The sequence below is a fragment of the Acidovorax sp. GW821-FHT11A03 genome (assembly GCF_058809075.1).
Window position 1 is genome coordinate 1 of the sequence record NZ_JBXASG010000007.1, and the last position, 57671, is coordinate 57671.

Annotated in this window: 48 protein-coding genes and 3 pseudogenes (1 of these 51 running past the window's edge); 15 read left to right on the forward strand and 36 right to left on the reverse strand. The window is 61.1% G+C overall.

Annotated elements, in window-relative coordinates:
* Nucleotides 1-257: 257 nt before the first annotated feature.
* On the forward strand, nucleotides 258-1400 hold the full coding sequence (locus AC1RVY_RS17855; protein WP_492807513.1) for a PrpF domain-containing protein: 1143 nt from the start codon (nucleotides 258-260) through the stop codon (nucleotides 1398-1400).
* A gap of 67 nt (nucleotides 1401-1467) precedes the next feature.
* Nucleotides 1468-2247: an SDR family oxidoreductase gene (locus tag AC1RVY_RS17860; protein ID WP_492807514.1), complete on the forward strand. Its 780-nt coding sequence runs from the start codon at nucleotides 1468-1470 to the stop codon at nucleotides 2245-2247.
* 25 nt (nucleotides 2248-2272) lie between these two features.
* On the opposite strand, the gene AC1RVY_RS17865 is transcribed toward AC1RVY_RS17860, so the two are convergent.
* Nucleotides 2273-3010 carry an AraC family transcriptional regulator gene (locus AC1RVY_RS17865; protein ID WP_492807515.1) on the reverse strand — a complete coding sequence of 246 codons (738 nt, stop codon included), beginning with the start codon at nucleotides 3008-3010 and terminating at the stop codon, nucleotides 2273-2275.
* Nucleotides 3011-3384: 374 nt separating this feature from the next.
* Between AC1RVY_RS17865 and AC1RVY_RS17870 the strand changes: the two genes are divergently transcribed.
* The 6 genes from AC1RVY_RS17870 (at nucleotide 3385) to AC1RVY_RS17895 (ending at nucleotide 9353) form a co-directional block, all read left to right on the forward strand.
* Nucleotides 3385-3645, forward strand: a complete 261-nt coding sequence (locus AC1RVY_RS17870; RefSeq protein WP_492807517.1) for a hypothetical protein — start codon at nucleotides 3385-3387, stop codon at nucleotides 3643-3645.
* The gene (locus tag AC1RVY_RS17875) at nucleotides 3642-5654 is read left to right on the forward strand and encodes an FUSC family protein (RefSeq protein ID WP_492807518.1); all 2013 of its coding nucleotides are present in this window, start codon (nucleotides 3642-3644) and stop codon (nucleotides 5652-5654) included. Before AC1RVY_RS17870 ends, AC1RVY_RS17875 begins: the two co-directional genes overlap by 4 nt.
* On the forward strand, nucleotides 5651-5863 hold the full coding sequence (locus AC1RVY_RS17880) for a DUF1656 domain-containing protein (protein WP_492807520.1): 213 nt from the start codon (nucleotides 5651-5653) through the stop codon (nucleotides 5861-5863). The genes AC1RVY_RS17875 and AC1RVY_RS17880 overlap by 4 nt, the downstream gene beginning before the upstream one ends.
* 21 nt (nucleotides 5864-5884) lie before the next feature.
* Complete coding sequence (locus AC1RVY_RS17885; RefSeq protein ID WP_492807522.1) at nucleotides 5885-6868, forward strand: HlyD family secretion protein; 984 nt, start codon at nucleotides 5885-5887, stop codon at nucleotides 6866-6868.
* Nucleotides 6865-8322 carry an efflux transporter outer membrane subunit gene (locus AC1RVY_RS17890; protein ID WP_492807523.1) on the forward strand — a complete coding sequence of 486 codons (1458 nt, stop codon included), beginning with the start codon at nucleotides 6865-6867 and terminating at the stop codon, nucleotides 8320-8322. The genes AC1RVY_RS17885 and AC1RVY_RS17890 overlap by 4 nt, the downstream gene beginning before the upstream one ends.
* An 89-nt stretch (nucleotides 8323-8411) precedes the next feature.
* Nucleotides 8412-9353 (forward strand): LysR family transcriptional regulator, encoded by a 942-nt coding sequence (locus AC1RVY_RS17895; RefSeq protein WP_492807525.1) that lies wholly within the window; start codon nucleotides 8412-8414, stop codon nucleotides 9351-9353.
* 2 nt (nucleotides 9354-9355) lie between these two features.
* Here AC1RVY_RS17895 and AC1RVY_RS17900 read toward each other — a convergent pair.
* The 15 genes and pseudogenes from AC1RVY_RS17900 to AC1RVY_RS17970 form a co-directional block, all read right to left on the reverse strand.
* Nucleotides 9356-9493 (reverse strand): annotated as a pseudogene (locus tag AC1RVY_RS17900) (oxidoreductase); the annotation flags it as partial.
* Between the two features lie 21 nt (nucleotides 9494-9514).
* On the reverse strand, nucleotides 9515-10426 hold the full coding sequence (locus tag AC1RVY_RS17905) for an alpha/beta fold hydrolase (protein ID WP_492807819.1): 912 nt from the start codon (nucleotides 10424-10426) through the stop codon (nucleotides 9515-9517).
* A gap of 64 nt (nucleotides 10427-10490) precedes the next feature.
* Nucleotides 10491-11387, reverse strand: a complete 897-nt coding sequence (locus tag AC1RVY_RS17910) for an oxidoreductase (RefSeq protein WP_492807821.1) — start codon at nucleotides 11385-11387, stop codon at nucleotides 10491-10493.
* A gap of 47 nt (nucleotides 11388-11434) precedes the next feature.
* The gene (locus AC1RVY_RS17915; RefSeq protein WP_492807823.1) at nucleotides 11435-12154 is read right to left on the reverse strand and encodes an XdhC family protein; all 720 of its coding nucleotides are present in this window, start codon (nucleotides 12152-12154) and stop codon (nucleotides 11435-11437) included.
* A 132-nt stretch (nucleotides 12155-12286) separates the two neighbouring features.
* Nucleotides 12287-12478 (reverse strand): annotated as a pseudogene (locus AC1RVY_RS17920) (XdhC family protein); the annotation flags it as partial.
* A gap of 138 nt (nucleotides 12479-12616) precedes the next feature.
* Nucleotides 12617-13495: an alpha/beta fold hydrolase gene (locus tag AC1RVY_RS17925; RefSeq protein ID WP_492807527.1), complete on the reverse strand. Its 879-nt coding sequence runs from the start codon at nucleotides 13493-13495 to the stop codon at nucleotides 12617-12619.
* 331 nt (nucleotides 13496-13826) lie between these two features.
* Complete coding sequence (locus AC1RVY_RS17930) at nucleotides 13827-14873, reverse strand: 2,5-dihydroxypyridine 5,6-dioxygenase NicX family protein (protein ID WP_110961924.1); 1047 nt, start codon at nucleotides 14871-14873, stop codon at nucleotides 13827-13829.
* Nucleotides 14874-14894: 21 nt separating this feature from the next.
* The gene (locus tag AC1RVY_RS17935; RefSeq protein ID WP_492807528.1) at nucleotides 14895-15701 is read right to left on the reverse strand and encodes an alpha/beta fold hydrolase; all 807 of its coding nucleotides are present in this window, start codon (nucleotides 15699-15701) and stop codon (nucleotides 14895-14897) included.
* Between the two features lie 10 nt (nucleotides 15702-15711).
* Nucleotides 15712-16413 (reverse strand): isochorismatase family protein, encoded by a 702-nt coding sequence (locus tag AC1RVY_RS17940; RefSeq protein ID WP_492807530.1) that lies wholly within the window; start codon nucleotides 16411-16413, stop codon nucleotides 15712-15714.
* Nucleotides 16414-17631 (reverse strand): FAD-dependent monooxygenase, encoded by a 1218-nt coding sequence (locus AC1RVY_RS17945; protein WP_492807532.1) that lies wholly within the window; start codon nucleotides 17629-17631, stop codon nucleotides 16414-16416.
* Nucleotides 17628-18140 carry a (2Fe-2S)-binding protein gene (locus AC1RVY_RS17950; protein WP_110961927.1) on the reverse strand — a complete coding sequence of 171 codons (513 nt, stop codon included), beginning with the start codon at nucleotides 18138-18140 and terminating at the stop codon, nucleotides 17628-17630. Before AC1RVY_RS17950 ends, AC1RVY_RS17945 begins: the two co-directional genes overlap by 4 nt.
* Entirely contained in the window at nucleotides 18137-19000 is an 864-nt protein-coding gene (locus AC1RVY_RS17955) for an FAD binding domain-containing protein (RefSeq protein WP_492807535.1), read from the reverse strand. Before AC1RVY_RS17955 ends, AC1RVY_RS17950 begins: the two co-directional genes overlap by 4 nt.
* The gene (locus tag AC1RVY_RS17960) at nucleotides 19000-19776 is read right to left on the reverse strand and encodes an SRPBCC domain-containing protein (RefSeq protein WP_492807536.1); all 777 of its coding nucleotides are present in this window, start codon (nucleotides 19774-19776) and stop codon (nucleotides 19000-19002) included. The genes AC1RVY_RS17955 and AC1RVY_RS17960 overlap by 1 nt, the downstream gene beginning before the upstream one ends.
* 10 nt (nucleotides 19777-19786) lie before the next feature.
* On the reverse strand, nucleotides 19787-22087 hold the full coding sequence (locus AC1RVY_RS17965; RefSeq protein ID WP_492807538.1) for a xanthine dehydrogenase family protein molybdopterin-binding subunit: 2301 nt from the start codon (nucleotides 22085-22087) through the stop codon (nucleotides 19787-19789).
* 16 nt (nucleotides 22088-22103) lie between these two features.
* Nucleotides 22104-23081 carry a Bug family tripartite tricarboxylate transporter substrate binding protein gene (locus tag AC1RVY_RS17970; protein ID WP_492807539.1) on the reverse strand — a complete coding sequence of 326 codons (978 nt, stop codon included), beginning with the start codon at nucleotides 23079-23081 and terminating at the stop codon, nucleotides 22104-22106.
* 106 nt (nucleotides 23082-23187) lie between these two features.
* Here AC1RVY_RS17970 and AC1RVY_RS17975 point away from each other — a divergent pair, with 106 nt between their 5' ends.
* The gene (locus tag AC1RVY_RS17975) at nucleotides 23188-24006 is read left to right on the forward strand and encodes an IclR family transcriptional regulator (RefSeq protein ID WP_203422466.1); all 819 of its coding nucleotides are present in this window, start codon (nucleotides 23188-23190) and stop codon (nucleotides 24004-24006) included.
* A gap of 270 nt (nucleotides 24007-24276) precedes the next feature.
* Here the strand turns inward: AC1RVY_RS17975 and AC1RVY_RS17980 are convergent, their stop codons facing one another.
* The 10 genes and pseudogenes from AC1RVY_RS17980 to AC1RVY_RS18025 form a co-directional block, all read right to left on the reverse strand.
* On the reverse strand, nucleotides 24277-26139 hold the full coding sequence (locus AC1RVY_RS17980) for a DUF3363 domain-containing protein (RefSeq protein ID WP_492807542.1): 1863 nt from the start codon (nucleotides 26137-26139) through the stop codon (nucleotides 24277-24279).
* Nucleotides 26140-26682: 543 nt separating this feature from the next.
* Entirely contained in the window at nucleotides 26683-27195 is a 513-nt protein-coding gene (locus tag AC1RVY_RS17985; RefSeq protein WP_492807544.1) for a S26 family signal peptidase, read from the reverse strand.
* Complete coding sequence (locus AC1RVY_RS17990; protein ID WP_492807825.1) at nucleotides 27192-27641, reverse strand: DUF2840 domain-containing protein; 450 nt, start codon at nucleotides 27639-27641, stop codon at nucleotides 27192-27194. The genes AC1RVY_RS17985 and AC1RVY_RS17990 overlap by 4 nt, the downstream gene beginning before the upstream one ends.
* A gap of 77 nt (nucleotides 27642-27718) precedes the next feature.
* The gene (locus AC1RVY_RS17995) at nucleotides 27719-27982 is read right to left on the reverse strand and encodes a chromosome partitioning protein ParB (protein ID WP_492807546.1); all 264 of its coding nucleotides are present in this window, start codon (nucleotides 27980-27982) and stop codon (nucleotides 27719-27721) included.
* Complete coding sequence (gene parA / locus AC1RVY_RS18000; protein WP_492807547.1) at nucleotides 27979-28740, reverse strand: ParA family partition ATPase; 762 nt, start codon at nucleotides 28738-28740, stop codon at nucleotides 27979-27981. The genes AC1RVY_RS17995 and parA overlap by 4 nt, the downstream gene beginning before the upstream one ends.
* 200 nt (nucleotides 28741-28940) lie before the next feature.
* Nucleotides 28941-29777 (reverse strand): annotated as a pseudogene (locus AC1RVY_RS18005) (replication initiator protein A); the annotation flags it as partial.
* 14 nt (nucleotides 29778-29791) lie between these two features.
* Nucleotides 29792-30094 carry a helix-turn-helix transcriptional regulator gene (locus AC1RVY_RS18010; protein WP_409856879.1) on the reverse strand — a complete coding sequence of 101 codons (303 nt, stop codon included), beginning with the start codon at nucleotides 30092-30094 and terminating at the stop codon, nucleotides 29792-29794.
* A 92-nt stretch (nucleotides 30095-30186) separates the two neighbouring features.
* On the reverse strand, nucleotides 30187-30726 hold the full coding sequence (locus tag AC1RVY_RS18015) for a DUF2285 domain-containing protein (RefSeq protein ID WP_492807549.1): 540 nt from the start codon (nucleotides 30724-30726) through the stop codon (nucleotides 30187-30189).
* Nucleotides 30727-30739: 13 nt separating this feature from the next.
* Nucleotides 30740-30985 (reverse strand): transcriptional regulator domain-containing protein, encoded by a 246-nt coding sequence (locus AC1RVY_RS18020; RefSeq protein ID WP_492807550.1) that lies wholly within the window; start codon nucleotides 30983-30985, stop codon nucleotides 30740-30742.
* Between the two features lie 109 nt (nucleotides 30986-31094).
* A complete protein-coding gene (locus AC1RVY_RS18025) occupies nucleotides 31095-31436 on the reverse strand; it encodes a DUF2958 domain-containing protein (RefSeq protein ID WP_492807552.1) in 342 nt (113 codons plus the stop codon).
* A 193-nt stretch (nucleotides 31437-31629) separates the two neighbouring features.
* Here AC1RVY_RS18025 and AC1RVY_RS18030 point away from each other — a divergent pair, with 193 nt between their 5' ends.
* Complete coding sequence (locus AC1RVY_RS18030; RefSeq protein ID WP_040329419.1) at nucleotides 31630-31875, forward strand: helix-turn-helix domain-containing protein; 246 nt, start codon at nucleotides 31630-31632, stop codon at nucleotides 31873-31875.
* 96 nt (nucleotides 31876-31971) lie between these two features.
* Here the strand turns inward: AC1RVY_RS18030 and AC1RVY_RS18035 are convergent, their stop codons facing one another.
* From AC1RVY_RS18035 to AC1RVY_RS18055, 5 genes are all read right to left on the reverse strand, one after another.
* Nucleotides 31972-32319 carry a DUF2958 domain-containing protein gene (locus AC1RVY_RS18035; RefSeq protein ID WP_492807553.1) on the reverse strand — a complete coding sequence of 116 codons (348 nt, stop codon included), beginning with the start codon at nucleotides 32317-32319 and terminating at the stop codon, nucleotides 31972-31974.
* Nucleotides 32320-32982: 663 nt separating this feature from the next.
* Nucleotides 32983-33291, reverse strand: a complete 309-nt coding sequence (locus AC1RVY_RS18040; RefSeq protein ID WP_055399757.1) for a DUF736 domain-containing protein — start codon at nucleotides 33289-33291, stop codon at nucleotides 32983-32985.
* A gap of 390 nt (nucleotides 33292-33681) precedes the next feature.
* Complete coding sequence (locus AC1RVY_RS18045; RefSeq protein ID WP_492807555.1) at nucleotides 33682-34200, reverse strand: thioesterase family protein; 519 nt, start codon at nucleotides 34198-34200, stop codon at nucleotides 33682-33684.
* Between the two features lie 236 nt (nucleotides 34201-34436).
* Nucleotides 34437-36485 carry a ParB/RepB/Spo0J family partition protein gene (locus AC1RVY_RS18050; protein ID WP_492807557.1) on the reverse strand — a complete coding sequence of 683 codons (2049 nt, stop codon included), beginning with the start codon at nucleotides 36483-36485 and terminating at the stop codon, nucleotides 34437-34439.
* A 96-nt stretch (nucleotides 36486-36581) separates the two neighbouring features.
* Nucleotides 36582-37409, reverse strand: a complete 828-nt coding sequence (locus AC1RVY_RS18055) for a DUF932 domain-containing protein (RefSeq protein ID WP_492807559.1) — start codon at nucleotides 37407-37409, stop codon at nucleotides 36582-36584.
* Between the two features lie 672 nt (nucleotides 37410-38081).
* On the opposite strand from AC1RVY_RS18055, the gene AC1RVY_RS18060 reads away from it, so the two are divergent.
* Entirely contained in the window at nucleotides 38082-38291 is a 210-nt protein-coding gene (locus AC1RVY_RS18060) for a hypothetical protein (RefSeq protein WP_492807561.1), read from the forward strand.
* Between the two features lie 287 nt (nucleotides 38292-38578).
* On the opposite strand, the gene AC1RVY_RS18065 is transcribed toward AC1RVY_RS18060, so the two are convergent.
* Together AC1RVY_RS18065 and AC1RVY_RS18070 are read right to left on the reverse strand one after the other, a co-directional pair.
* Nucleotides 38579-39817, reverse strand: coding sequence for a hypothetical protein (locus tag AC1RVY_RS18065; RefSeq protein ID WP_492807563.1), 1239 nt, complete (start codon nucleotides 39815-39817; stop codon nucleotides 38579-38581).
* A 58-nt stretch (nucleotides 39818-39875) separates the two neighbouring features.
* Nucleotides 39876-40685 (reverse strand): NYN domain-containing protein, encoded by an 810-nt coding sequence (locus AC1RVY_RS18070; protein ID WP_492807565.1) that lies wholly within the window; start codon nucleotides 40683-40685, stop codon nucleotides 39876-39878.
* A gap of 528 nt (nucleotides 40686-41213) precedes the next feature.
* Here AC1RVY_RS18070 and AC1RVY_RS18075 point away from each other — a divergent pair.
* The gene (locus AC1RVY_RS18075; protein WP_492807566.1) at nucleotides 41214-46004 is read left to right on the forward strand and encodes an RHS repeat-associated core domain-containing protein; all 4791 of its coding nucleotides are present in this window, start codon (nucleotides 41214-41216) and stop codon (nucleotides 46002-46004) included.
* 493 nt (nucleotides 46005-46497) lie between these two features.
* On the opposite strand, the gene AC1RVY_RS18080 is transcribed toward AC1RVY_RS18075, so the two are convergent.
* From AC1RVY_RS18080 to AC1RVY_RS18090, 3 genes are all read right to left on the reverse strand, one after another.
* On the reverse strand, nucleotides 46498-50754 hold the full coding sequence (locus AC1RVY_RS18080; RefSeq protein ID WP_492807568.1) for an NACHT domain-containing protein: 4257 nt from the start codon (nucleotides 50752-50754) through the stop codon (nucleotides 46498-46500).
* A 505-nt stretch (nucleotides 50755-51259) separates the two neighbouring features.
* On the reverse strand, nucleotides 51260-52891 hold the full coding sequence (locus AC1RVY_RS18085; RefSeq protein WP_492807570.1) for an AMP-binding protein: 1632 nt from the start codon (nucleotides 52889-52891) through the stop codon (nucleotides 51260-51262).
* Nucleotides 52892-52896: 5 nt separating this feature from the next.
* Nucleotides 52897-53517, reverse strand: coding sequence for a TetR/AcrR family transcriptional regulator (locus tag AC1RVY_RS18090; protein WP_492807571.1), 621 nt, complete (start codon nucleotides 53515-53517; stop codon nucleotides 52897-52899).
* A 109-nt stretch (nucleotides 53518-53626) separates the two neighbouring features.
* Between AC1RVY_RS18090 and AC1RVY_RS18095 the strand changes: the two genes are divergently transcribed.
* From AC1RVY_RS18095 to AC1RVY_RS18105, 3 genes are all read left to right on the forward strand, one after another.
* A complete protein-coding gene (locus AC1RVY_RS18095; RefSeq protein WP_492807572.1) occupies nucleotides 53627-54526 on the forward strand; it encodes a crotonase/enoyl-CoA hydratase family protein in 900 nt (299 codons plus the stop codon).
* A 386-nt stretch (nucleotides 54527-54912) separates the two neighbouring features.
* Nucleotides 54913-57486, forward strand: coding sequence for a phospholipase D-like domain-containing protein (locus AC1RVY_RS18100; RefSeq protein WP_492807574.1), 2574 nt, complete (start codon nucleotides 54913-54915; stop codon nucleotides 57484-57486).
* Nucleotides 57487-57515: 29 nt separating this feature from the next.
* Nucleotides 57516-57671: the 5' portion of a hypothetical protein gene (locus AC1RVY_RS18105; RefSeq protein ID WP_492807576.1), read on the forward strand. The gene runs 1461 nt beyond the window's last position; 156 of the gene's 1617 nt are visible here — the first part of the coding sequence; it begins with the start codon at nucleotides 57516-57518; its stop codon lies beyond the right edge, outside the window.

Sequence of the window (57671 nt, forward strand, 5' to 3'; positions counted from 1 at the left end):
CACGTGTGGCGATCAACACCATGCCGCTCGCTGTTTGACGGAAGTGAGGCTCCGTTCGTTTAATGATCTTCAAAAATGTCTCCTGCTCGCGCAGCGCTTGCTACGGTGACAGGAAGTATGGGTATTCGTGACCAAACGGTCATTGCAGTTCTACTGCAGAAGCTTTAGTCAAACTAAAGCTAAATACCGAAGACAAACTAAAGAATCAACATACAAACTGAAATGACGATTTTCGGGTGGGCATGCATACTGAGGAAATGAAAGAACAAATCCGCATACCCGTCACCATGATGCGTGGTGGTACCAGCAAGGCTGTGTTTCTCGCTCAACGGGACGTTCCCACTGACCCGCAGGCACTTCAGACATTCCTTCTCGCTCTGTTCGGGAGCCCTGATGTTCGTCAGATCGACGGACTCGGCGGGGCCGACATTCTGACGAGCAAGTGCGCAATCATTGGAACACCCTCAAGACCAGACGCTGACATCGACTATACGTTTGTACAGATCGGTATCGACAAACCCACAGTGAGCTTCGAGATCGTGTGTGGCAACATTTCATCAGCCACTGGTGTCTATGCTCTACAAGAGCGCTTGATTCCGGTGCAGGAACCTGTGACTACAGTACGCGTGCACAACACCAACACTGGAAAGATCCTTCGGATGACGGTGCAATGCGCGGACGGCGAGCCGCGTGTGGAGGGCGACTGTGAAGTGGATGGGGTGCCGGGAACAGGCGCTGAGGTTGCATTGGACTACTCGGATACCAGCGGCGCAACTACCGGAAAACTGTTGCCTACCGGCCAGGCACAAGACTGGGTACACGTATCTAAACTCGGTCGCAAAATTCCTGTTTCTGTCGTCGATGTGGGCACAGCCTGCGTGTTCATACGCGCTGCCGATCTGGGTGTCACTGGCAAGGAGTTACCAGGTCAGCTCAGCCCCGACATCTACGAGATGGCTGAGGAAGTGAGGCGGTGGGCCGTTGATCGTTGCGGTCTGCCTCCAGAAGGCATTCTCACGCCCTACCAAGTTCTTATCGGCGAAGCGCAGGACTACCGCACTATCGCCAACCACCCCGTCGCATCGTCTGAGATTGATTTCGTCGCTCGCATGGTTCTTCATGGTGGCGCGATGCACAAGGCGTTCCCGGGCGGTGGCTCAGTGTGCCTTTCCGTTGCGGCACAGATCGAGGGGACGATTCCGGCCGAAGCGCGAGGGAGCCATGCTGGGCCCGCACGAATTCGCATCGGCCATCCGAGTGGGGTGATTCAGATCTTCGCGCATGTTGAACATACCGCCACCGACAATTGGACGGTGCGTGAAGTGCACTTCACGCGCACGGCACGACGCCTTTTCGACGGCACCGCCTACGTACGCCGGGCCCTTCTCGAAAAACCTTGATTCGATCAGCGGGACTGGCCCGTAGAACCATATTGCCGCAGATGAACGCTTTGACGAAATCCATTCCATGAACACCGACGATCTCTTTTCCCTGCAAGGCCGAACAGCACTGATTACTGGCGGTTCACGAGGTATCGGTCGCATGATTGCTGAAGGTTTTTTGTCCCGAGGCGCACGAGTCTACATTAGCGCTCGCAAGGCCGAGGCCTGTGATCTGGCGGCGCAGCAGCTGGCCAATAATGGCCCTTGCACTTCTCTGCCATACGACGTGTCCACGATCGCGGGCTGCCAAGCTTTGGCCGCGGCCTACTCTCAGCACGAACCCACGTTGGATATTCTGGTCAATAACGCAGGTGCGGCCTGGGGCGAGGACTTTGACGCTTTCCCCGAGAACGGCTGGGACAAGGTGGTGGATTTGAATTTGAAAACGCCCTTCTTTCTTACCCAAGCGCTGGCCAAGCCGTTACGCGCTGCAGCGCAAGACCGTGTTGGAAAGGTCATAAATATTGCGTCGACCGATGGCATCGGACTCAATCCCCAGGAGAACTATTCCTACGTCGCCAGCAAAGCGGGCCTGATACACCTCACACGGCGCATGGCGCTGCGTCTGGCCCAGGACAACATTGCGGTCAGTGGCATAGCGCCCGGGGCGTTTCCCTCGGAAATGAACCGCAACGCACGCGACCATGGAGACAAGTTGTCCGAGCACATTCCTGCAAGGCGCATTGGCACGGCGGAAGATATCGCGGGCGCTGCCATCTTTCTGGCCTCGCGCGCTGGGGACTATGTGATGGGCTCCACCGTAGTGGTGGACGGCGGTGTGACACACGCTCGTGCCTACAGGTAATCGACCCAGGCAGAACGGGTGTGCTTCACCCACCTGCCTGAAGCCGGTCGCTGATGTACGTCGCAGGGGGCTTCCCAAAAGCCTTCTTGAACATCGTGATAAAGGCGGGCGGCGACTCGTAGCCTAGATCGTAGGCCACTTGCTGAACAGTAGCCCCGCCAGACAACTCGCGCAGCGCTACGATCATTTGCAACTGACGGCGCCAGCGTCCAAAACTCAGGCCTGTTAGCGACGTGCACAGGCGATTCAGCGTTCGCTCGCTCATGCCGATTTCAAAGGCCCAGTCCTTTTGAGCTCTACGATCAGAGGGGTCAAGCATCATTGCGCGCGCGATCTTTCGAAGCCTCGGATCCTCAGGCATTGGCAGGAAAATTTCTTCTACCGGCATTGCGCAGAGTTGGTCCAACAACACATGAACAAGTCGATCTGTTGGCCCGCCGACCTCATAGGACGCCGGTAACCCTGCAAGATACTGAATCATCTCGCTCAACATTGGACTGATGCGCAAGGTACAGCAGTTGACGGGCAGCGAAGCCGCTCCAGGGGCGATAAACAAATAGAAAATCACAGCATTCGCAGTACTATGGTTGCTGTGGGGAGTACCGCCGGGAATCCACACGCCGGCCTGCGGCGGAACCATCCATAAACCACCAGGCACATCGCAGGAGACTGCGCCGCGTAGTGCAATCACGAGTTGGCCAGACTGATGTTCGTGAATGGGGATTTCGCGCTCGCGGGCCTCCACATCCACACGAAGAGCCATGACTGGTACGGATGGCTTGTAATTTAGATCTGGCTCCCTGACTTTTGCGCTTCGCATAGCTTTGGATCATCGTTGTCCTGACACCCCACTAGGGTTGAAGGACCAATTTGCGCCCCTGGAGCGAAATTGATCGGCCAAGCTTTCAGGCTTCAGCCGGCGGTCTCAGCATCGACTCTGCAACGTTAGTGCACTTGGGTCGCCGCCGCCACGAAAGTCAGGAATGCACCTCTAGGTCATAACCTGGCTGGACAACAAGCCGACTTCAGATCGGCTAAAAGCTGCCACCACACCTCACTCGCGAGATGACCGAAAAAAGAAATCACTCGTCCTAGTTTGCAATTCTAGTCTGGCTTGCTCAAAAGTAGCATTGCCATATGAAAATGATTCGCAATAAGAATGTGGTGAGCATGGCCAAATTGCCTCGCATTTCTCAGACGGTGTTGCCGGGCCTTGGCGCGGCGCATCGGTCACGCAAAGCCTGCAGAGACTTCACAAGAAATATCTGCGAGCGAACAGGCTCACTGCTGAAACGAACGGTTCTTGCGCGAGAACCGGCGCATCTCAGTGGCTTGGCTTACCAACGACTGCGCGATCGCGCCAGCGTCAGCGCGTTTTCTCTGGACGACGCCGCATGATTGCGCTGCCTCGTTTCTCCCGAGAAGAATTGCTCTTCTCTCTCAAGAGCTTTGCTGCTGCCATGCTCGCACTGTACTTGGCCAGTCGCTTCGGCTTACCTCGGCCCTTTTGGGCCATGATGACGACATACATTGTGGCTCACCCCCTCGTCGGCAATGTGCGCTCCAAGGCTCTCTACCGCTTCTTAGGTACCCTGCTCGGATGCGCGGCCGCCGTCGCGCTTGTCCCCTCGTTGTCCGCCTCGCCAGAGCTTCTGTCCCTAGCCTTGGCACTCTGGGTAGGACTGTGCCTTTACTACTCACTGCTGGACCGCAGCCCGCGCTCATACATCTTCATGCTGGGTGGCTACTCGGCCGCGATGATTGGCTTCCCTTTAGTAGAAACACCCGCAGCGATGTTCGACACGGCCATCGCTCGGGTTACCGAAATCGGACTGGGAATCTTGAGTGCTAGCCTAGTCCACAGTATTGTGCTTCCTGTCGGCTTGGCCTCCTCTGTATTAGGGGTCATGGATCGCGCACTGGGCGATGCGCGCCAATGGCTATCTGACCTGCTTCACGCAAAGTGGAATGACGAGGAAATCGCCGCGGATCGTCAACGGTTAGCCCTGGACATCACGCAATTGCGTCTGCTGTCCACACATGTGCCCTTCGACACTACAAACCTGCGCTGGACAGCGGTCGCCATTGGAGCCTTACAAGACCGAATTTCCGCACTCATACCAGCGCTGTCTGCGGTAGACGACCGCCTCGGAGCAATAAGTAAAACCGCAGGCGGCATACCGAACGACATCATCGCAACCCTCGCGCGGCATACCAGCTGGCTGGACTCCATTGCGACCAAGGTGAAAGCTAACGAAGCGTACGCTGGATTTCACGCTATCGGGGAGGCACCTGCGGCTTCGCCATGGGTGCGTGCACTTCGGATCGACTTGGCAATCCGCTTGCAAGAACTTGTCGCTGGCTGGCGCGCTTGCAACGCCCTGCGCAGCGATATCGAAGCGGGACTTACCGGCGTTGCAGCGCCATTGCGTCGCAACACAGCCTTGGGTAGCAGGGTGCTTCATTTCGACCGCGGGATTGCGATGCGCTCAGCTATCACTGCCGTGCTCGTCACTGGCATCTGTTGCGCTCTCTGGATTGCTACTGGCTGGCATTCGGGATCTGGCATGGCCATGAGCGCTGCAGTCTTTTGCAGCTTCTTCGCCACCATGGACGATCCCGTACCAGCCATGCACAAATTCATCACGGCACTTCTGTGGTCTCTGCCAGTGTCCGTCTTTTATGTCTTGGGCGTCATGCCGCTAGCACATGACTTTGGCATGCTGGCGCTGTGCATCGCTCCTCTGTTTCTGGTGGTTGGATGCTATATGGCACGACCTGCGAGCTCCTTGGCTGCCCTTGGCATGTTTTTCGGCGTCGCCGGAACTCTCGCCCTGCAAGATACGGCCAATGCCGATTTAGTGAGCTTCATCAGTTCCAACTTGGCATTGTTTTTAGGCGCGCTTATAGCGGCTCGCGTCACGGCGCTGGTGCGCAGCGTGAGCCGTGACTGGACTTCCGAGCGCATACGGCGTGCAACGTGGAGCGACCTTTCCGAAATCGCAACCCATCAGCAGGATGCAGGCGCACACGACGTCTTCATCGGCCGCATGCTAGACCGGATCTCACTATTGGTGCCGCGAGTATCACCCAACGGTGCTGACGAAGTCCGCATTACTTTAGACGGAGCGTTACGGCAATTGCGCCTTGGTGCGGACATCGCAACGCTACGGCTGCATTCTGAGCACCTTCCTGCAAAGCCGGCCAGCCGCCTCTTCAAGGAACTAGCCCTTTTTCTCAAAGCGCGGGGCGCGGATTCGCTTGCACACCAAGAGTCGTTGCTGCCTCAGATCGATGGGCTGCTAATTGACTCACTGGAAAAGGACACCGAGTGGCGAGCCATCTCCGCACTCGTGGGTCTTCGCCGCAACCTCTTTCCATCAGCTCGTGCCGCACTACAACCATGATTGAAGTCAATTTCTTTGGTGTGCTACTGCCTTGGCTTTTGCTCCTAGCTGGCGGTGCTCTCGCGTGTTCCTGGGCAATGCGTCGCCTGCTTGCAGTCGTTGGTTTCTACCGATGGGTCTGGCACCCCGCCTTGTTCGATCTAGCGCTGTACGTCTTGGTGCTCTACGTCTTGGCCTATCTCACCGGCGCCATCTCCACCTCTGCTTGAAACCTACTTGTTAGATCACTCATGAAACTTAAAACAATAGCATTCCCAATGCACGCTTCTCGCCTCGCACGTCCGGTCGTTCGTCTTGTTATCACCGTGCTGATGGCGGCCGCCGCCCTTTACGCTAGCTGGCAGTTGTGGGACCACTATGAACTTGCCCCATGGACGCGCAACGGGAGAGTGCGGGCTAACATCGTGCAGGTAGCGCCTGATGTGTCTGGCATGGTCGCGGACGTAGCAGTGCAGGATAACCAGTACGTTGACTCCGGAGCTTTACTGTTTTTGGTGGACAAAGCTCGTTTTCAGCTGGCTGTAGAGCAAGCCGAGGCCGCTTTCGCAACGCAGAGTATCGCGATCAGCAACCAGCGCATAACGCTCGCACAAGCGCAGCGTGAGAGCAAGCGGAATACTGAACTGGGCGATTTGATATCGTTGGAAGTCCGCGAGCAATCACGCCTGAAGGTAGACCAGGCAAAAGGCATGCTTCTTTCGGCCGAAGCAGCATTGCGGCAAGCGCAGATCGCCCTGACTACTTCAAGGTTGAACCTGCAACGCACGGAAGTGCGGGCCCCCAGAGCTGGGATCGTGACCAATCTTGACCTCCGCAAAGGCGCCTATGCAGCCGTCGGCCACCCCGTGATGGCATTGGTAGATGCGAGCTCGGTCTATGTTGAAGGCTACTTCGAGGAAAACAAACTAGCACGGATCCATTTGGGCGACCGGGTAAGAGTGACCCCTATGGGTGCTGCGCCGCTCGAGGGCACCGTTGAAAGCATCGCTGCCGGTATTGCCGACCGCGACCGCAGCACCACCGCAAACTTGCTTCCAAGTGTCAACCCCACCTTCAATTGGGTGCGACTTGCACAGCGCATTCCCGTGCGTGTGAAACTTGATCAGTTGCCCTTGGGCACCCGTCTGGTAGCAGGCCAGACGGTCACGGTAGAAATACTCGAGACCGTCAGAGCCAAGCAAGCCGCCGATCTACCATCAGGAGGGCAAGGATGAACACCATGTATCGACTCCTAGCCACTGCAGTTGCCAGCGGACTATTGGCAGGTTGTGCTTACTCGCCTGTTGGACCGGACTACGTGGCACCTGCTGTTCTCGCGCCCGAACAGGCGGCCTCCGAAAATGGATTCCAGTCTGGCAAGGGATACACAACCGAGGCCCCCCTTACGCAGCATTGGTGGCGGCTCTACAACGACCGGCAGCTAGACAGACTGGTGACGCAGGCTTTGAAGCACAACACCGACCTGCGACAGGCCATTGCCAACTTGGAGCGCGTGAAGGCGATAGAGGCCCAAGCAATAGGGAAGAGAGAGCCGACAGCGGCCGTCAGTGGTGGTCCGGGGTTTGGGCACGCCTCAGGTTTGAGTCTCCTACAAAGAGATGCCGAGCCACCTAGCCGCGGAACGTACAGCGCGGGTATGTCCTTGTCATATCAACTGGACATGTTCGGTCAACTGCACCGCGCGATCGAAGCGGCAGAGGCTGGAACCAGCGCCGAACAGGCGGCAGTAGATCTGGTGCGAATCAACGTCGCGGGAGGTACAGCTCATGCCTACGCGAGCGCCTGTTCAAGCGGGTATCGCTTGCAAACTGCAGTGGAGTCTGTGCGCCTTCAGGAAGAGGCGATCCGACTTTCGGAACGGCTTCAACAAGCGGGCAAGGTGGGCAGAATTGACGTACTACGTGCACAAGGCCAACTGGAGCAACTACGTGCTTTGCTGCCCCCGCTTCAGGCCCAGCGCCAAGGTGCGCTGTACCGGTTGGCAACGCTGACTGGCGCAGCGCCTCGCGATTTCCCCGCCGCAGTGGCAGATTGCGAGAAGCCGCCGCAGCTAGCAGGGCTGCTTCCAGTGGGAAACGGCGGAGACCTTTTGCGTCGACGGCCTGACGTTCGGAAGGCCGAACGAAACTTGGCCGTCGCCACCGCTCGCATCGGAATAGTCACCGCCGATCTTTACCCAAAAGTGGTTTTCGGACTTTCGGCCGGATCCTCTGGATTCATCGAAAAATTCGGAAATCGCGAGACGCTCAGTTACAGCCTGGGTCCATTGGTCAGTTGGACGCTACCTAACACCAGCATGGCTCGCGCTCGCATCGCACAGGCCGAGGCAGCAACGCGGTTTGCAGCTGCCAGCTTCGAAGGGACTGTGCTGACGGCATTGCGCGAAGTAGAAACCTCCCTTGATGCCTACGCACGCGAGTTGGAACGCCATGCTGCGCTGACGGCCGCGCGAGATCAACATGCCACTGTTGCCAAGCAGGCTCGACTGCTTTATGTGAGCGGTAAGACCGGTCAGCTCGAAGCGTTGGATGCAGAGCGCGCACTCGCAACCAGCACAGCCGCGCTAGCTACTTCTGCAGCCCAGCTGGCCGATGACCAAATTGCCGTTTTTATGGCTCTAGGAGGAGGCTGGGAACCTGAAGAAGTCCTCACGAAAACGGCACCATAACTAGAGCCTGTCCTATGTTGAACCTCGAATTTTGGCCAAATAGGAATCACCGATAGGGGCTGTCGGACTTATCGGTATTGAAGAATCTGATGGATACACTTGACCTTCTGAAGACCTTCATGGAGGTTTCGAAATTGGGTAGCTTCTCGCGCGCTGCGAACAAGCTAGGTATTTCGAACCCTAGTGCAAGCAAACATGTTGCGACTCTCGAGGCTCGCTTCAATGTGCGGCTACTGAACCGCTCCACGCGTTCCGTGACGCTGACCGATGCTGGAAGACTTCTACAGTTGCGTAGTGCGCCACTGGTGGAGATGGTCGAACTGACGCAGAGGGAGCTACAGGCGCATAGCTCACATCCAAGCGGACGCCTGCGCGTCGCGGGACTTCATGGGCTTGTACAAACGAAATTCCCCAGCATCCTGAGCGAATTTCTCACGCTTTTTCCAGAAGTGCATATTGACCTCCAGATCGGCAATCGCGCGGTCGACCTAGTAAAGGAAGGGGTCGACGTCGCCATAAGGTACGGGCGAGTCGGGGACGAGAATCTGATCGTGCGTCGTCTTCAACGTGTAGATCTCGTCCTCTGTGCCACTCCTAGCTATTGGGCCAAGCGCGGCATGCCAAAAACCCCCGACGATATGCTAAGGCATGATGTGCTCACGTACTCCATATGTGACGTTGCACCGCACCTCCCGTTCGAAGTTGATGGTGTGCCATACAACCTTCCGATCAATGGCCGTATGGATTCAAACGACTCGTGCGCGCTTATCGCGGCGGCGCTCGACAGCATCGGCGCAGTGTGCGTCCCGGCGTTGCTGGCGCAGCCGCACACTGAGCGTGGCAGCTTAGTCCCTGTGCTCAAGAATTTTATGCCGCGTGATATTTGGCTCTATGCGGCGTACGCGCAGCGCCGACACAACAGCGCAGCTTTACGAGCCCTACTTGAATTGCTGGAAGTGCGTATGCGCCGTGTCGCACACAGCGATTCACCCAAGGGAAGGGGTACTTTCGCCCGCACAGCTGGCGCATAGATCAGTGGTCGACCCGGTTCGCGATCTGTAAGGATAGATGTGCACATATTGGCTGGATACGCTTGGAACATGGCGAGGATTTTCTGAGGCACCTCGTCGCCAAATTCAGCGTCCTCCGCGCGAGCCACGGCTAAGCACTCCCACCAATGACTCTCCGTAGCCTACACGTCGCCACGCACAAGCTCCATCACTGCATCGGCAAACACCTGCGGTACTTCTTGCGGCATGTTGTGGCCCACGCCCGGCACAAAGCGGTGCTGGCGCGGCCCAGTGAAGCGTGACGCGTGCTTACTTTCGTCTGCGGGCGCGCGCACACCGTCGTCCAAGCCGTCGAAAGTGAGTGTGGGCGCCACAATGGGCGGCTGTTGCGCCAGTTGCGCTTCAACGGTCAGCAGCGCCGGGTCGCCAGCAACCAAGCCAAAGCGGTGGCGGTAGCTTTGTATGACCACAGGTACAAAGTCGGGGTTGTCGAATGCAGCGGCGCTGCGTTCAAACTGCGCTGCAGTGAAGGCCCAAGTTGGCGACCAAAGCTTCCATAGCAGCTTGCACACCGCCCGACGATCTTGCAACAGGCCTTGCTCACCGCGCGGGCTGTTGAAGTAATACTGGTACCAGAGCCGAAATTCCTTTTCCGGAACGTCAGGGCGCATGGCGCTTGCGATGTCCTGGATGTTATAGCTGTTGACCGACAGTAGGCCGGCGCAGCGATCGGGCCACAGTGCCGCCACTACGCACGCGGCGCGGCCTCCCCAGTCGTAGCCGGCCAGCACAGCGCGTGGCACCGCCAGCGCATTCATCAAGGCCAGCAGGTCCGTGCCCAGCGCTGCCTGTTCGCCCGAGCGCGGCGTATCCGCCGACAAAAAGCGCGTGGGCCCGAAGCCGCGCAGGTAGGGCACGATAACGCGGCAGCCCTGTGCGGCCAGCAGTGGTGCCACGGCCTCGTAGGTGTGGATGTCGTAGGGAAAGCCGTGCATCAGAAAGACAGGCGGGCCGCTGGTCGGGCCCAGCTCGGCATATGCCACGTGCAGCGGGCCGGCGTTGATGTGCACCAGGGATTCAAAAGGCGTGGACATGTGTCGGGGCGCAGGTGCTTGTTGATGATGAAGAGTGGTGACGGCGTCATCGGGGGCCACAGGATCAGCCGGGGCCGTCGCTCGCGGCTGCAAGGAGCGGAACCAACACGTCGCTGATCGGCGTCGGGATGCCATGAGCCCGGCCACGGCGCGAGACGACTCCGTTGCGAATATCCCATTCCAGTGGTCGGCCCGCTTCGCGATCGGTAAGTATTGAAGTGCCCATGTCGGCGGGAGACTCCAAGAACTTGGTGAGGATTTCCTGAGGCACCTCGTCGCCAAGTTCAGCGCGCTCGGCGCGAGCCACTGCCAGACATTCCTGCAAATAGGCAAGGGTGAGTCCGGAGATGTCAGACCTCCCATACATACCTGAACGCCTGTGCGTGAGCGCCATGAGTCCTGCCACCGCGTTCTGCAGCAACTTGCGCCACGCCAATGAGCTGAAGTTCGCCGCCAAGTCTACGGAGCATCGAGAACCTCGCAGCGCATCGGCCACCACGCAGGAGGCCAGCGTGTCTGGCAGACTGACACGCACATCGCCGCGCAAGAGGACGGAACCGTCGGATTGCGCCTGCGCAGGGAACCACACTACAGCAGGGACGAGCCGCCCCCGTGGGGAACAAGCGGCAACCCTCTCTACCTGTTCTACCCCATTTTGCAGAACACATATAACGGTTTCCGGGCCGCTTAACGCCGCGAGCCATTCTGCCGCCGCATCGATTTGCGTCGCCTTGACCGCGAGAAAGACGAGGTCGACCGTGCGATCGATCTGTGCGGGATCCGTCCGGACCGGACCGGGAACGGTGATACGGCGATCGCCATCCTGAAGCGTCAGGCAACCGCGGGGCGTACGCCCGCACAGCAACGGCGTGCGACCGACTTCGTGCAGTGCCGCCGCAACTGTAGTGCCGATGGCACCAGGACCAACGACAGCAATGGATGTATTGGCTTGTGTTTTCATGAAGCGGATCTCTTCGACTCCATCGAAGTTGCTCATCAATCGGTTGCCTACGAGACGGTAGTTCGTTTGTTCGGGCCTTGCATGTTCAGCATTTCCTTTGCCGGAGCAACAAGCATCTCGCGGGGAACTTGGACTGCATTCTTCACCGCCAGCACTTCAGCCATGATGCTTACTGCGATTTCCGAAGGCGTCTTGCTACCAATAAAGACCCCGACCGGCGCTCGCAACTTTTCAAGATCGTTCAGCGCGATGTCAAAGTGCTCATGCATCCTTTGCCGACGGTTCTCGGAATTCCGGCGACTCCCTATCGCTCCCACATAAAAAGCTTCCGACTTCAAGGCCTCCAATAACGCGAGGTCGTCCAGTTTTGGGTCGTGCGTAAGAGCGATAACGGCGGTACGACGATCCGGACGGAACAGGACTACTTCGTCATCCGGCATGCCCTTTGTCAAGCTCACGCGTGGTACGGCCCACGAATCGGTGTACTCCACCCTTGGGTCACACACCGTCACGGAGAATCCGCAGAAAGATGCCATGGTCGCCAAGTACTCCGTCAGCTGCCCTGCGCCAATCAGCAACATTCGGTATTCGGGACCGAAGGTGTTGATTACATATTCGATCGTAGCTACCAGCTCCGCCGGATTGTCGGCTTTGGTGAGGGAGACTTCACCGTCACTAACACGCACTCTCCGGTGCACTAAGCCACCATGCGTCAACACATCCACCAAGCGTTCGAGCGATTTGAGTTGGGGGTTGGGCTCTGCCATCAATTCAATCGTTCCGCCACAGGGCAGACCAAACCTGTGTGCCTCTTCGCTAGATACGCCGTAGGTCAGTATCAAAGGCCCCCCAGACTTCGAACAAAGGCCCGCGCCGCAATCTGGAGCCGTAGCTTTTATGATCAGGTCATCCTCGATACACCCTCCGCTAACAGACCCTACGACCCTACCGTCTTCACATAGCGCGAGCACCGAACCTGCAGGGCGAGGAGATGACCCCCAGGTTCTAACGACAGTCACGAGCCAAGCGGCCTTTCCCTCACGGCGCCAGTCTCTCAGGGTACGGAGAACAAAAAGGTCAAGGTTGTCCATAGCTGTTCTCCTTGGTCATAGTGGAATGCAATCTGCCAACTTTCGCCACTCTGGCATACGGTGTGCGTGGCCCATTGATTTGCTCAAACTGAGCGTTCTGCCAACGCCCCTCGGAACCACGATCAGACCTGCTTGGAATCAATGGTTTATTGAGAAATGATCCAAGATGCGACCCAGTATCTCGTTGAATTTCTCAGGTTGCTCGTACTGCACCCAATGTCCAGCTTGAGCTATGAGCACCAGTTGCTGCATACGTGGCGCATGCGCCAGTGCATTCCCAATGACCTCCAGATGATTCCGATAAATAACGTCTTCAGCGCCCCAGATGCCTGCGACCGGACATTGGATCTCAGGGAGTAACCGCAGTAGCGCGTCTCCAAATATCAGGCGCCGACCAGTCATGCGATCTCTCACGACGTTTTCCGCATGCAGTGTCACAGCAAGTTCGTCGATGGCTCGGTCTTGAGACAGCATCAACGCGCCAAGATTGTGCCGATGCACGGCGCGGCGATTCTCCCCTGGCTCTTCCCTATTCCAAGGACGCAGGTTGATCGCTGGGGACGGAATAGCGCTGAGCGCCGGAGCCCCTACCAGCACCACGTTTGACAGGAGAGAGGGGGTACGTACCGCGAGAAATCCCGCTACCAACGCGCCAAACGAAAACCCGACGACGTCGATTTGCACATATCCAAACAACTCGCGAAAGCTATGCGACAAGCAATCAGCGACAGCATCTGCATCGCCGCCCCTCACTGGTGCAGCGGAATCGCCAAAACCGGGTAGATCAGGCGCCCATACGCAGCGGCCTTGTTGGGACAGCGCGGCCACATTGCGCACCCAGTGCGTCCAACTGCCTGCGCCCCCGTGTAGAAGGACAACCGGCCGGCCCTCACCCCAACACCGCCAGACCATGCGCCCTGCACCACAACTCGTGTAGTGGTGACGCGCAGCCTTGTCCAGTTCATCCACATCGGCGAATGAGTTAACGCGCAGAGGAATGGAAGATGGTGACAGCATGTCGACCTCTGAAATTGGCCGAAGAAAATGCAAGCCGCTTTTTTCCAAGCAGCTTTCCACTCTGAAATGCGCTCTGGGCTCTCGCGCGAGTCAGATTCATGGGCTTGAGGCCAATCTCGTTCATTCAGTTTGCAACCATTCAGTTCTGCCTTGAGATAGTGCTTAAGTTTTTCGCAAGGTCACTCTGCACTGCCTGAAGTCTGTCAGACTTGGCACCGCGTGTCGCTCGATGTTTTCTACGTATCGTTTAGAGCAATTGAAGTGCTTATACGTCTCAGTTCAGGAAGCTCGATGGCTGGGCTAGATTGGCTGCGCAAGAAGAGAACCAGCGCTACACAGAATCAGACCCGACCCGCATGGCCGGGTGCACCACATCACCCTTGTCAAGAATCTGCAAATCGTCCAACCAGAGGCTGCATCGGCGCATTGGCAGATCCAAGTGGCATGCAGTGTCGTTGGTGCCACCAAGTTCGAGGTTTGGCCCGAGGGAAAACAGCACGTTGCCATAGAACGCCAAGGCATTCATCACGTGCTCCGACGACAGTTGACGCGTCACCGAGAACTGGTACCAGCGCGCCTTTTCATTGAGCCCCCACCCGATGTGGGAGATGGCATAGGCCCGTGGATCATGGAAGCTGTCGATATAGCTCCTGAGCAGCTCGGCGTCCGTGCCGTCGCCAGTGATTTTGACCACCATGCCCTTCTCCACGTGCAACGTTATCGGCGTCTGCACATACTGTTTGAAGGCGCAAAGAATGTCCCCCGGCTGAAGCACCACGACACCGTCCACTTCCCCGTCATTGCCTTGCGTGAACGAAAAGCCGGAGGGAAAGTGGTCCCACCGTCCGGCCTCGGCCGTGAAGCCGTACTCGGAGATGACCGGGTACTGCCCCAGCTTGTAGACGATGTCGGTTCCCGCGTCCGATGTGAAGCGAAGCTGCTTCGCCGACTCCAGGAGCGTCTTGGCGAACTCGACGCGCCGCTGCAGGTCCGCGGTCGGAAACATCTGCTTGAGCACGTGGAAGGGCTCCATGACGCGCAGCACGCGCGCACCCGCGGCCTGGATCTCCGCCTGCTCCCGGGAAAACAGCAGGCCCACCATGTCGATCACCAGGCTGGCTGCCTTGAGGGTCGCCATGGCCAGGGTATTGCCGACGAGAGGATGGCGACCTTGAACCCCCACTGCATTGGCCTGCTCGCGGCGCACATTGAGGTTGAACGTCATGGCGCCCAGCTGACCGGCCGCGGCCATGAACGCATGCGCGTTGTCCGCCCACTCGTCACCCGCCGTCAGCACCACCACGGTTTCGCCCGGCTTCACGCCGCACAGGGTCAGCTCGCGCGTGAACAGCTCAAGAACTTCGGCATCGACTCTCACTTCTGGCTCCTTCCAACAAGATCAGTATTGGTGGCGACGCAGCACGTCGCCCAGCACCGCGCTGAACCGCGCGAAGTCCTCCGCCTGCATCTGATGCCCCACGCCCTCTATCCGGGCGAGGTGCAGGCCGGGCCGAAGGCCTCTCATCTCCTGGGCATCCGCTTCGGAGACCACGCCACCCTCCTCCGCGCAGACGAGCGATACAGGGACCTGGATCGCCGCCAGGTCGGCAAAGAAGTCCTGGCCATGGAAATCGTCATAGGCCGCATACACGGCGCGCTCGTCGCAGCTGGCCAGCCACTCCGCCCGCAGCCGCTGCAACGGCTCTGGCCAGGGCCGCGCGCTGCTCTGGCGCATCGCCTCCAAGCCTTCCCCTCGCTGGGCGGCCCGAAGCAGACCGAGGGTGCGCGCCAGGGGCACGGGGTAGGGCCGGCGTCCGGGACCACTGGTCGGCGGATCGAGCAGCACCAGCGAGTGCGCGAGGCCGGGGTTGCGCGCCACCGCCCGTGCCGCGATACGCGCGCCCATCGAGTGTCCGATGACCAGCGGCGCGCTGCTGCACATGGTGTCGAGAAAGGCTTTCAGATCAGCCGCGCAGGCGTCGAGGCCGTAGTCCAGGTGAGGTCCGGCTTCGGACAGGCCGCGCCCCCGCACGTCCAGGACAAAGCACCCGTGGCTGTTCGCGAGCCAGTCGCCAACGTGGCTCCACAAAATGGCCGGGCTCACGATGCCCGGCACGATGACCACCGGCTGACCCTTGCCCGGAAAGTGCAGGTAGTGCTGGCGAATGCCATTGGCCCGGACATGAAAACCTGTGCCGCCGTTCACGCCAGTCCCCTCACGCGACCTGCCGCAGCGCACCGACGAGTTCCTCTGTCGGCATCACATCGGCATATTTGCTGGCCATATCGAACAAGTTCACCGCGTGCGAGGTCTGCGACCGGTCATAGACCGCGTCCTCCGGCACCACCACCTTGAAGTTCAAGGCACAGGCGTCAATCGCCGTCGCTCGGATGCAGCCGCTCGTGGTGCATCCGGTGACAACAACGGTGTCGACACCGAGCCCCACCAGGTGACTCGTGAGCGGTGTGCCGTGAAACGCGCTAGCCTGAAACTTGGGGATGAGGATGTCCGCGGGCGCGGGCGCCACCTCCGCCACGAAGTCGTAGCCGTGCTGGGGAATGTCCATGACGCCGGGGACTTTTTGCTCGAACTGGCCCCGGTTGTGGGGGCCCTTGGGCGCGACATACGGATACAGGATAGGCGCGCCCATGCGCCTGAACACCTCGACCAGTCGCGCAATGTGCGGCAAGGCGCGCCAGCCGTATTCGCCGCAGCTGGTCGGCAGCGACTCGATCGCTTCCTCGATGGGCAGGGGCTTGTCGCCCATTGAGCGGTACTGCACGTCGATGATCAACAGGGCCGGGCGCTTGCCCAGGCCCGTCGGCATCCCCCATCCCGTCTTGCGGTAGAGGGCTTGTTCGTTCTCGGGAATGACGCCGTCCCAGGGACGCCCGCGCGTTTTGATGGCGGTCAGCATTCAGATCTCCACCGTGGTGGCGTCATAAGCGAGCAGCCAGTCGTATCGCTCGCGCACCACGGCGGGCGACCAGTTTTTCTCGATGTACCGGCGGGCGGTTTCGATCTGTTCCAGGGCCGGGTCGTGGAAGACTTTCAGCATGTCCATCGAACTTGCCTTGGTGCGATTGGCGCGCGCCACCCGGGCGACTTCAAACCGCCGCAGCGCGGCCTCGATGTCGCCCGGCTGAGCCTCCAGGCAGCGCGCCAACACATAGGCGTCTTCAAAGGTCATGTTCACCCCCATGCCGAGATAAGGCGTCATGGAATGGCAGGCGTCTCCCACCAGCGTCACCCTGGCGCGAGACCAGTTGGCCAGCGGATCCCGAACGAACAAGCCCCAACGGAACAAATTCTCGGAATTGATGAACAGGTCGAGGATGTCCTGGTTCCAACCCTCGAAGTCCTTGAGCGCGTCGGACAACTCGCCGCGCTCGGACCAGGACTCGGCCTGCCACACCTCGCTGTCGACTTGCGCTGAAAAGCTCACGAACTGCTCCCCGTTGCGCTGCACGGGATAGCAGGTCACATGCGCCGTGGGCCCGACCCACGTCGAAGCGAGGGCGCGACGGTGCTGCGGCTTCAGCTTCGACATGGGCGCCAGTCCCCGCCAGGCATTTGCGCCGGTGTACCGAGCGGGCGACTCGCCAAAAATGGACTGCCGCACCCGTGAATGCGCACCATCGCAACCGACCACCGCGTCGCCCTCGATGGCCTGGCCGTCATCCAACAGCAGGCGCGCCCGCCCCTCGACCGTCTCCGCCCCCACCGAGCGAACGCCGAAATGCACAGCGCCGGGTTTGAGCTTGAGCACCGCTTCGTACAGGATGCGCTGCAACTCTGCGCGCAGCACCTGGATGAGGGTGTGGTCGACCTTGGAGTCTTTCGCATCGCGGTTGTAGACCGAGTACTCCTCCCCTGTCTTCCAGAAGCGGATCACCCGGTCCTCGGGGTCCAGGTTGATGGCCTGCAGCTCCTTCTTGAGACCGAGCTTTTCCATGACGCGGCTGCCGTTGGCCGAGATCCAGAGCCCCGCGCCGACCTCGCGCAGTTCGGGGGACTGTTCGTAGATGTCCACGTCGAAGCCCTTTTGCAGCAGGGCGAGCGCCAGACACAGGCCTCCCATGCCGGCCCCTGCGATGATCACATGCCCTTTGCTGGGTGTATTGTGTTGAGTCATTTTTTCTCCGGTTCAAAACTCAGTGGGTTGTGCACGAGGTCCTGAATGGCCTCGAGAATCTTCACGTAGCCCGTACAGCGGCAAATGTTGCCGCGCAGGAAGTGGCGAATGGTTTCTTCCGACGGGTTTTCGTAGAGGGACAGCATCGACTTGACCGCCAGGATCATTCCCGGCGTGCAAAAGCCGCATTGCAGCGCGCCGTGGGCGATGAACGCACGCTGCACCGGGTCCAGCCGCCCCTCGTAGGCCAGGCCTTCGATGGTGGTCACGTGGCGGTTGTGCACGTCCGCGCACAGCGTGGTGCAACTGGACGTCGGCATGCCATCGACCAGCACGGTGCAGGCGCCGCAGACCTGGACGTCGCAAGAGCGCTTCGTTCCGGTCATTCGCAGCCGCTCGCGCAGCACGTCAATGAGTAGCTCGCGCGGCTCGATCTCAAGGGACTGCTCCGTATCGTTCAGCGAGATGTCCACCCGGATGAGCGGAAAGGCAGGTGTGGCATGGCTCATTTCAAGCATTCCTCCAAGACACGCTTGGCCAGCACGGTGACCAGGTGTCGCTTGTAGTCGGCACTTCCATGAAGGTCGTCGTGCGCGGTCAACTGCTCGGCCTCCGCGCTGACGACGGGTTCCAGCGCGCGCCAGGCCACCTCGAAAGATGCGCCGGGCGAAAGGCTTCGGGCCGCCTCCTCGGTGCGCACGAGCGCCGTGGGCACCGCGGCGATGGCGCCCACCCACAAGTGCAGCCGTTGCGGCCCCTGGGGGCACCACACCGCCGCCACGCCGACCGCTGGGCGCTCGGTGTGGCCAAACGAGCGGTACGCCGACCGGTCGCCGGGTCGTTGGGGCGGTATCTCGATGGCGGCCAGCAATTCGTCGTCCTCCCTCGCCGTGGAAAACTCTCCCAGGTGAAAGGCGCGCGAGGGCACCACCCGCTGTCCCCGAGTGCTTGCCAGCACGAGACGCGCATCGAGTGCACAGAGCATCGTCGGCGCGTCGGCATGCGGCTCCGCGAAGCACAGGACTCCGCCCAGCGTGCCGGCAACCCGTACGCGGATGTTAGCCACATGCTCGCTGAGATGGGCATAGCCCGGCAGATGCTGGCGAACCAATGGATCGTTGGCGATCAGGTGATGCGTGCACAAGGCGCCAATGCGAAGCCCGCCGTCGTCCAGTTGCCGGATGCCGCGCAGTTCCTCCAACGGCTTGATGTCGATCACATGGTCGTACTGCAGCACACGGGCCTTCAATGCAACCAGCAGCTCCGTGCCCCCCGCGTGAAAGGTGGCGGCATCGCCGAGACGAGCCTTCAGCGCCAGGGCCTCGTGCAGGCTGGCCGGGCGGTGCAGGGTGAAGCGCGCTGGACGCATCAGTCGGCTCTCCGACCGAGCCCGGCGGCCACGCCCAGCAGCGGCGCGACCAACCACCAGCCAGGCGACTGCTGGAAGGCGGTGGTGGCCGCATAGGCCACCACGCAGGCCACGGCCACGCTGATCCCGACACGCGGCCATTGCAGCACCAGTTCCACCCCGCGCGCGGGCCGCTGCGCCGCGGGAGCGGGAGCAGAAACGGGAGCGGGAGCGGGGGCAGGGACGGGTCCGAGCGGGGCAGGCGCGGCCGGAGCGCTCCCCAGCGCAGCGCTTGCAATCACCTGCGCGGGCGCCACCGGGGCCGCCTGCTCCGGCGAGAACCCCGCCAGTTCGTTGCGCAGCCTCCGCTCGAATTCGGCGAACAGTTCGTCGGACTTCTTCTTCACGACTGGATAGCCCAGGGACGCCAGCTTGCCTGCCACTTGCATCTGCGCCTCGACGCCCAGCACGCACTCGGGGCCGCTCTCGCCTTGGCGTTCGTTCAGATTGACCGCCATGTGCACCTCGATGGAAGTGCCCGTGAGCTTGTCCCGCCCTTGGGCGCTGAGTTCGACGTGGCGCTCGAGCGTGTAGGCGCCAAGCACGATCGTGGTCGGCAGCTCCAGCTTGAAAGGCCCGATCTTCTGCTTCATCAGCGCGGAGAACGCCTTGAGCGGCTCGATCTCCGTGACGTTCTCGCACCCGGGGATGAGTCCCGCGACCCGCTGCACGTCGAAGAAGATGGCCCACAGCTGGGCGGCGGATGCCGGCAGGGTGGCGTCGATTCTGAAGTCCATGTTGTCCTCGTCAGTTTTTGTCTTTGGCCTTGGCGGCTGTGAGCGCCCGCCAAACGCGTTCCGGTGTCAACGGCAGATCCTTGATTCGGACGCCCCAGCCGTCGTACAAGGCATTGGCCACGGCGGGCGCCACCGGAAGGATGGCGCCCTCCCCGCCTCCGCGTGCGCCAAAGGGGCCAGGACCATCGAGGCTTTCAATCAAGGTGGTGCCCACGTGCAGCGGCACGTCCTGCGTCGTCGGAACGCGGTAGTCGAACAACGTGCCGTTCACCACCTGGCCGTCCTCGTAGACGTATTCCTCGAAGAGCGTGTGCCCCAGTCCCATGACCATGGCACCCTCGTCCTGACCTTCGGCGGCTTTGGGATTCATGACGTAGCCAAGGTCGGCGGCTCCGCCGACGCGAACCACGCGAATGTCGCCCGTGTCCTCGTCCAGCTCGATCTCGCAAGCCCCGGCGCCGGTCTCCCAGAACAGCGGGGCCACCTTGAATGCGCCATTCTTCGTTTCGGGGTTCACCCGGCCCACGCCGAGAAATTCGCCGGCGGTCATCCCGTTGAAACGACGGAACAGCTCGATGAGGGCAAGGGACCCTTCGGGACCGTCGACGCGGCCTTCTTCCAGGCGGTAGCTCGCGGGATCGCCGCCCAGCACCGACGCGGCCGCCTCGCCCACCTGGCGCAAGATGTCCTCGCAGGCCAACTGGACCGCCAAACCGATGATCACGGTCGAACGGCTGGCGCCGGTGCCCCAGTCATAGGGCGCGAGCAGAGTATCGGGCTCGGATGCGGCAATCATGCGCAGGGGCTGGCGCAGCAGCTTGTGGGCGACGATGCGCAGCACCCCCCGGTTTCCCTGGCCGATCTCCACCGAGTTCGCCGAGACGTTCACCGAGCCGTCCGCGCGCAGACGAACGGTCGCGCCGCCGATGGGCATGATGCCCGGGTCGCTGATCCCGACGGCAACGCCGCGGCCACGACGACGCGGACCTTGCGACCCGGGCAGCGCTTCCAGCGTTTCGATCGCCTTGCGCAGCGAGTTGCGCATGTCTACGTCCAAGGGCCGCAGATCCGGCTTGATGGTCTGCCCCTTGTCCGCCATGTTGAGGAGGCGGAACGACACCGGGTCCATGCCGCAGGCGTGGGCCATGATGTCCATCTGCGACTCCGTCGCCCACACGGCCTGCGGCCCGCCAATCGAGCGGAATGCCGCGCCGGGCACCGTGTTGGTGTAGACGCCGTAGGACTCCAGGCGCAGGTTCGGAATGTGATACGGCCCAATGGCGCGTATCGCGGCCTTGATGGCAATGGCCGGACCGGTGTCGGCATAGGCGCCTCCGTTGAGCACCGCCTTGACGGATTTAGCGGTGATGCGCCCAGCGGCATCCACCGCGGTCTTGACCGTGATCTCCGCATCCAGGCGACGACACGTCAGCATCGACTCGGCGCTGGAGAGGCAGACCCGCACGGGAGCGCGTGCCTTCCATGACAGCGCGGCAACCAGCGGATCGATCTTGACGGAGGCTTTGCCGCCAAAGCCGCCACCGATATAGGGCGAGTGCACGCGCACGCAGGCCAAGGGAATGCCCAGCGTTTCGGAGCACACGCGGGCGATGGCCGTGGGTGTTTGTCCGCCGCTCCAGATTTCCAGCGAATGCGGCTTCCAGTCGGCAACGCACACATGGGGCTCCATGGCGAAGTGGAACACCATCGGAAACGTGAAGGTGTCTTCGAAGACGCGGGCCGCGACGGCGTAGGCCTGTTCCACGTCACCGCTGCTGTAGCGCCAGTGCTGGAAGATGTTCGTGCCTTCCACCGGGCTGGCCTCGCCTCGAAAGTAGAAGTCCTTCAGCTTGTCCATCTCGTCGTGGACGCGCGGAGCGCCTTCGGCCATCGCCTCTCGTGCCGTCGTTACGAAGGGCAGGGACTCGTACTCGACCACGATGGCTTCCACGGCCTCCTCGGCGGTGGCCTCGTCGATGGCCGCAACCGCCGCGACAGGGTCGCCCACATAGCGAACCTTCTCGACGGCGATCACGTCGCGGTCCCGCAGATAAAGCCCCCAACGGTTGGCTGTGCCCGGCAGCCGCGCCAGGTCCGCCCCCGTGAGCACCGCCACCACGCCCGGCAGGGCCAGCGCCGCGCTCGTGTCGATGCGGCGAATGCGTGCATGCGGCACCGTGCTCCGCAGAATCTTTCCTTGCAGCATGCCGGGCACCACGACATCGCTGGCGAAGATCGCGTCGCCCGTCACCTTCTGCAGGTAGTCGGCCCGCGGCTCCTGGTGGAGCGGAAGTTTTGCCTGGGAATGCATACCGGACTCCGGGCCGTCACTCGTCCAAGGTAATGTGGGACTTGCTAATGACTTCGGACCACGTCTTGGTTTCCGCGGCCTGACGCTTGGCTACCGCTTCGGCCGAACTGAAGGATGCCTCCACGCCCACCGCGCCCAGCCGCTCCTTGACCTCGGGCGAGGCCATGGTCTTGGCGATTTGGGGCCCTATCTTGGAGAGCACACCCTTTGCAATGCCGGCCGGCGCATAGAGCGCAAACCACGTCACGGCTTCAAAGCCGGGCAGGACGGTTTCTGACAGTGTCGGGACGTTGGGCAAGGCCTCCGCTCGCTTTGCCGTCGTCACGGCAAGCGCCTTGAGCTTGCCCGCTTTGATCTGGGTCAGCACGGCCGGCCCCTGCTCGATGGCCATCACCACCCGCCCAGCGAGCAGATCTACCACCATGGGGCCGCTGCCTTTGTACTGGACAGCGAATAGATCTACGCCAGCACGCTGCTTAAACAGCTCCATGAACACATGCTGCGACGTGCCCTTGCCAGCTGAGCCATAACCATACTCCCCCGGTTTGGCCTTGAGGTAAGCGATTAGTTCTTGGATGGTATTGACCGGTAGCGAAGCCGGCACAACGACATAGGACGGATTGAAGCCCAGGATAGAGACCGGCTCGATACGCCGCGCAACATCCTGCATGCGCGGGTTGAGCTGGGGTAGGACGGAAAACATAGACGACGCGCCAATGAGCAGCGTGTGCCCATCCGGCGGCTGCCGGGCTACGTACTCTGCGCCGATCAGCCCTGACGCGCCTGCTCGGTTGTCAACGACAGTTGGCTGCCCCCACTCCGCCAACCCATTGGCCACTGAGCGGGCATAGAGGTCCGTAGCCCCGCCCGGAGGGTACGGCGCAACGATGGTAATCGGCTTGTTCGGAAAAGTCTGCGCTGGCGTCGGAATGGTCAACGTCAACAGGGATAGCCCGGCAAACGCCAAGACAAGGACCTTTTTCATCTTGAACATCAGTGACTCCAAAAAAGGGCAGAACTAAGGGTGCAAGCACATCGTTGCGTCCTGCGGAATGACATACCTCACAAGGGAATTTCATTCTGCAGTACGATACGATATAATGTCAAGCAGAATTTCTCCGCTGACGCGCTCGAATGAACGCGTCAGCCAACGATTGCGGATGGAGCGAATGACAGTTAAGCGGGAAGACGAGCAAAAAGCCGGTGGCGTGGCCGCGGTGGAGAGAGCGTTTGCCATCCTTCACGCCTTCAAGGCTGGCGACACATCCCTCAATTTGAGCGAGCTGGCTCAGAGGACTGGCATGTACAAGAGCACCATTCTGCGAACCATGACCTCGCTAATTCGCGAGCACTGCATAGTCCGCCTGGACGACGGTACCTACCAACTTGGGTCCATGCTGTTGCACTGGGGAGGGCTCTACCAAGCCGCCCTGCGGTTGGATGACCACGTGCCGGCGATCTTGCGCAGGCTCGTCCAGGAGACAGGCGAAGGCGCCTCGTTTTTCACGCGCGAAGATAACCTTCGGGTGTGCCTTTTTCGGGTCGACTCCCCAAAATCTGTGCGCGACCATATCCGCACGGGGGATTTGCTACCGTTGGACAAGGGTGCCGCAGGCAGAGTGCTGTCCAGTTTCGACCGCACGCTCATTCGCAATGCGGAGTTTCCGAACTACCCTCTCATCGTCACTGTGGGGGAACGCGAGCCTGACATCGGCGCAGTCGCGGCCCCGGTATTCGGCCCTATGGGCAGCCTGCGCGGAGCGCTTGCGGTCTCAGGACCGGCCGCCCGCTTTTCAGCCGAGCTAATACCCGCGATGTCGCAGTCCGTCCTCAAAGCCGCTTCCGACTTGACGCGACGCCTTGGTGGCGACCCCTTCGTGTTCGACGCCGCACTTTCCCCAACTACCGCTTCGGCCTGACAAGGCTGTAGTCGTCGATGTAAAAAGGGGTTAGACACTTCCCAGGAAAGCCCCCTCTACGCTCAAGCAGCAACCGGTGTGTTGAGTAATCCGGGGCGCCAGCAAATTAAGCTGCAGTTCGGACATCAGACGGTTGGAAAGCGTGGGGCGATTCGGTAGCCCTGCGGCCGCGTTGGGTGAAGGCTGTGACTTACGAACAGATGAGAGCTTCAGTGACATGCCTCAAAGGCGCAGCCTGCATTTGAGAAGACTTACGCACTACAGAGTAGCCTAGCTTGCCAAGCCGCGCTGCCTACTGAACGCCCACGTCACGCTCCTGCCAACAATGGTCACCGTCAAGTGCTGGCCTAGCCGCTGCTCGATCACTTGCTTCCAAGGCACAAGCGTAAAGCCAAGCCCATCACTGAGCATGGCGAAGCGCCCACTGGTAAGCAGCACACTGCGGCGATAGACGCCTGAAACACGCTCGCCCTCCACAGCCGCCCGGTACTGCAACCCAGTGTCACCAGCAATGCCGCGCGCTGCCGCGTGCAGTTCACGTTCACGCAACGTTCCAAGCAAGTTTCTAGTAAGCACAACACTTGTCTCACGTCGGTGGGCAAGTCCTTGCTCAACCAAAAACTCGGTTCGATGAAGCAGCGCCTCACGCACCTCTCTTCCAAAACCACTACTCGCCGCGCCGACCGCATCGCCGATCAACTGCCTATCCAGCCACGTCTCGCCGATAGCGCGTATCTGCTGGTTGATTGGCAAGTGCGAATGGATCCGTATGCTTCCGTCCAGAGTTCGCTTTTCATCGTGCTTGCGCGCTCGCTTGGGCAGGTCGGCGGGCACACGCCAGACGCCCTTCGCGACGTGCTCGACCAGTCCTGCGCGCCGAAGTGCTTCCAGACGGCGCACGTGCGCGGCCACAATCTCTTGCGGATCGCCGCACCCGCGCTGCGCGCGCAGCAGTGTGAGGTGAAGGTCGGTGCGGTAGAGATCGCCCTCAGCGAGCCCTGCAATGGTCTTGTCCACGGCACGCCCATCGACTTCGCCGCGCGCCTCGACCACAGCACCGGCGGGGAAATTTTCAAGTGCTGCACCTGCCGGCAGCACGATGTAATGCGCGCGTCCGTCGATGCCGTCGATCACTAGGTAGCTGCGCTCCAGCAACTCGTCGGCCAAGCCCTTACCAACCACTCGGCCGATCACAGGCCGCAAGGGCTCGCGGGATGGAAACACGGCCATCTCGCGCTGTTGCGCGCCTAGCGCCCGCTGCATGGTCCGAACAATGTCACCGCGTTCGCCCATGGCACGCAACATGGGCTCAACATCCGACCGCAGCCGCCAGCGGTTGATGCCGTCCGGCTCGGCCAGTCCCATCGCGGTGAGGCGCTGCAAACGGCCGATCAGCACGGCGCGCAGACGGCGTGTTGAGCCCTCGGCGGCTACCACCACTACGCCATCGTGCAACTTTTGGACTTGCTGCAAGCGGCGGTCCAGGCTGGTCCAGCGCTCCTGGTCCACCTCGCGCAACATACTTTCGCGAATCTCCCTCTCGGTGCGCGGCCCCAGCCATTCTGTCGCCAGCTCGCCGGCACGAAGTCGCATGCCGTGGGCGATGTAGTCGCGCGCGATAATGAGGTCATTGCCGGTCTTGTCGCGCCCGCGCACCACGACGTGTGTGTGGGGGTTGTCGGTATCCCAGTGATCGACGGCCACCCAATCCAGATCAGTCTCCAAGTCTACCTCCATGCGGACCATTAGTTCACGCGTGTAGTCGCGCAACTCCTCAAGCTCTACAGCATCCTCTACCGAAACAATAAAGCGGAACTGGTGTCGGTCGCTCCGCCCCCGCTCTTCAAAGTCCTTCAGGTCTGCCGTATCCGTGTCGGCGCCATAGGCCTGCCCGCGTTGCCCGTCGCGGGTGGTGCCATCGCGTTCGATGTAGCGCAGATGCGTGACCACCGATTGGGCCCCGACCTTCTTGAGCACGACGATGCGCGACTTGATGACCACGCGCCGGGCGTTCGCGGCCAGTTTGCGCCCCGCCATACCCGCGGCGACCCGCCCCCTTCCAAAGGTCGATGCAGTCCGTCCTCCGATGGCACCTGAAGCCTTCGCGCCGGACTTCGAAACGGCTTTCAGCACCTGCGCGACAAACCGCTGCGACCCAGGACCTGAAACCGCCTTCGGGGCCCCCGGCCGTACTCGGAACTGGTCCCCTTCCTGCCTACCCTTACGCGAAGCCATGGCACAAGATCCAGCATGGCATAGCGCAGCAGATCCAAGGCGGCACGCAGCAGAATTCGGCGCGATGCGGCATCGCGTGCCCACCCAGCACCCAGCACTGCCAGCGCGGTGCCGCCCTCAACCCACGTGCAGACTGGCTTGGCGGGCACGTGCGTGCCGGTCCTTTTATCTTGCCCTCCGTCTCCGCCTCCCGGCTCCGACCCGCCGCCAGCCACCCACCGAGTGCGAAGCGCTGCCCCAAAGGCAGCGAAGGTGCAGCAGGCGCTGCACGCTGGCAGCAAAAAGTCTGCACGGTGGAATGCAGCCCGCGCACATGCGTCGGTGCATTTCCGAAGCATCGGCGGCGTAGTACAGAGCACGCTCGCAATGCAGGCTGAGTACAGTCCCGCACCGGACGTGGACGCACCACACAGTTTGCGCAGACGCGAAAAAATGTACCGTTCATGGCGTACCCCAGGTCCACAACGGATGCGCGCTGCCAATCACTGCTGACGCATCGACAGGACCGAAGTAGCGGCTATCGAACGACGCCGGATGGACATTGCTGAGCAGGAAAAGCTCCCCAACGGCAAGCGTTCGGCACTGTGCCCAAGGCGACAGCAGCCGGCCCGTACCATCCTCCGCAAGCACCGCCGCCACGGCCATGCCATCGATGCGCACACCCCCTGCCCTCACGCACACCGACTGCGGAGCCACAGCACCAATCCGCTTGAGCAAATGAACGCCCGCAGGCAGGTATCCGCGCTGCGCCGTGAGGGCCGCCACACCGGCAGGAAGGCGGGCCAGCACGACGCCTCCGACATGCAGCGAGTCGGGCGAGCCAATGCGGTACCAGCCACGAGGCACGCTGTCGCTCGGGTTGTAGACCAACCGCGCGGGGAGCTGCACCACCTCTGGCGCACACAGCGCAGCGACGCCGATGCTCATGCAGGCCAAGGCCATGCGGCGATTCATCGCAGTGCCTCGCGCGCAAGGTGCGCCGCATGCCGCTCGGTCGTATACACCGGCAGCGGTTGGCGTGCAGCCAATCGATTGCCCACTGTGCGCCAGTAGGTGGCGGCAACGGTGCAGGGGTTTATGCCCAGTACCTCGATGGCATCAATGGCCGCAAGCACCGCCTTGACCTGCCTCTCGCCATCAGCACGCAGCAGTATGCGCGCGCCCGGCAGCACACCCGCTACGCGCTGCGCGTCTTCGAAAGGCGTCGGCGCCTGCATCACCAGGAGCTGCCAGAGCACCGTTCCATAGATGTTGCCGATCCACTTCACACGACAGCACACGGTACTCGGCATGAACATGGCCACGCGTCGCCAGCGATCCAGCACGATCTCCACCGTCGGCTGACCAAACCGCAGCCAGACGTTCACCCGGTCCTCGACGAATGCGAGAGAAACGCGCATGCGGGTGGGGCGCTGCGGCACCCTCGCCTGCAGCGAAATCTGCCGGATAGCTGACACCGGATGGAATCCCGGCGCCGTCATGCCTCGTCCTCCGGATACTCGCGCTCCAGCAGCTCGCGCAGCATGTCCGCTGCTGTGACGCCGCGCCGGAACGCTACAACCTTGATGCGCCCGCGCAGCACCGGCGTCACGTCGATGGTGAGCCGCGCGGTGTAGATGGAGGCCTTGGCCGGTATCTCAGGCGCGTCCGCCTGCCGCACCCAGGTTGATGCAGGATCTGCACCGGGCCTGCGTCCGATCGGCACCCGGTGCGGCGTCATTACTGGAGGGAGTGCCGTCATCGCAGCACCTCCCGCACGGCCTGCGCGAGCGCCACGATCTCACGTGCGGCCGCGCACTGCGGCGCCACTTCGCACGCCAACCGCCCTGCGGCCACGCTGTCGGCGAACACGATGCGCTGCGAGACTTCCGTCTCCAGCGCAGCGAATGGCTGGTCCGCGAGCGCTGCACGCGCTTCGCGCCCGATCACCGTGCCGACCACGCGCCGGTTGATGACGAAAGCCGCGCGCAGCTGCGGCCGGAACACCCGAGCCTCTGCAATGAGCTGCACCATCTCATGGCTGGCCCACACGTCGTAGGCGCTCGGCTGCACCGGGATCAGGACCAGGTCGGCAGCTAGCAGTGCGGAGCGCGCAAGCGCTGCGACCCTGGGCGGCCCGTCAATGACCACGAAATCCGCCTGCAGGGCGATCTGCGGCGCTTCCTGGTGCAAGGAGTCCCGGGCCAGTCCGAACACCCCGTAGAGACGCTCCTGCCCGCTCTGGAGCCGCCGCTGCGCCCAGTCAAGGGCGGAGCCCTGCGGGTCGGCATCCAGAAGCGTGACACGGCTACCTTGCAACGCCAGCTCGCCCGCCAGGTGCGTGGCGAGTGTGGTCTTGCCTGCTCCGCCCTTCTGGTTGAGCAAGGCGATCACTTTGCCGGGGCGGTTACCTTGCTTTCCGGATGGAAGGCTTTGGGACTCTGGACCTGCCTGATTTGCCATCGCAGAACCATTGCCCAAATTTTGAGCAGTTGCTGTTCGCGCGCGCGTGACTTCCATTTATGTATCCCTTTAGATGTTTAGGGAGTGCCAAAACCGTTGCTGGGCGCGGCTTTCCGGTCGATTGGTGCGGCCGATCCACCGATACTTGTGCGGGTGATCCCCCGAGAGTCGTGCGGGCGATCCACCGAGCCCATCCCCAAACCATCCACAGGTTCTTCAACAGAATCTGTGGACAACTCGCTCCGGGGTCGGTTGCCCGGATCGGGCAGAAATGCCAGCCACTCGATGCCGCCACTGCGCTCAATGGACAGCCAATAGCCCGGCAGCGCCTGGCGCCGTGCCAGGTGGCGTACCTGGATCGCAAAGTCGGAAGGGCGCTGCAGGCTGCCAGACTTCAGGTGCAGGTGGCGCATATCGAAACGCCATCCCGCCTGCTGTCGCCCACCGTGCTTGCGCACCAGCCGGTACAGCCAGCGCTCGATCCCCCCGGAAAGCCGGAAATACGTCGGATCGAGCGTGAGCACCAGCCCCTCGTCCATCACGCCGGTAAAGAACCAGTCGGCCAGAATGAGTTCGATGCCGTCGGAACGCCCCCCGGGCTGGACGTACTCCTTCCACTCGTTGATCCAGGAGAAGCGGTGCACCCGTCTGCCGCCGTTCAGGCGCTCGCGCTGGCGCAGCGTCGTGGCGACGGTGGTGGACTGCAACCGGTCCAGCGCGGCGCGAAGCGCCAGGTAGTCGCTGCGGCCGGTTCCCCGCTGCGCAAAGCGCAGGATCTCGTAGGGCGTGGCCACCATCAGGCGCGAAGGCGCAATGCCTTCCTTCTTGGCCTGGATGATCTGGCTCGAAGCCCAGATCAGCACGTCGGCATCCCAGATGGTGGCGATGCCGTGCTCGGGCACGCCCTTGACCGTGAGAGAAATCCCCCCCGCTTCAAATCGGATCGGCACAATGCGCGGTGACTTGGCCAGCGAGAAGAACGGATAGGCCATCAGGTCCTGCGCGTCGCGCAGCGCCATGTCGCTGCCCGGCAACGCGCGGAACAGCGACAGCTGTTCGCGTTCGTTCGGGCGCTTTGACATCCGTGGTGCCACCTCTTCCGAACCAATCAACGGACGGAGTCACGCTGCACGTAGCCGGGGTCCGAGGTCATGCCGTAGGCACGGCCATCGGCCCAGGCACGCAGGTCGGTGGCCGCATAGACCACCCGTGCGCCGAACTTGCGGAAGCGCGGTCCGCCACCCAGAACGCGCTGCTTCTCCAAGGTGCGCGGAGAGAGCCGCAGAAAGGCGCCCGCTTCTTCGGTGGTCAGGAACTCAGGATTTGCAGGTGCTGCGGGGGCAGCCCCCAAAGGGGGCTGGAGCGCAGCCGCTGCGGTTGCGCGGGAAGGGAAAGAACTGCCAACGGCCATGACGGACTCCATCGCTGTCGATAGGTCGCAAACCATTCGCGACCCGATGGAAGCAGTCTCGGAAATCAGGCCCAATCCAGGCAGGGAGAGATTCAGCGCACCGGTTCGTCTCCGGGGGGCATTGCAGCGGGATCCAGCACACCCGCCAGGGACAGGTACCCGCCGTTCATGAAAGATTCGGCCCGCCGCAGCAGGTGGCGCACCTGCGCACGCAGTTCGCCATCCTCGTGCCAGCGCAGTACGACGGCTTCGAGGCCGAACAGGGCCTGGGCGATGTCGCGATGCGACGCTCCCGACTGTGAAGCATCGAGCGCCTGCATGGCACGCAAGTGCAGCAAAGCGGAACGGGTGGCCGGCCGCACGTGCGAGATCTGAGGCGTATGGCCTTCCAGGGCCTGTGCCTGTTCGCGGTACCCGTCGAGCTGACCGCGAAGCCCCGGAGTCAGCGGCACGGCGCCCGCATAGGCGTCGCCATCCTCCAGAGTGCCTGAGAGCGACACGCGCATGCGCAGCGCGCTGAGATCTGCGGTCAGTGCCAGGTCGTGGCCATCCATCGCCAGGCGCTTGCGCCCGGGGATGCGCCACAGATCGAACCGGCGGGTTGCGGCACCGTGCGCATGCACGGCACGCACGTGCAGCAGTCCATCAGAAGACGACAGCCACAAAGGATGCGCAACCCGTCCGTCCAACTCTGGATCTTCGGCGACATCGCAACCCCCAGCGGGCAAAGGACACCACGCGCTTGCGTCGGGCCCAATCCGCGCGGAAACCGGGGCGGCGGCGCAGGTACTCCCAAGCGAGGGCTGGATCGTCGAGGGCCAGCACGTACAGATAGGCGGCGGACACACCCCACGGGGCATGGGGAAGATCTTCGGGGGTTGGCGTGGTCACGGAATCCTCCAAGAAAAATGGGGAAACCTGCCACAGAGAGAAAGTTACAGGGTCGCTATTTCGGCGACCTCACGTCGCGCGCCGGGCGATCGAGAAAGGATTGTGTCAATCAGTCGGTGATCGAACCGTCGCGCTGCGCGTCGGCCAGATAGCCCGAGAGCGTCTGGCGCGGCTTGAAATGCGGATCGGCCACGATGCGCATGCCCCGTGGGCCCCGCACCCCCTCCAAGGCGGAGAGGCTGACATGCCCCAGCTCGGGACTCCCAGTGCCAGCATCGCACAGCCCGAACGCTCGGTCTCCATCGACATCCAGCTCCGTCAGCAACCACACGGCTCCAGCATCCAGCGTGTAGAGCTTGACGACTGGCAGGGGATCCAATGCCTCACCACGCGCACGCGCGGCACCGTTGGCCAACATCTGGCTTTGCTGTTCGTTGGTAAGAAAGGGCATTGTGGTCGTATCTAAGAGTTACATCCTAGTACAGAACGCAAACACTTCAGCGGGTATTCCGTTTAAGGGCTTCCGTAGCCGTCATCGCATGCCACGTGCGTCCGGCCTGTAGTACCAGTGAATTTCAGTAGCACTCCTTTCTGGGTATCTTATCCCGTGGTGTTATTTCCCGTCACCCGAGACAGTGACGGCTGTGGCCAAACCGTCTCCGTCTTTCGCAAAAGACCCGATCCTCATCGCAATAGGCGATGCGATCAGACGTACGCGTGCCACTCGCAATATTTCTCAGGAAGCATTGGCGGACCTCGCTGGCATTGATAGGTCCTACATGGGTGGAATCGAGAGAGGCGAGCACAACGTGGCAGTGATCAACCTGAGCAAGATCGCCGAGGCGCTCGAGGTTCGCCCATCCACTCTTTTAGCCACTGCGGGCATTTAGCTGTTCCTCATTGCGAACGCGTCGGCCCCGAACAAAGCACTGAAGCGACCGCCTATGTCACAGTGAAGGGCACCACCGAAGCGGCGCCCGGGACTGCTACGCCACAATCCGCCCCACAAGACGCGCCTCACGTGCGTAGACACTCAGACGCTTCTGCGGAGTGAAGTGCCGGTCCCATTCCACCGGAAGTCCCAGCCGGCCACGCACAGTTGCAAGTTCTGCCAAACTGACCCACCCCAATTCGGGATAGCCCAGCCCCAGGTCGCACAGCCCAAACACGTGGTCGTGATCGTCGGGGTCCATCTCGGTCAGCAGCCAGGTCGCACCGGCGTCCGGGGTGAACAGCTTGAGCACTGGAGCAGGGTCAAAGTCTTCTTGTTCGAGGGATTGCCGGCCATTGGCCAGCAGTTGCGCGCGCTGTTCGTCCGTGATGAGCTTCGTCATGGTCTTCTCCTTGGAAGGAATCAGGGCGGGATTGCCCGAGACCGGAAGCAGCACGGCGCAGCGCAGGCGTCAGGGTTCGAAGACGGCCGCCAGGACGCCAGCGTGCACCGCACGCGCAAACCTTGACGGCGAGAACGGCGTGATACGGTGAAGGGAACAGCAAGCCAGCCCCGCCCGACCAAACAAGTCGGTCATCGAAGTCACAGCCCTCCCTGCCGATCCGGCGAGCCGGTTCGGCGGCATCGAAGGGGGCGCCAAGCCCGGCGCGGCGGGGATGGGCCGTAGGTCGATCCCCAGGAGGCAAGCACAGCGCGCAGCACCGCAGGGGCGAAGGCGTCAGTGATGAAAGCCCGTAGGGACGAGACGCACCGGCGGCTCGGTGCAGAGCACGCCAGCGCGGTCCGGCCAGACCGGAGACGCACATATCCGTAAAACCACAAAGACACATTGACGCAAAACCCCAGTCCCCAGAACCCATCACAACGGATTCACGGAAACCCGCAAAGCAGCAAATCCACAGATCCAACCATGCGCCCATCAACAAACACGGATGAACGCTTTCTCGTACTTCCGTACTACGGGGCGAAACAAATCCCGTACCGCCCTCCCCTCCAACGCGACGAGACAACAGCGCCCCGTCACAGCGGGGCGCCAAGGGCGACATCAGTCGCCCTTGCTGCGCGACCAGATCAGGTTGTGCGCACCATCCTCGCCTTCGACCAGGCGGGCATAGAGGGTGGCAGGGAAGGATGGATCGTCCAGGGTCACGGACAGGTAGGGACGCTCTGCCTTGCTGAGTTTCTTCCACGCTGCGCCGATCTCCAATCCATTGCCTGCGACGACGCGGTAGTCCGGAGCGTTCTCGCTTGCCTTGTCGCTGGGCACGAGCCGGACCTTGACGTTGAGCGTCAGGGTGCGAACCGTGCCGGTGTAGCTGCCGTTCTGTGTGGTGAAGGTGCCGATGTTGGCCATGATGAAGTCCTTTCGAGGTTGTCCAGGTCGCGCCCATCGCGGCCTTGGCGTGATCCGATGGGCGAGGGTCGGGCGCGCCGCATCCCGCAGCGAAGCAAAGGGGCCGCAGCGCAGCGAAGGACCGGGAGGCCCGAGAAATTTGCCGCGCGAGGAATCCGCGCAGCGGAGGGGAAATTTGTCGGGCCGGACGGTTGCGGCGAACAAGCCCGAGGCGACGCAAACGAAGTGCAGCACCGCCGTGCCCGAGCCAGGATTCACGGCAAATACAAGGCCGCTGCGGGGGTGATCCTGTACAGAAAGGATTCATGGTCCCGGCGCCGCTCCGCCTCACCGTCTCGCAGCGCTTGCGGCAAAGCACCCGAAGCAACTCACGCCAGCCGTCATGAACGCTCAAGCGCCAGGCAATTCGCGCTGGGACAGCCCCTGCAGCTCGTCCTGCTCACCGCCGCTGGAGAGCTTCACGAGCCGGTGTCCATGCTGCAGCGCCTCGAGCTTGGCCGCGATGCGCGTCTCGATAACCGTCCGCTGCACCGCCACCAGCTTGACAGTGGCTTCGCACACGATTTCGTCCGTGTCGCAGGCCTGCACACGGAACGTCGCGCTCCGCTCCCCCATCCGTTCCAGCCATCCGCGCAGCCGCAGAGAGGATCCTGGCGGGATGGGTCCTCGGTGGTCAATGCGGATCGTTCGACCCACCACCACCTCGGCCGCATCGACGTGCTGCTGCATCTCCCTGATGCAAATGGATTCGACCACCGCCACCAAGTAGCCGGTGGCAAGGCATTCAATCAGCCGCTCGGCATAGCCGCTGCCATGAGGCAGCCGGGCAAAGAGCGACTTCGCCGTCTGGTCCGCCGGTACGGTGTAGGACTCTTCAAAGAATATCTCGCTGACGCCTTGGTGGTTCATGGGTTGTCTGGGTGCGTTGTCACAAGCCAGATCAGCGCAGGATTGCGGGTGATCAGTGCAGCTCGATGCTCCCGTGTCCCGCAGACTCCTCCCACCCACCGCAGCAAGTTCAGGCGTACCCCGTCGCTCTGAGCGCAGCGGACTTGGTACCCTGGAAGTCCAAACGCGCGCGGCAGACATGCCGCGCGCGTCGCGCCTATGCAAAAAGCCCCGGCCCACCGGCCGGGGCTTCATGCTCACGCCGCAGCGTGTGCTTCCTCGTGGACCTCCGAATCGGCACTGCCGCTGGTATCGGCGCTGACATCGGCATCAGCCTCGACCTCGCGCCCCGCCTCCGCTTCGACTTCGACAGCCGCGTCCTGTACCCTGAACATCACCGGCAGCCACCCCGTCCCCGCAGACAGCCGCTCAGCCTCGCTCGCAAGCTCCGTCTTCCTGAGCTTGCCCAGCCGGTTCACCTGATCGGGCGCAAATACCTGCACCGCTTCCAGCGCCTTGGCTTTCGAGACATGCTCGAAGTAGCCTGCGGCGGTCGGGGTCCACCAGTCGTGCATGTCGAGGTCCACCGCCTGTGCCAGCGCGGTGGCGGGGACTTCTCCTTCTTGCGACGCCAGCGCGCTGACCGTGGAAGCCACACAAACCGCCAGCAGTGACAGCAACTCCTGCTGCGGGATAACCAGCAGTTCGGCAAACAGTGCATCCGAGTCGCTGGGCAGGCGATGGGCCCAGGCCTCCCGCACCTTGCGCATGCCCACGGCTGCGGGGGCGTCGGCCATGTCGGGCGCATGCAGTCCAAGCCCATCCTCTGGTATCGCAGAAATATTGAGTGCCGAGTCCCCCACCCCATAGCTCTCCACGATCACTCGCAGCGCAAGGCGGTGCACCAGGGCGACCAGTGCAACGTGGGGATGCCGAGCCACCTCGGCCTGCAACGCTGCCGTGCGGTGCGCGCTGAGGCGCTTGGCCAGCTTCTCCGAGATTCCGGACTTGGCGGGCTCGTCGGTGCCTGTATCCGGGTTGCCGCCCGCCCCGCCCTCCTCCTGCCGCGCCTGCTCCCGCAGTGCCTTGGCCTGTTCCTCACGCAGCAGGCCACGGTGCACCACGACCCCGCCGATGTGATCGACCGACACCACGGCACCGGCCAGCGCTACTACAGCGGACGGGTATTCGACCAGTTGGCGTTCCACGGCCTCCAGCTCATTGCCAAGTGCGTCCATGGCGTCGTGCAGCGCCTGCGCCTGCTCGTCGGTCATGTCCTCGTTCTCGTCGTCCAGTTGCTCCTGCAGCTTCGCCTGCTGGTCTTCCAGCTTGGCAATGCGCTTGGCCTCGGCCTTGGTGGGTTCCCGGCGTGTGCTGCGCGCCCGCTGGAACTGGTAGAGGTCAGATGCCGAGACACGCGGCATCGCATCCACCCAGGCCCAGCCTTCGGCGCGCACCTGCTCGGCCAGCGGGGCGAGCTTGTCCCGCGCCAGGGAGTCTAGTAGTGCACCATCGGTCAGGAAGATGCCGTTGTGATCATCCGCGAACAGGTCGCGGCGTACGCCGCCGCCTGCCTGCTCGTAAGCCTCCAGCCCGACAAAGCGCGCCACCGCATCGCGGCTGGCGTCGATCTCTTCACTGGTCAGGTGGTCGCGCAGCGCGTCCGGGCTGCGCTGCCACTGCGGCGCATCGTAGAACGCAGCTTCCTGAGCTGCATGGTCGTCGGTGATGGCCAGCGCCATCAACTGCTCCAGCGTCACGGCCTGCGTTCCGAAGTCCGCCAGCAGCCGGGGCGAGACATTGGCAAGCTTCAGGCGCCGCTGCACTACCAACGGCGTCACACCGAAATCTGCAGCAATGTCCTCCACGGGCCTGCCTTCAGCCACAAGGTCTTTCCAGGCGAACAGCTCTTCGATGGGGGACATGGCCTCACGCTGAACGTTCTCGGTGAGACTCACGGTGCGCGCCGCATCATCCTGCACCAGCAGGCAGTGGACTTCATGGTCCTTCGCCAGCTTGCGGCGCTTGGCCAGTAGTTTGAGGGCAGCCAGACGACGGCGCCCAGCCACCACCTCGTAGTGCTCCCCATCGGGCGCGGCCACCACAGTGAGGTTTTGCAGCAGGCCCACACGGGCAATGCTGGATGCCAGTTCGGGGATCGAGGTGCCGCCGCTCTTGCGTACGTTCCGGCTGGAGGGCCGCAGCTTGGACAGCGGGATCAGCAGCAGTTCCTGCGACGCCGCCATGGTGATGGCGGTGCTGCTCGTGGTGATGGCGTGGGTTTCTTGAAAGGTAGCGGTGTTCATGATGAAACTCTTATCGGTCAAAGAAAGGGAAGGAAAAAAAAGAGGAAGCGAGACAAACAAGGGATGACAGGAGGGGTAGCCCCCTCCGGCCGAAACTCAGACCTTGAGCTGGCGCATGCCATCGGCCAACAGCCACAGGGCGCGGTTCAGGCGCAGGTTCTGGTCGATGCCCTGCACGGGCCGCGTGCTCTGGCGACGTCCGTTGGCGGCGCGGGCGCGCAGGCCGCCCTTGATGAGGTTTTCTTGGGTACGGTTGAACACGCTCCACAGGTCGCGGCGGTCGTCGTCCGTGCGGCGGGGCATCAGGATTTGGGTTTCCGTGATGGGTGCGGGCTTGACCGGGTCGTCGTACTTGAGGGACAGGGCAGCGCGGGCGAACACTTCCGACTCCCCGGTGTCCAGCGTGATGGCCTGCATGGATTCGCGGGATGCCTGGGCATGCCCGAAGCCCTGGAGCACGGCGTAGGCCCCCTCGATGACCTGCCCTGCCACATCGCCCTTGTGGGGCACGCGGACATCGGCCACGGTGTCGCCGCAGACCAGTCCGTTGTGGCACACGAAGCGGAACATCCCTGCCAGCATTTGGTAGCTGCTGGTGCCGTCATGGGAGTTGAGCAGGATGATTTCGTTGGCCTCGCGGCCATTGATCTGGCTGGCATGGCGCAGGCGGATCATGTGTTTGGTGAAGTCGCGCCGCCCCTCCTGACGCACGCGGGTCTGGCACACCATGAAGGGCTGGAAGCCCTCCCCTCGCAGTTCCTGCAGAACGGTGGCCGTGGGGATGTAGCTGTAGCGCTCCGAGCGGCTGCCGTGTGGGGCCTGCGCGAAGATCGAGGGCGCCACGGTCCTGATCTGGTCATCCGACAAGGGATGTTCCGAGCGCAGCACCGGCGAGTGGTTGGCGAAACGGGATGCGAGTTGCATGGTCTTTCTCCTGATGAAGTTGGCTGTTGAAAAAGCCCCACCGGATTCCTAGATTCGGAGCCCTCTTCGGGCTTCCGGTGGGATCGGCACGAAGAACCCGGTTGGCCTCGTTGCCACCGTCTTTCCTGAGTTCATCGCCCGCGGCCACAGGAGCGCGCGCCGGGGCGCCGTCAAGGAAGAAGCGCCAGGGGTGGTGCGGCCCGCAGCCGAAGGCGAGGACACGGCCTGGCGCGCCTTGACGGCGCCCCGGCGCGCGCTACGGTCGCGGACAAGGTGATGAGGGAAGGAAAGATGGCTGGACAGGCAATGGCCACTCTTCACGCCGACCCCACGCAAGCGAAAGCGCGCAGCGCCGCAGGCGCGAAGGCCGATCCGGCGCGGCCGGTTCGGCGGTATCACAGGGGCGCCAAGCCCAGCGCGGCGGGGATGGGCGGCAAGCCGATCCCCTGGAGGCAAGCGCAGCGCGCAGGCACGGGTCAGCGAGCCGGGTCGAAGGCGTCAGCTGAGCGCAGCGAGGGAACGATGGAAGCCCGCAGGGGGCGAGACGCCGCAGGTGGCTCGATGCGCAAGCACGACAGCGCGATCGGCCAGAGACGCACAGACCATGCATCCGGCTCCCTACGATATGGGACCATAGCCTTATGAGAGTCACTTGCTCTCCGCCTAGGCACAATGACACCTGCCATGGAAATACAAGAATTGCAGGACGATGAACTGATGGCCCAGGCCCAAGAATGGCGGCTGCGGGCACTGCGCGGGGAAAAGGAAGCTCGCGGCATGGCGCACGAGCTGGAACGCGAAGTGCGCAGACGATTTGGCCATCCCCAAGCCGAGACGCAGCACTCGCTCAAAGAGGTGCGCGTGCTGGGAGAGCTACCGTAAGGACTGAGCAGCGCCGAGTGCCTTGAACCACTGCATCCCCCACATCAGCAAAAGGCCAGAGCAGCCCAGAACAGCCGATCACCAGCCAGTCGATGCCTCGGCAATCATCAGGCTCGACGGGAACAGACTTCGCAGAGACCCGCCCCCGTCACCTGAGAGCAACCCATCCAGGGCTTGCAACCAGGCGCCGGAGCAGGCGGATGCCCGGACCTCAGGACATCTCGTACGGGAGAGCACTGGACTCCAGTCCGTTCCGCAGAGGTGCACAAGGAAAACCCCAGAAAACCTCACTCGGGCCACCACAGCGGCCGATCCGGCGCCGCGCCTTCGGCGCGCAACGCGTCGGCAAGCCCATGCACGGGATCCTTGAGACTGCCTCGCACCAGGGCGATCCATGTATGCAGGGCCTCGTCCTCTGACTTGTCACCTGCGATCACCTCCAGGCGGGACAGCATGTCCAGGACACGGTGATAGTCTCCAAGCGCCTCCCCAACGGCAAGCGCGCGCGGTAGCTGGGATGCCCGGGCTTCCCGGCGCTTGGCGCGTGCCTCTTCGGCGGCGGCCGCGATTTGACGTGCGAGATCGGCTTCCTGCCGCACCTTCGCCCGCATGGCTGCTTCCTCGGCCACCAGCTTCGAGCGAAGCGCTTCTGCCTCAGGAAATGCGATCAGGGCCTGGGTGATCTCGGGGAGGCGTTTCTCCATCTGCTCCCGGGTCCCCGACCACTGGCGGGCAATGGCGCTCCAGTCTCGCTCCAGCTTCAGCTTGTAGGCATCGAGGGCCCTGTACTCCGCTGGCTCATAGAGGACGCCCTTGCGCGGGGGCTTGATGATTTTTTCCGCCTGCTCGGCGAAGTTCAGGCAAATCGAGCCTCCTGCCCTGCGGATCTCGACCGTGTTTCGGGAACCCTTGCCGCTGGCAACGATCTGGCAGCCTCCCGCGATGAGCCCACGAAGCAGCGCCTCGTGCAAACGAAGAATCCAGTCAATGTTGGCCGTCGTGGCGGTGACGCGCAGGCAGCCTCCGTCGGTGATGTAGCGTCCCATCGACATATGGTGTCCAGAGATGCCACCGAAGAAAGGCCGCCCCTGAGCCGCAGCACGCTCCCTGTCCCGCGCCCGCTTCTGCTCCTCGCGCTCGATGGACTGGAAGAAGCGGGCTGTTCTGGCCACCAGCGGATGGCAGTTGTCGAGTGAGGTTGGTATTTCGATGGGCGACACGGCGATGCCGTCTTTCGCGCGTGAGAAGGTTTGCCGGACCTGCTGGAGTCTCGTCGCGTCCTCCGAGCGATCCGCCGTTGTGTCCTTATCCGGCAAAGGGATCACAGAGTCCATTTCAGCCGGTGACAATGGTGTGGGGAGGCTGGGCTTTCCAGCCGCATGGCGGGTCCAGAAGCCGACAGGCGGCACAGGAATGTTGTACCTGCGGCAGAGTTTGGACAGGCCGACGTCCGACAAGCCCAATTGAGGTCCCAGATGCCGGAGCGGCGTTTTCCAGACCAGCCCATAAAGTTCTGAACGCTTCACCAATACCTCCTCGGGTACAACACGAAAGAACGCACCAGCGCTGACCCGGACCAGAGCCCTACGCGCGCGGTGCGTCCGCCTCCAGCGCGCTCTCCGTCTTGGGCTGCAGGCTCACCGACCAATGCCCTCCCAGCTCCTGCTGCGGCGCCAGCAGGTCGTACGTCTTGACCATGTTCAACAACCCGGAGTGCCCGTAAGTCTGTGGAGAGAAGGCCGGATCGGTGCGCTTGAGGTATTGGCCGAGGGCGCCAAGACCCACCTTGCCCTCCGAGGTGTCGCTGGCAAGAAGCGCCACGGCTTCCACAAGGAAGCGTGGCCTGCGCTTGACCGCAGGCTTGGAAGGCTCCTGCCTGGCCTGATCGGCGTGGGGCGGCTCTGGTTTCGCCGCGGGCTTTTGAACAGTGTCGAGGACCTGCTCGGCCGGCGGTGCGGGACGGACCCATTCGAAGAACTGGTCGCTGGCATTGCGCAACGCATCGGGCGTCTTGGGCTCACCGACGATGCACACCGTCGCTCCACGCTCTCGCAGCTTGCGGCACAGGTAGGCAAAATCGGAATCGCTGGTAACCAGGCAGAAGGTGTCCGCCCTTGCATCGAAGAGCGCTTCCAACGCGTCCAGCGCCAGAGCGATGTCAGCGGTGTTCTTGCCGGCCGCATACTGGTACTGCAGGCACGGAGTGAACGCCAGGCGTACCAAGGCCTCCTGCCATTTGTTCGCCAGCGTGGCCTGGTTGCCATAGCCGCGACGCAGCACGACACGGCCAAACTGGGCCACCATGCGCAGCGCATGTTCAAGGATTTCAGGCGAGACGTTGTCGCAGTCGACCAGCACCGCAACGCGGGTCTCTGTGGTGGGGCTGTTACTCATCCAGATTGCTATGCAGGATTGTTTGACCCCACACGGTAGCCGATTTCAAGCGCTTCACCGTCAACAATATGGTCGGTCTGATTTCTGGGTTGGGAATCGCAATTGATTGGGCGCCCATTGACCTCAGCCGTCGCCTTCAGGCTGATTGCAGTAAGCCTGAACCGACCTGTCCAATGACTGCTGGCGCTGAGAGCAGTCATTGAATGCGACGTAAAGCGGCTGAGACCTGCACATTGAGGGAGATCAGCCGGATTCCATCTGACTCCGCGAGATACAGTTCCTTACCTAGTGCAAATTGACTCGCTCCTTCGCTGTTGCTTACAGTCACCCAAAGACATAGGAGGGAGTGCTATGAAAAACAATACACAAGCGCCGCCCGCGTGGGTTGGGCGCAATGGCCCCGTCGCAACGACCGACCTGTAGACACCATTAGCTGGTGTCGAAGACCCCGTTTCACATTCTTCGCTGAGCTCCACATCTGTATGTGGGGCTCAGCGTTGCGCGCATTGCTCTATTTCCCGAAAAATCATGACGATCTATAAGACTTCCATCAAAGCAATCTCATGTTTACTTTTTATTTTGACTATAACCTTTTCTCAAGGTGCCACTGCCAAAGGTGGTTATTACTGGGACCTTTACTGCAAAGAATCTGGCCGAAGCAATGCAACTGACACTTGCATCCCCGCAAATGAGGTGCCATGGCAGTATTCGGGCGGAAGTTATGGGTGGCAATATAGTACTAAGATGCATAGTGCAGAAGCGGATGTCGCCGAAGACATAGCGCGCTACATTGATAGCAAGTTCAATACTTGCATTTCTACAACGGTCAATCCCCCGGTGCAATGGATTAAGACCGGTGATAACCATGGGCGCATTGATTTTGTCAGTGATATGATCATGACCGTTTCTCGGGGTAGCCCACGTTGTGAAAGTCTCACCGGATCGTGGCAAAGTGTATACAGAAAAGAAAAGCTCTTTTACTGCCCTCAGGGAGCTCAAGGACCATTTAAAGATGATGAAGGCTTGAGATTTTGCGCCGTCACATTAAATTCTTGCAAGAAGAGTGTTTATACCCCGAACCCTATCAGTGTCAGCAATGGAGTGAAGGAGTTTCCTCGCGTCTATGACGACCCTGTCTTAAAGAAATTCAACCTTTACCGCTCGTACAGTACCCTCCCGTCGTACTCAGGGGCGGGCGCACTGAACCCATCTCGTTCTCCCGCTAACACCAGTTCCCCATTGATGCGAGACAAAAGCATTGGTTGGAGACTCAGTTTTGAAGCGACGCTTTCTTATTATCGCAACACCACTGAAAACCGCGATGTCTATACGGTAGACATTCCTGGAACTCCACCTTCTGTTTTTGTCGGAAGCTCAACGGGATTTGTGCCTCATCGCAGCAATTCAGACAGTTTTCAGCTTGTCTCGAACGGTGATTTCATCTACAGGAGTGCCAGTGGCGAATATTGGGTCTTTGATAGCACCCGCAAACTGATCGCGACAGGGAACGCATCTGGCGACAAGGTGACCATTTCTGGCTCCAATCCCATCATAGCCACCAATCAGTTTGGACGTCAGCTTGCCCTTCACAAGGATGGCAATGCCGTTCTTTCAAGCATTGCGCTTCCAGATGGGAGTGAGCTGCAATACGACTTTGACTCCAGCCTTCGCCTGGAAGCAGTAAATATCCAGAAGGTTCAAGGCACATTCCCTGTCAGCAAATATTACTATGACGATACCCGATACCCCTGGGCAATCACAGGCATTGCCAACGAAAGTGGTCAGAGGGTCTCGGTGTACGAATACGACGATAAAGGGAGAGCAACTCAAAGCTCCAACTTCTCCATTCCTTCGGTCGATAAATATACACTGAGCTTTTCCTCTGGCACCCAGGTCATCGATCCATTGGGTACTGCCCGTAAATACACGTTTACGCCAGACGGCTTCTCTACGGTCGATATTCTTGATCCCAAGATGGCGCCAAGTGCCGCCATTACCAACGACGTGAAGGGCCGCCCTTTTGTTGAATATGATTTCAACAACAACCAAGCATGCGTGTTTTACAACGAATCCACCAACAAGCCCAGGGTTCGTATCGAGGGAATGCAGAAATACGCGGGCTGCGGGGGCTACGACACCGTGGTCACCCTGCCCGTCGGCGCCCGCAAGATCAGCACCGAATGGCACCCCGACTGGAACCTGCCAACAAGAATCGCCGAACCCCTGCGGCGAAGCACTTATGTCTACAACGGCCAGCCAGACCCCTTGAACGGCAACACCATCGCCAGTTGTGCTCCTTCAGCAGCGGCGTACCCCGATGGCAAGCCCCTGGCAGCCCTGTGCCAGCTAGTCTTGCAAGACACCACCGATGCCACAGGCGCCTCTGGGTTCAGCGCTGCCGTCACAGGCTCTGCGAAGGTGTGGACGTACGCCTACAACGCTCAGGGGCAACGCATTTCCGAGACCCAACCTGCGCCTGGCGGTACCACCACCTATAGCTACTACACCGACGCTACGTCCACACATTCCGTCGGGGACCTCCAAAGCTCCGTGGATGCCACCGGTAAAACCACGGTGTTCTCCAGCTACACCACGGACGGTCGCCTGCTGCAAAAGACAGATCCGACCGGGCTGGTGACCCGCTATACCTACGATGCGCGCGGCCGACTGCTCACCCAAGCCGTGGGTGATCTGGTCACCACCATGGCCTATTCGCCGTTGGGTCTGGTGTCATCGGTCACGTCACCCAACGGCCATGCCATCACCTATACCTACGATGCCGCGCAGCGATTGACCGGCTGGAGTGACAACCGTGGCAACAGCGGCACCTATGTGCTCGATGCCATGGGCAATCGCACGGCAGAAACCATCAAGGGCGCGGGGGGCAACACGGCCTGGCAACTGTCTCGATCGATCAATGCCATCAATCGCCCCGGTAGCGAAACCATAGGAGGCAGCCAGAGCGCTGCCTACGCATACAACGGCAATGGCGACGTCACCAGTGATACCAACGGGTTGAACCAGGTGACGGCCTACGGGTACGACAGGTTGCGCCGCGTTACGCAGATCACCAATCCCCTCAGTGCCTCAGCGACCCTGGCGTACAACCAGCTGGATGCAGTCGTCCAAGCCAAGGACTTCAAAGGCGTCACCACAACCTTTACCCGGGACATGCTGGGCAACTCCCTGCTGGAGACCACCCCTGACGCAGGAGCCCTTCAGACCACATTTAACAACCTGGGGCTGCCGCAGACCATCACTGATGCACTGAGCCGAACCACCCAGATTACCTATGACGCCCTGGGCCGCCCCACACTGATCGAATTCAGTGCAAACGGCACTTCGCGCACCAGCGCAATGCGATATGACCTCGCTGGCGCAGAATACAACGCGGCGGGAGCTCCGAACGCCAGTATCGGGCGGCTCAGCGAGATTGAAGACGCTGGGCTGATCACCCGGTATCAGCGGGATGCGTTGGGCCGGATCACGCGCAAGACCCAAATCTTGAACAGCGCAAGCGGCACTGGAGACACCCGCAGCGTGAGTTACAGCTATGTTCCGGCAGGCAGTGCGGGTGCAGGTCAGATCGCCAGCATCACTTACCCCAGTGGCAAAGAGCTCACGCACCAATATGACTCCACCGGCCAACTCACCAGCCTCTCGTGGAACGGCACCCCGCTGGTCACCGCGCTGACCTGGACCCCTATGGGCCAACCCTCAAGCTGGAAATGGAACAGTTTCCCCAAGCAGCCCGGCAGCACGTCGCCCTTGGAAGAAATCCGCAACTACACCAGCGCAAACCAATTGGCCAACAGCGCCTTGCTGGAGCTCACATGGGATGCTGCCGGGCGTGTCACGCAAATTCGTCAGCAACACATGGTGCCGGGTAGCGGCAGTGCCCCCCAGCAAACCACGCTCACAAGTGCCTACAGCTATGACGCTGCAGGCCACCTGACTGCCAGTGCCCACAGCGGGCCACCGGGTCTCACGCTGCCCAGCGGGCGCGCGTTGAGTGACTTCATCGGGATCGATACCACGGGCTACGCATGGGATGCCAATGGCAATCGAACCCAGGCGTACTACAGCGCAGTCAAGCCCGCAGGCACAACGACGCTGCAGCGGGTGTACCAGAGCGTGAGCGGCAGCAACCGCCTGCAGGGCTACGCCGAAACCGTCCAGGTGCCTCCAAGCGCAGCCCAAACCAGCAACGTCACCTATGCCTATGACGCCACCGGCGCGCTCACCAAAAAGGGCGATAGCTACTTGCACTACGCCATAGATGGCCGTATCGCACAAGCAAGCACCAGCGTCAGTCCTGGCGGGGCGCAGGCAGTCAACTACACGTACAACAGTTTGGCCCAGCGCATCCTTAAAAGGGACACCCGCGCCGGTGCCAATGTGGCCCAGCAAACCCTCTACGCCGAAGACGGGATCGGCAGCACGGTGCTGGGTCAGTACAGCAGCCAAAGAAGCAGCACTAGCGCTGCCCCGACAGGTGAGCCCGACAGTACCGAAATCATCTACCTGCCCACGCCCAGCGGTCCCATGCCGATTGCTGCGCAGATCAATGGGCGTCTGTATGCGATTGACACGGACCACCTGAACACCCCCAGGCGGCTGACCAATCAAGATGGCCAGGTCGCATGGCAATGGCTCATCAGTGGATTTGGTGAAGTGCAGCCGACAACGGGTGCGAAGGGGTACGAGCAGTCTGGCACGGGTACAAGCTACAGCGAGCCGGTCAGCTTCAATTTGCGCTACCCGGGGCAGGTGTGGGACGACGAGACGGGGTTGAGCTACAACCTGCACCGGTACTACGATGCGAGCACTGGGCGGTATGTGCAGGCGGATCCTATTGGGCTGGAAGGGGGGTGGAATCGGTTTGCCTATGTGGGGGGGGACCCGACTAACTTCACCGATCGCTTAGGCCTTGCGGGGGATGACCACAGCACTGGTCAATGGAAGCAATGTTCCAAGGGATGCAGGATAAGAATTGATTTCAAGTTGGTGGACGGAGTCAAGGTTCGGCACCTGCACTGGGAGTGCAAGAAGGCAGAGGGCGTCGGAGGAGAGTTCGGCGGTACGTCGCACGGTGGAACCTTGGAGGATGCGCCGAAGCACATTAAGGAGTGCGCTCGTGAGCATGGGTTCGAGCCTGACCCTGTGTGCCCGCCAGAGCCGTCGCTCTTTGAAAGGATAAGGGGTGCATTCTCCACGCCTCCAATCTACGATCCTCGGACTGATCGTTGGCTTCCAGCACCGCGTAGGCCGCCGGTGATTATTCCTCTCCCGGGCCGCGGCCCAGTTCCAGTTCCGTGAGTTCAGAAATCAAGAGGTATGGCGAATGAACACTGAGAACTTTGAATGGCATGACGGCGCATTGGATTCAATCCACATCCATGGCGATGGGAGGATCAGTATCGCTTGCTATTTATATCCGTCTTCCGACGCAAAAAGCAGGGTGAAATTCGTATGGGATTGCTCAGGCGTCGTGTCTTGTTCTTGCACCGTCGACTTCGTAGCCGTGCTCGATAACAGAAAGGCCGGGAATATCAATAATGGTCGATTCAATTCGGTAAAGCGCGGAGTTTCGACTCTGAAATTGTTCCTGTCGGATGGGTACGTCGAGCTTGCTGCAAAGACAATCGACGTACGTCAGAGCGAAGAGCTCTAAAACTCCTAGATTCATAGCCCCAATCGTTTGACTATCAAGCGATTGGGGTCAATTTGATCTAAAAAATTGGCAGAGTACGTAATGGGGATGCGGACGAAAACTCCATTCGACTATTGGGCTAAACGCAACCGACGGCTCTCAGACGACGCATCGAATGCCGAAAACAGTAAGCTCGTTGACTCCCGCGGAGACGGCTTTGATGGCCTGCGCCTGAGTCTCCAGATAGCTCACCAAAGCGGGAAACGTCTGACTCCTCGCACCGCCCGGGATGCTCCAGCTCTTGTTGTCGAGTTGCATGAGAACCAGGATTCCTCGCGTGCTATTGGTGCCACGCAAGTATTGGCCAACAATCTGGGCTCTGAGAGTGTCGGTCAGCGAGTTTGCAGAGTAGCTGCGAGTCGAGTCGACAGGCTTGATTTCGACGCAAACATTTCCCGCAGGGCAGCTAAGTTGAATGTCTGTCATGTTGTCGTCGTCAACTTCTTCTTCCCTGTGGACGCTAAATCGACGATTCTGAGTTTCGCGGAACTTCGTTGCTAGCCATCGTTGAAGAAACTTCTCCGGGATTCCTGGACTAAAGAGGTCCCGCTCACTGAAGGGGCCTTCTTCGAGATTCTTGCGAAGCTCTTCCAGTCGGGCTAGGACCTGCTCGTAGAGTTGGGCTTCGGTTCGCGGCTCTGACTGAAACGGGGACCCGATCGCCTTCAGCTCGGCAGCAGTCCTTGTCGCTGCCAGTTCAGCATCCAACGACGCATGCTCAGTGACCCACCCCTTCATCGAATTGAGTTCGGTTGGGTCCGTGTGACCGGCGAGCAAGGACACTAATCCTTGATGCCCTATCGGTCCGCGAGCCGCTAGGAATGCGTTGGCGATACCCTCACGCAAGCGCGTTGAAGGGGATCCAAAGAAGTGACTATCGCTGTCCTCCAACGGGGCGGACGCCGCCGGCGGAAACGTGCTTAGCATCGAGTGAATGCTGAGGAGCACGTCGGTCGTCGGGCTGTCCAGAGGCACCTTCAGCCATTTCAGGTCGCCCACAGCAGCGGCAAAGCGGCTCACCTCAGGCTCAACGTCACCCGCCAAGGCTTGAACATGCTGAACGAACCACTCCCATGCACTGTGGGCGTCAACCTCCATCCAGACACGAAGCCAAGTCATCTCGGCGAGCCTGCCCGTGGGCCCTAACGAGGAGGCAAGCTTGCTTTGGCACAACGCGGTGAGGGTGGCGAGCGGCAACAATCCGTCCTCCTTAAGCGCGTCAATCACCACCTTGAGGGTGTCGCTGCGTACGATGCAGTCGCCAACGGCCAAGGGAACCAGTGCAGCTAAAAGTCCTTTGCGAACGTCTGTAACACAACGCAGCGCCATCTCCAATGCCCCGCGCACACCGTTGTCAGGTCTAGCCGATAGGGCCTCTGCCAGTACCCAGTCCGTAAGCGCGGCGTTTACGGCGGCCGGGTGCGTCCTTGCCAAGGGTTCAAACCACGTGGGAGGACAGTTCAACGCCCAGACCGCAAGTTGGGCGGCCCTGCCGACTTCCGTCGCTGAGAGCGAGTTGATGACAGCCTGACTCCGCAGGGACAGGCGTACCCCAGCAAGAGCCACGAGCGCAGACCATGGGACTTGTCCATTGGAGAAGTTGGACGGGTTTGGCGGGGCCAGCGTTGGCCAGTATGCCCGCAGGCCTTCCTCGAATGCTTCTGCGATTTGCGGGCTGAGGCTGGTCGCCAGGGCTTCGAAATCAATCGTCGAATAGTCGTTAGCCCCTGGGAGGCCGAAGGAGTACTGAAGAAGGCGCTGAAGCCCCCCGAAGTGGGCGCCAGTCTGAATCTGGGGAAGGTGCGCCGTCAGACTGTTCTTAAAATCTTCTAGGTCTCGTTCGGCCGCGGCCTTTCGCAGCTTTTCTTTTGCCTGCCAATTTCGGTTCTGAGTGGCGCTCTGCCGCCATAGTTTGTACTCAGCTCCGACAAGAATGCCTCGGTTTGATGTCTTGCCTTGCAGTCCAAGCGCTCGGAGAGCGTCTGCGCGCAGCCTCTTTCGCTTGCTCTTGAAGGCAACATCCAACGCAACGGAAAACCAGACATCCTGCTCAGAGGTGGGCAAATTTGAGTCGTTGGCGCGCCGTATTAGCTCCGGCAAATCATCTTCATCAAAGCTGACGATGCACGAGCCCTCCCAGGTCAGCCGACTTGTGGAGTGCCGGATATCGTCGGATTCTGCGATGGCGAGTGCCACACTCCAGCGAAGACCGGGGTGCTGGGCAATTGCCTTGCGGAGCCGACCGAACTCATCGCGGTCTGTGAAACCGGAGTCGCGCTGCGCTTCGAGTCGCTCTGCCGCGTCCAAGCAGACCTCTGGGTATTCGGCAGACGTAGGCCTAAGCAATGCAAGGACGCGCTCATAGCAGTGAGGCAGGGCGTCCAGCAACCACGCACGTTCAGGTTGGTCTGAATCGGGGAAGCGCGCAAACCGCTTGCCTGGACTCGGACGCGGCAGTGAGACCATGACCGCACTGAGCAGTAGTATTGCGTCCGGCAGGTCGGCGGAAGGCAGCATGTCGCTCCTAAGGGCCTCCACCATTGGCCCGCCACCATACTTGGCCTCACTTCGGGTCGAGTTAAAGATAGCGGACAACTGAGCCACAGTGAGCGAACGCCATTCGACAGTCGGCAGAGCGCGAGCAATGAGTTCGTTGGAGCCGAGGGCTGACGTCTGCAGGTCGACCAAGACCGCCGAGCGGTGTGCGGGAGTTGCAACTACCTCGAGGACTTCAAGCGCATATCGGCGCTCCCACTCTTGCGCTGTGGTGCTCCTGTAGATGTCGAATGCGCAAGGTGCGCAATCCGCCAGCGTGGCGTGTCGAGCAATGTGGAAGCACAAACTCCGAACCCGTGGCGGACTTGACGGGTCCACAAGGGCCGCAGCAACCTTGCCGTCGCTGAGGGATCGGCCGACTCGCATGTATTCGCTGGCGCTCTTGAACCAGTTTGCCTGGAGGCCGTAATTGGAGCTGACGACGAAGTTGTCGAAGGCCTTGTCCGCCGACAGCCCATCCCAGGCCTGCGGGTCGCCCTCGTAGAAGAGGACTTCAGGGAAGTCTCGCACCACCCATTCCCTCGCCTCCACGCTGATGGTCGCTAGCCAGCTGAGCGCCGCACGACGGGATGGGATGAGCACAGGCGTGCCGTAGGGGGCGGCGGCGAAGAGGCCCTGCAAGCGGAGCAAAGGAGCGCCAAGCTCCAATTGCCGCCTCACCCACTGTGCAGCAAGGTACTCTCGGATGGAGCGGTGATGAAATTTAACCCGACCAAAACTTGCTTCGTCAAAGACCGCTGTCGCCATGAGTCGGCGAACCTCGGCTGGGCCCCAATCAGTCAAGATGGTGTGTGGAGCAAGCTCACCCGCGGCCGGAACAGCGCCCGGTTCTATGACGAAGTACGCGGCGCTTCCGAACTCTGCGACCGCGGCGAGAGCAACTGCTCCTGACCGGAGCTGGTCAGCCGACAAGACCTCGCCTGCAGCTTCGTAGCTGTCGTTGAATTCCCGAAGGCGGTTTGTAACATTGACCTCGATGAGGTCGCGGTAGGAGCCAAAAGTCTTTTGCTGATTCCAAAGGCCAACCATCCACTGAAGGTCTAGGGGACGAGTTGCCATGAACCCGTAGTCACCATCGGCGACCGCCGACCAGAACAGCTCCACGTCCTGGAGCGCGAAGGCCTCGGCGCAGCGCCGTGCCTCGGTGTTTGACAGGGGGTCTAGCGTTACTACAAAGGCTTCGACTTTTGCGGAGTCTCCATCCGTGAGAAGCGAAACGGGTGAAGTCTCATCCAATGAGAGTGGCCTTTCGGAAGCCACCTTGGCGCCGAGTGCACGCTGGATGGGCCTTGCCAGGCGGGCCTCGACCGCAGCTCGTACGCTAACTGCTGACCAATCCGTAATCCGAGACGATATGGCGACGCGGACCCGCCAAAGGTGAGGGCCTAGGGCTCGTTGAACCACCGTCAGCGCGCGTTCGAAGTCCGCATGGGACCTCAGTCGGGCCTCGTCAACGGCGTCAAGGAAGAAATAGCCTATCGCTGTGGACGCAGCCCAAGCTGCGTAATCGTCGTCACGCCCGGTCAGGGCAAGCGTCCAAGAGTCCGAATCTTGCAGCTGATTCAGGGGCAGGAAGAACGCTGCCTTCCCCCCTGCTGTGAGACGCGCCACTTCGTGCTTGAACTCGACGGTCTTGCCGATACCGGCCTCGCCGAGAACGATAACGAGCGGCTTCTCGTGCAGGTCGCTCCACGCGTGCCCACCGTTGCGCATGCGAAGGAAGGCTCCCCAGTCTTCGTCTTGGACTTCGGCTGACTCGCTTGCATACTCTGAGAAGGAGCGATGTAGATCGATGAGCATGTGGATAGCCTACCGGATAGCCGGGACGGGAGAGTCTGACCTGGTCACCTGCTGCTACAAGCAGCCGAATAGCCCCGGCTTTTCGAGCACTTTTGCCTGCATAGCTCGCTACCGTGGTCGACTAGGTGGAAGTTGCTATGGCACTCCTAGTCGAGGTGACTGGCGACGCTGCGCAGGCGAGGGCGCGACCAAATGAGCGCCGTTCTAGCGCTTCGACTGCATTTCAGCGATCAATTTTGGGGAAGCGAAGGTCGCCGATGGGTCGAAAGCGCGAGTTAGCGCTGCTCAGAAGCAGTCAGCGGTGCGGCGCTGACTGCCGTGCATAAGTTCTTTGGCCGCTAAACCTTGTGAAGCTGACCCTCGTGCGTCTCGGGGTCGGAAAGTCCATCGGCCGCTTTGTAGCGGTTAGCGTTAGTTCGGCCAGCCGCAACGACGGACTCCTACCGCTGCAAACAGGCCACCCCCTCGCCGTTCTTCTCCAGGGCGCCCTTCCCGACCTGAATCTCTACTGAAGAGGCGCTATCGCCCCTTCACGCGCCTCCTGGATCAGCCGGAACTTCTGCACTTTCCCAGACCCAGTAAGCGGAAACGCCGTACTTGCAAAATAGCGCGAAGGTGCCTTCTGTGGTGCGAGCGTTTGTCTGCAAAAGTCGCGCAGCTCCGTCGCGGTAGGTACGTTCTCCGGAGTGCGGAACCGCAATGCGGCACAGACCACCTCGCCCCAATGCGAATCGGCCAACCCGAACACCGCCGCGTCAACCACTTCGGGGTGTTCCAGAAGCCGGGCCTCCACCTCTACAGGATAGATGTTCTCGCCACCACGAATGATCATGTCCTTGAGTCGCCCAGTGATGCGCACGTATCCCCGTTCATCCATCACCCCGAGATCCCCGGTACGCAACCAACCGTCCTGGGTGAATGCCTGGGCTGTGGCCTCAGGCATGTTGTAGTAGCCGAGCATCGTCTGGTAACCCTTGGCTTGGACTTCGCCACCTACGCCAACCGGCACAGCAGAGCTGCTTACTGGGTCTGCGATCCTCACCTCAACGTTCCAAAGGGGGCGCCCAGCTGTTTGAGCCTTGTCGTCGGGGGCATCCTGCGGGGCGGTCTGGCAAATGATGGGGCTGGCCTCGGTCTGTCCATAGACCGACAGCAGATCGCAGCCAAGACCCGCCCGCACACGCCGCAGCAATTCTGGAGGTACTGGAGCACCACCGGAATTCGCAAAGCGCAAGCTCGACAGATCGTATTGATCCCGTTTGGGATGCTCCAGCAGAGCAATGAGCATGGTGGGCACGCCGTACAGGACGGTGGCCTTTTCGCGCTCGATGGCCGCCAGCACCGCCTCGGTATCGAAGAACTGCGGCAAGACCAGTGTGGCGCCACTGACCATGCTGCCCAGCACGCTCATTACCGAACCCGCCGTGTGGAACAAGGGCATGGGGCTGATCAGCACGCCATCGCCCAGTTCTAACCGTGCGGTGACATAGCTGGCATTCGTCAGCAGCCCCATGTGGTGCAATAGTGCGCCTTTGGGCTGCCCAGTCGTACCGGACGTGTACTGCAGTTGCGCGGGAGCCCGCGGATCCACTTTGGGAAGCTCACCGGTTTGATGCCCACCGCGAACCTCACCCCAGCGGCTGAGGCTGAACACCTCTTTCACTTCTCCGGCCACCTGCGCCGCAACGGCTGCCATGTCCGTGCCGCGGAAAGCGTCCACATGGATCAGCGCCACCGATCGTGACTGCTTGAGCACATAGCGCAACTCCTCGGCCCGCAGGGCGGGATTCGCGGTGACCAGAACCAGCCCTGCCAAGGCAGCACCGTATTGCAGGATGACCCACTCTGGTACGTTGGGGGCCCATACGCAAATGTGGTCTCCAGGTTCAAAGCGACCAAGCAGCCAGTGAGCGCATCGCTCGGAATCTGCGAGCAGTTCAGCATAGGTCCATCGCCTGTCTGTGCGATCCGCCCCGGTCAGCGATGGGAGGCCCTCTGGCACCACCTCGACCAGTGCGTAGCGATCAGGGTGGCGTAACGCCGCCTGGCGCAGCGCATCACCGGCAGTCAGGTTGAGGACTGGCCGGGATGTGTCGGCCGGCCAGGAGGAAACGGAGGGGTCAGGCAGTCTCGGCATTGTTTTTACTTCCAGTGTTCAAGGAGAATCTGGGTGGCCCGCACCCAGTTGGAGATCATTTGCTGACGGCGTACAGGGTTCCTGCGCAAAACGCCAGACAGAACGAATCCACGCAGAAAGTCAGTGGTCATCGCAATCACGGCGTCGTGACCAGGCCGGTCAGCGACTGGGGCAAACAGCGCGCGCAAAACGCGCTCGCTTTCTTTGCGTGCATCTCGCTCGACCTTCACCAGGGCCTCCCTCAGGCCTTCATCGGTGCGGGCCAACGCCCACAACTCCAGTTCCGCCATGAACGGTGGCTGGCCCATCATCAGTGCCAGGGACCGGATGGCGCGTTCCACAGCGTCGGGGGCGTTGTGGAGCTTTTCTTGCAACTCGAACACGCTTTGCTCGTTGCGACGAACCAGATCATCCACCGTGGCGGACAACAGCTCCGCATGGGTAGGGAAGTGATGGAGCAAGGCTCCACGGCTCACCCCGGCTTTCTTTTGCACCTCAAGGGTAGTGGTGCGGGCGGCTCCCTGCTCGATCAGTGACTGGACAGCGGCATCCAGGATGCGGTCACGTGTGGACCGCTCTGGTGTGGCATCGCCTTTTGAGGTTTTGGATTTGATGATGGATTGCATAAGTGCGATCAATTAAACAGTCAGTGTTGACTGTATGCGGATCACGCCTTACAGTCAACACTGACTGTTTTCAATCGATCAACGTTTTCCCTTAATCAAGGACAGACCCATGCCCACTTTCAGCACTCTGCGAATCGAGAAAGACCCACAGAACGCACGCATCGCTCGCCTGCTTCTTAACCGGCCTGAACGGCTCAATGCCATCAGCGACGAGATGCCACGGGAGATCCGGGCGGCTGTGGAATGGGCCAATGCCGACGACGAGGTCCATGTGATCGTGGTCGAGGGGGCCGGCAAAGGCTTTTGTGGAGGCTACGACCTCGCGGGATACGCGGAGCAGCACATCGAACACCCTTGTCAGCAGGAGAAGTACCCCTGGGATCCCATGGTGGACTACGCCTATATGAAGCGAAACACAGAGGATTTCATGACGCTCTGGAAAAGCGCCAAGCCCACCATTGCCAAGGTCCATGGCGCAGCGGCTGCAGGAGGAAGCGACATTGCCCTGTGCTGCGATCTGCTGGTGATGGCGGAAGACGCCCGCATCGGCTACATGCCAACACGCGTTTGGGGCTGCCCCACCACGGCGATGTGGACCTTTCGCCTGGGGCCCATGCGGGCCAAACAGATGATGTTCACCGGGGATCTCATCGATGGCAAGAAGGCTGCGGAATGGGGGCTTGCCACCATGGCCGTACCCGCATCAGAGCTTGAGGAAACTGTTGCGAAATTGGTCAACCGGATTGCAGGCGTGCCGCGCTCGCATTTGGCGATGCACAAGATGGTGGTGAACCAGGTCATGCTGAACACGGGCATCGAGCAGACCCAGATGATGGCCACGGTGTTCGATGGGATCACCCGGCACAACCCGGAGGGATTATGGTTCCGCCGCCATGCGCAAGAGCAGGGATTCAAGTCGGCAATCGAGTGGAGAGATAGTGGGCGGCCAATTCCCGAGGGAGATGAGGCAAGGGCGTTGATCCGCGAGATTGATGAAAGGGCGGAGTAGCGCACTACTCAGTCCACGCGACGACCATGTTCTGAAAACCAAGGTGTGCGTGGACTGTTTGTGAAACTAAGGGAGTTTGCTGAGGATGGCATGACCGCGGAGCTAACCTTCAACGCGGTCTGTTTGAGGCTGGGAGCGGGCCTTCAGTCTTGCCGCGCAAACAGCAGCTTACGACCCATCAGCGGCATTCGCTGCCGGAAACTCGTCGCCCCAAAGCAGTCGGTCGGATAAAGTCGCCGAGGCGTCGAAGGCTTCCAGCAGCATTGCGTACCAGTGTCAGAATTCTCAATAGACGTTCTTTTACAGGCCAAGCGGAGCGGCATGTCCTTGCGTCTCTTGACGGTGGCGCGCGAGCGATGACCATTCTTTGAATCCCCAAGAGGACTATGCCCAGACACCTCATTGCACTACTCAAGGACGTTCGTCCCAAGAGGGCTCTCTTCACTACCTTCACCTTCAACCTTCCGTTTTTCGACGCCGCAGTGCTCCCCGCCGTGAGCAGAGGAGATGGATGCGAAGTGTCAGTGCTCGTGGATGCACGGCAACTTACGGGATCGACAACTGGTGCGTTCTCGAGAGACGCCGGCATTCGCTATGCCCTCGCATCGGTTCAAGCGCCGGGTGGCGGGTTCTTTCACCCCAAGATTGTCTTTCTGGAGACCGACGACGATCAGTATCTCTGCGTCGGCAGTGGCAATCTCACCGTATCAGGCCTCTGCCAACAGCTTGAATCATGGGATATCACGCGGTGCTCCGAAGCGCCCGGCGTGCTCAACGAGCTCGCGTCCTTCCTCACGATCCTTGCTACGAAGACTGAGGCCTCCTCAAAGCGCGCGTCCACAATCCTGAATAAGACGGCATCGCGGATTTCCTCAATCATCAAGCCAGGTGTCCTCACGAATATTTCCGGTACCCGACTGCTCCACTCTATGGTCGAGCCTGTGTCCTCGCAACTCACCAAACAATTTCGCGAAAGAGAGTCGGTCGCCAAACAGCTCACCGTACTGTCCCCGTTCCATAGCGATGGTGGCGGCCCGGTACGACGACTCGCCAAAGAAGTTTGTGCTGAGAAGATTCTTATCGGGCATGACGGTACTGCGCGCTTTGAAAAGGCATGGTACGCCCCGTTGCATGGTCGGTGTGGCTTTGTCGTCCCCAAGCCCGAACAGTCCCGTGGGACTGAAGGCCGCCTTCATGCAAAAGTGTTCGAGCTTCAGGGAGCGGAACAGACTCTTGTGATGACGGGCTCGGTCAACGCGACCGCTCGCAGCCTGGAGAGCACAAGGAACGTCGAGGTGGCGATCGCCCGTTGGGGAGCCACTTCACCGTTTAAATGGAAAGCCGCCGACCCTGAATCATTTGAGGCCGCCGACATGCCCGATATGGAAGGGGACCTCCTGTTCCTGGAGGCAAGTCTTGAGGACGGTATATGGGTGACTGGCGCGTTGTCCAGTTCTGGCGCCTCCAATTTGCCGGCGAACATCAGTTGGAACCTGATGGAAGCGGAGATGCTGCGAGCGTATGGAGCCGTCGCCGTATCAGCTGAGGGCATCTTCCGAATCCAGCTTTCTGAGGCGGTGCCGATGGACCATCTCGCGCTCACGCTGGAAATCAGGGCGGACGACCTGACCGCAGAAGCTTGGGTCAACGATGAGCGAGCGCTTTATGCGATGGCACGGGGCGTGCGCCGCAGCAAGCCGCTCGAACGTGCCATGCAAGGAGTCGCGACGCTTCAGGATTTCAGCTACATCGAAGGCCTACTGTGGCAAGCGAGCCAAGCGAAATCTGCACGCAAGCCAGCCGTCCACACTTCGCCAGGAGGCGCGAACAAGCCCGAAGCGCCAGAGATCGACAAGCCGTTTTCCTATGACGCATGGTTGCGCTCGGGAAATCGCGATCACCAGCCTGCCAAGGGCGGAGGAAGAACAGATCTATTCTCGGCGGTATTCCGCCTCCTGTTCCCGAAGACGATAGAGGACGACTCTGACGAGGGCTCCAAAGGGGACGATGGGACGCGCAAGAAGATCGTCATCGGCGGGACCGACGACAGTGAATCATCGAGCGAGGCAGAAGAGAAGAAGGCGAAGAAGAAAAGACCGCCTACAGAGCGCTCGCACGTCGCCGGGCTTGCAGATATGGTTTCTCGCGCCTCTTTCGAAATTCAGCGTGCATTCAATGAGCAGCGCTCCGAAATGGACGGTCCCGAGACGCTTGCGCTCGTAGCATCGGCTCACGAACTGGAAAAGCTGCAGCACCGCTGGCTGGTTTGGAGTACCGCAGGCGGCCCGCCTCCCTTCGCTGACTGGGACTACCAGCGATCGCCTGTTCTCTGGTTGGAGGCACTCTCTCGATACCCGTGGGACGAGGATGCGCGCGAGTCCCTCCTCCCAGTCGTTACGTGCCTGTGCTGCCTGGCTGCGTACTGTCCCGCGCTTCCGGGCGCCGCAGCGAGGTTTGCGAAGCTCGCAACCCTTCGCACCCTCCTGGACAGAATGGCCGGGCGCCAACTGCCGCCCGAGGAAGTTTTGCGGCTGGCGGAGACCGGACTATCCGATGAGATGTTTTCAAGACTCGAGCCCGAGGTTCGAGCGCTCGTCGGTCTGTGCGCACCGCAATTGGCAAGCTCGGTCAGGCTCGATGTCGAGCTACTGGCCGAGGTCGCCGACGCGATCAGAGTCGATGCCACGCCAAAGAAGGCTCACCCCACATTTCCCTTGCTGTCAGCCATCAGCAGAAATTCGAAGTTATCGAAGGCAGTGGAAGTCATCTCCAACCGTGGCGTGCGCGAGGGTGGCTGCCCAATCTGTGGTCAGAATCTCAATGACGATGAACGGGAGCAACTCCGGTTTCGTCGCGTGCTGCGGCATCCCGGCAATCCGAGCTCATTGAACACGCATGTCATTCTTTATCCGGACGATGCGGTTATCTTCAGAAAATCACTCGGCGAGCTTTTGAAATGACTGAATTTGGTACCGCTGGATATCCAGACTTGGTCGAACTCGACAAGCGCCTTGGGGATCCCCTCGGCTTTGCAGCTGGCACGGAGCGGCTCTACAACACAATCTACCCCGGCTACAACAACGTGGTCCGTCACCTACGCGTGTACTCCTCGCTTTGCTGGATGGCTCGCACGGTCGGCGCGTCG

Bases quoted from the DNA above. Each gene is read 5' to 3' on its own strand.
- parA (WP_492807547.1), bottom strand. From the start codon at position 28,740: ATGGAAGTCACGCGCGCGCGAACAGCAACTGCTCAAAATTTGGGCAAT.
- AC1RVY_RS18055 (WP_492807559.1), bottom strand. From the start codon at position 37,409: ATGCAACTCGCATCCCGTTTCGCCAACCACTCGCCGGTGCTGCGCTCG.
- AC1RVY_RS17890 (WP_492807523.1), top strand. From the start codon at position 6,865: ATGAACACCATGTATCGACTCCTAGCCACTGCAGTTGCCAGCGGACTA.
- AC1RVY_RS18085 (WP_492807570.1), bottom strand. From the start codon at position 52,891: ATGCCGAGACTGCCTGACCCCTCCGTTTCCTCCTGGCCGGCCGACACA.
- AC1RVY_RS17940 (WP_492807530.1), bottom strand. From the start codon at position 16,413: ATGCTGACCGCCATCAAAACGCGCGGGCGTCCCTGGGACGGCGTCATT.
- AC1RVY_RS17870 (WP_492807517.1), top strand. From the start codon at position 3,385: ATGAAAATGATTCGCAATAAGAATGTGGTGAGCATGGCCAAATTGCCT.
- AC1RVY_RS17995 (WP_492807546.1), bottom strand. From the start codon at position 27,982: ATGACGGCACTCCCTCCAGTAATGACGCCGCACCGGGTGCCGATCGGA.
- AC1RVY_RS18100 (WP_492807574.1), top strand. From the start codon at position 54,913: ATGCCCAGACACCTCATTGCACTACTCAAGGACGTTCGTCCCAAGAGG.
- AC1RVY_RS18025 (WP_492807552.1), bottom strand. From the start codon at position 31,436: ATGCCCTTTCTTACCAACGAACAGCAAAGCCAGATGTTGGCCAACGGT.
- AC1RVY_RS18075 (WP_492807566.1), top strand. From the start codon at position 41,214: ATGACGATCTATAAGACTTCCATCAAAGCAATCTCATGTTTACTTTTT.
- AC1RVY_RS17855 (WP_492807513.1), top strand. From the start codon at position 258: ATGAAAGAACAAATCCGCATACCCGTCACCATGATGCGTGGTGGTACC.
- AC1RVY_RS17965 (WP_492807538.1), bottom strand. From the start codon at position 22,087: ATGCATTCCCAGGCAAAACTTCCGCTCCACCAGGAGCCGCGGGCCGAC.
- AC1RVY_RS17880 (WP_492807520.1), top strand. From the start codon at position 5,651: ATGATTGAAGTCAATTTCTTTGGTGTGCTACTGCCTTGGCTTTTGCTC.
- AC1RVY_RS17895 (WP_492807525.1), top strand. From the start codon at position 8,412: ATGGATACACTTGACCTTCTGAAGACCTTCATGGAGGTTTCGAAATTG.
- AC1RVY_RS18040 (WP_055399757.1), bottom strand. From the start codon at position 33,291: ATGGCCAACATCGGCACCTTCACCACACAGAACGGCAGCTACACCGGC.
- AC1RVY_RS18035 (WP_492807553.1), bottom strand. From the start codon at position 32,319: ATGACGAAGCTCATCACGGACGAACAGCGCGCGCAACTGCTGGCCAAT.
- AC1RVY_RS18060 (WP_492807561.1), top strand. From the start codon at position 38,082: ATGACACCTGCCATGGAAATACAAGAATTGCAGGACGATGAACTGATG.
- AC1RVY_RS18095 (WP_492807572.1), top strand. From the start codon at position 53,627: ATGCCCACTTTCAGCACTCTGCGAATCGAGAAAGACCCACAGAACGCA.
- AC1RVY_RS17975 (WP_203422466.1), top strand. From the start codon at position 23,188: ATGTCAAGCAGAATTTCTCCGCTGACGCGCTCGAATGAACGCGTCAGC.
- AC1RVY_RS18080 (WP_492807568.1), bottom strand. From the start codon at position 50,754: ATGCTCATCGATCTACATCGCTCCTTCTCAGAGTATGCAAGCGAGTCA.
- AC1RVY_RS17985 (WP_492807544.1), bottom strand. From the start codon at position 27,195: ATGAATCGCCGCATGGCCTTGGCCTGCATGAGCATCGGCGTCGCTGCG.
- AC1RVY_RS17925 (WP_492807527.1), bottom strand. From the start codon at position 13,495: ATGCTGTCACCATCTTCCATTCCTCTGCGCGTTAACTCATTCGCCGAT.
- AC1RVY_RS18010 (WP_409856879.1), bottom strand. From the start codon at position 30,094: ATGGCCGTTGGCAGTTCTTTCCCTTCCCGCGCAACCGCAGCGGCTGCG.
- AC1RVY_RS17990 (WP_492807825.1), bottom strand. From the start codon at position 27,641: ATGCGCGTTTCTCTCGCATTCGTCGAGGACCGGGTGAACGTCTGGCTG.
- AC1RVY_RS17865 (WP_492807515.1), bottom strand. From the start codon at position 3,010: ATGGCTCTTCGTGTGGATGTGGAGGCCCGCGAGCGCGAAATCCCCATT.
- AC1RVY_RS17875 (WP_492807518.1), top strand. From the start codon at position 3,642: ATGATTGCGCTGCCTCGTTTCTCCCGAGAAGAATTGCTCTTCTCTCTC.
- AC1RVY_RS17970 (WP_492807539.1), bottom strand. From the start codon at position 23,081: ATGTTCAAGATGAAAAAGGTCCTTGTCTTGGCGTTTGCCGGGCTATCC.
- AC1RVY_RS17960 (WP_492807536.1), bottom strand. From the start codon at position 19,776: ATGGACTTCAGAATCGACGCCACCCTGCCGGCATCCGCCGCCCAGCTG.
- AC1RVY_RS17885 (WP_492807522.1), top strand. From the start codon at position 5,885: ATGAAACTTAAAACAATAGCATTCCCAATGCACGCTTCTCGCCTCGCA.
- AC1RVY_RS17955 (WP_492807535.1), bottom strand. From the start codon at position 19,000: ATGCGTCCAGCGCGCTTCACCCTGCACCGCCCGGCCAGCCTGCACGAG.
- AC1RVY_RS18050 (WP_492807557.1), bottom strand. From the start codon at position 36,485: ATGAACACCGCTACCTTTCAAGAAACCCACGCCATCACCACGAGCAGC.
- AC1RVY_RS17945 (WP_492807532.1), bottom strand. From the start codon at position 17,631: ATGACTCAACACAATACACCCAGCAAAGGGCATGTGATCATCGCAGGG.
- AC1RVY_RS17910 (WP_492807821.1), bottom strand. From the start codon at position 11,387: ATGAAAACACAAGCCAATACATCCATTGCTGTCGTTGGTCCTGGTGCC.
- AC1RVY_RS17860 (WP_492807514.1), top strand. From the start codon at position 1,468: ATGAACACCGACGATCTCTTTTCCCTGCAAGGCCGAACAGCACTGATT.
- AC1RVY_RS17950 (WP_110961927.1), bottom strand. From the start codon at position 18,140: ATGAGCCATGCCACACCTGCCTTTCCGCTCATCCGGGTGGACATCTCG.
- AC1RVY_RS17905 (WP_492807819.1), bottom strand. From the start codon at position 10,426: ATGTCCACGCCTTTTGAATCCCTGGTGCACATCAACGCCGGCCCGCTG.
- AC1RVY_RS18090 (WP_492807571.1), bottom strand. From the start codon at position 53,517: ATGCAATCCATCATCAAATCCAAAACCTCAAAAGGCGATGCCACACCA.
- AC1RVY_RS18070 (WP_492807565.1), bottom strand. From the start codon at position 40,685: ATGAGTAACAGCCCCACCACAGAGACCCGCGTTGCGGTGCTGGTCGAC.
- AC1RVY_RS18045 (WP_492807555.1), bottom strand. From the start codon at position 34,200: ATGAACCACCAAGGCGTCAGCGAGATATTCTTTGAAGAGTCCTACACC.
- AC1RVY_RS17915 (WP_492807823.1), bottom strand. From the start codon at position 12,154: ATGGCAGAGCCCAACCCCCAACTCAAATCGCTCGAACGCTTGGTGGAT.